Origin of the sequence: Kitasatospora sp. NPDC098663 (assembly GCF_044760075.1) — a bacterium.
GTDB lineage: Bacteria > Actinomycetota > Actinomycetes > Streptomycetales > Streptomycetaceae > Kitasatospora.
In genome coordinates, this window is record NZ_JBIWAP010000005.1 from 229,445 (window position 1) to 286,694 (window position 57,250).

A 57,250-nucleotide genomic window follows, 5' to 3' on the forward strand; every position below is an offset into this window, starting at 1 on the left:
GGTGTCAGGACGGGAGGGTCCAGCGCTGGTTGGGGCCGCCGTGGCAGTCCCAGATCTGCAGCCTGGTCCAGTCGGCGCCGCTGCCGTCGCGGGCGTCGAGGCAGCGGCCGGAGGCCGGGTTGAGGAGGGTGCCGTCCGGGCGTGGCTGCCAGCGTTGGGCGCCGGTGCCGTTGCAGTCGTAGAGCTGGGCGGGCGTCCCGGCGGCGGTCCAGCCGTTGGTGACATCCAGGCACTTGCCGAGGGCCCGCAGGGACTCGTCCTGCCCGACGGTCCAGTCCTGGGCACCGGTGGAGTTGCAGCGGTAGAGCTGGACGGCGGTGCCGTTGGCCGTGTCGGCGCGGTTGAGGTCCACGCACTGCCCGGCGATGCCGGTCACCCGGCCGCTCGGGCGGGGGGTGACCCAGCTCTGTTCGGAGCCCCCCGAGCAGGTCCGCAGCAGCAGCCGGCCGTCGGCGGCCGCGAGGCAGCGGCCGGACCCCGGGTGGAGGAGCGAGGAACCCGGGCCCGGGCGCCACACCTGGTCGGCGCCCGCGGTGCAGTCCCGCAGCCGGACGGCGGCGCCGTCGTCCGGGCCCGCCGGGGTCAGGCAGCCGTCGAGGGCGCGGACGGTGCCGTCCGAGCCGACCGTCGCGTCCTGGGCCGCCGTGCCCGCGCAGCCGGCCAGCCGTACCGCCTCGTTGCCGTCCGCGGCGGCGGCGGCCGCGTCCAGACAGGACCCGTCGGCAGCGGTGATCCGCCCGGACCAGGTGGAGACGGCCGGAGAGCCCGGGACGTCCACCGCGCCCTGCAGCTTCGGCGCGCGCGAGGAGGAGCCGACCATGAGGCCGTACCGCCCGCCGGGCACCTGCCAGCCGTGCACCCCGGGATCCCAGACCGCGAAGGAGGAGCGGTCCAGCGGCAGTTCCACGTGCGTCGACCGGCCGGGCGCCAGCGTGACCTTGTCGAAGGCCTTGAGCTGCTGCGGCGGCTCGCCGGCGGCGGACGGGAAGGAGACGTACAGCTGCGGCACCTCGGTGCCGGTCCGGGCGCCCTGGTTGGCGAGGTCGAAGCCGACCCGCACCCGGCCGGCGGCGTCCGGGCCGGTCACGGTGAGGTTGCTGTAGCCGAAGGTGGTGTACGAGAGGCCGTGGCCGAAGGGGAACAGCGGGGCGGTGGCGGTCGCGTCGTACCAGCGGTACCCGACCGCGAGCTGCTCGGTGTAGTGGTAGGCGCCGTCCGTGCCGGGGTACTGGGAGGCGTCCCGGATCGGCGTGGCCGCCGCCGAGGTCGGGAAGGTGACGGGCAGCCGCCCCGCCGGATCGGCGTCGCCGAACAGCACGTCGGCGAGCGCGGTGCCGCTCTGCTCGCCCGGGTACCAGGCCTCGACCACCGCCGGCACCGCGTCCAGCCACGGCATGGTGACCGGCCCGCCGGTGTTGAGCACCACCACCGTCCGCGGGTTGGCGCGGGCGACGGCGCGGATCAGCGCGTCGTCCGCCGGGGCGAGGTCCAGCGAGCCGCGGTCCGCGCCCTCGGTCTCCTCGTCGCCGACCACCACCACCGCGACGTCCGCCCCGGCGGCCACCGAGGCGGCCGCGGCCGCGTCGTCGCCCGGGTGGTAGCGCACCGAGACGCCCGCACCGGCCCGGGCGGCGATGCCCTGGCGCGGCGTCACGACCTGGTCGGGGTAGGGGGCGACGTGCGAGGAGCCGTAGCCGCCGGTGTAGGCGTGGTCGGCCCACGGGCCGATCACCGCGACGGACGCCAGGTGGGCGGCGTCCAGCGGCAGCACCGGTCCCTGGTTGCGCAGCAGCACCGTCCCGGCGGCGGCCGCCGCCCGGGCGTCGCGCGCGCCGGCGGCGGGGTCGGCGGCGGGCGGCTGGCCCCCGTCCAGCGCCCCGGTCCGGACCATGAGCCGCAGCACCCGCCGCACCTGGTCGTCCAGGACGGCCGGGGCGAGCCGCCCGTCGGCCACGGCGGCGCTCAGGTCGGCGAAGTACGTCGTACCGCCGAACTCCTGGTCCAGCCCGCCCGCCGCGGCGTTCACCGAGGAGTGCGTGGCCGGGTAGTCGGAGCCGACCACCCCGTCGAACCCCCAGCGGCCCTTCAGCACGTCCCGCAGCAGCGGGAAGTTCTCGCACGCCCAGATGCCGTTGACCGGGTTGTAGCCGCACATCGCCGACCAGGCCCGGCCGTCCCGGACGGCCGCCCGGAAGGCGGGCAGCTCGATCTCGGCCAGCGTCCGCTCGTCCACCTCCGAGCTGTACGACTGCCGGTTGTTCTCCTGGTTGTTCGCCGCGAAGTGCTTCACCTGCGCCGCGACGCCCTGCGCCTGGATGCCGCGGACCTCCGCCGCCGCGACCCGCCCGGCGAGGAACGGGTCCTCCCCCAGCGTCTCGAAGTTCCGCCCGCCCTGCGGCACCCGCACGAGGTTCACCATCGGCGCGTACAGCACCTGGTAGCCGCGCGCCCGGGCCTCGCGGCCCAGCACCGCGCCGTAGGTGGTGGCGAGCCCCGGGTCGAAGGCGGCGGCCAGCGACACCGGCGCCGGCAGCGCCGTCGCCGGCTGTCCGTCCCGTACGCCGGCCGGGCCGTCGGACAGCAGCAGCGGCGGGATGCCGAGCCGTGGCACGCCCCGGACGTAGCCGACCGCGTACACCCCGTTCGGTGCGGCGATCCCCTCCAGCAGCGTCGCCTTCTCGTCGGTGGTCAGCTGGCCGAGGAGCGCTTCGATCCGCTGCTCCGGCGACGGCCCGACCTGCGACCGCCCACCGGGCGACCCCCCGTCCTGGGACCGCCCGCCCTGCGGCGGCGGACCGCCCGGCCCGGCGACCGCTGGGACCATGCCGGAGCCGGAGGCGGCCGCCAGGAGGCAGCCGCTGAGCCCGAAACGGAGTATTCGCGTCCACGAGGAGATACGCCGCATGGCAGCACCTTTCGACGAAGGCGGGCCGGGCCGGGAGGGCCGGGAAATGTGACGGTCTATCGAATTTACGGCGCATTAACACTTACCGGCAGGTAGCGCGCAAGGGCGTGTCGGATGCACCAAGGGCGCGAACCGTCACCGAGGGGCGCGGGCGGGGCGCCCCGAGTGGAGGCCGCCCAAGGCGGCGGGGCGGCGTTGACGCTTCGTGTATCCGATGTCAACGCGACACCCCTAGACGGACGGTGCTGCGCAACGGCCGGTACGCCGAGTTCTTCGGCGCGATCGCTTCGCCCGGCCCCGGAGGTCGTCGCCGCAGGGCGCCGAGCCCCGAGCGGGCCGGCGCTGTCCATCGCGTGTCTACCGGCGCCTCGTACGTTCTGCCGCATCAATGTCACCGATCCTTGGGAGAGGACATGTTGCGGTTGCGAACGACCGTCCGGCCAGGCCGGGCACCGGGGGGCCCACCGCCCGGACGGCTGGTCGGAGGGCTCCGGCGGATGCTGGTGGTCCTGCTGGCGGCCCTCCTCCTGCCCATCGGGGCGACCGGGCCGGCGCACGCCGCCGACCCGCCGGACCCGGCTCGTCCTTACCTCCAGCTCATCGAGCTGCTGCGGGGGAACTTCACCCGCCCGTACCGCGGGGACTTCAACGTCACGCTCGATGACCCGAACCCCGTGATGGTCGACCTCTTCGATCTGGGACACCCGGATCAGGACCCCGTGCCGGGGATGGTCACCGGACTGATCATCGCGCCGCGCGACATGTACATCTGCGGCTTCTACACCGTCCGATCGGGCGTGAAGACGCTCTACCGCTTGGCCGACAGGGGCGTCGGCACATCGCGGACTGCCCGCGACAACTGGTTCGCGCAGCAGCAGCAGCGGCCGCCGCAGCCGCGACCAGGGGAAACCCCCCTCCGTGTCCAGTATCGCGAGCTCAACGACATCGGCGTCGAGTACGGCGACCTCAGGAACGAGTCCGCCACGGCAGGCAACCCCTTCACATTCGAGAACAGCTGGGTGAATGTCGATGCGGACGCGCTGAGGCGCGCCGTCGGAGTCCTGGAGAACGTCCGCGCCGGCGACGCGGCCCAGGCGCAACGGACACCATGGTTGCGCAGCGCACTGATGGTCCTCGTCGAAGCCGTGGCCGAGGGCACCCGGTTCGACAACGTCAGGAACGGCGTCGCGGCGGCGATGCGCAGCCGGATCCCGGCCCGCATCCGCGAGTACGAGCCCCAGATCCTGAACTGGGCCGCGCGAAGCAGGGACCTGTGGGACGCCAACCAGGACCCGAGCAACTCCTGGTTCGCCGCCACCGCGGCCGCCGTCGGACTGGCCGTCCTCCAGGTCCAGGCGCAGGGTCGGATCTGCCGGATACCGCGGTCGAGCGACGGCCCGTTCGCGTGCTCCCAGCCGCTGGTGGAAGCGAGTTTCAGCACCAGCCGTGATGTCTACCTTCTCCAAGGGCCGTTCGTCGCCCGCATCGCGGACTTCCCGACCAACGCCAGCCTGGCCGGAGGCAAGGAGGACACCATCTCCCACCTGTGGCCGGTCCTGGGAAACACACCATTCGCGAACGGCTTCGACGCGGCCTTCACGCTGCCGGAGGACCCGGATGAAGTGATGATGTTCCGGGGGGACCAGTACATGCGGATGAGGGTGGACCCCAACACGGGGACCGCAACGATGACCAAGCCGCCGACCACGATCGCGGACGGGTGGCACAGCCTGGCCGGCAGTGACAGCACCGCACCCTTCACCCAGGGGGTCGACGCGGCCCTGTCGGTGAAGGAGAACCAGGTCTTCCTCTTCAAGGGCGACACGTACGTGTCGCTGGAAGCCAACATCGGCGGTTCCACCGACCGCGTGCTCAACGGGCCCAAGCCCATCGGCGACAACTTCACCGCCCTGACCCGAGCCGGCTGGACCGACGGGTTCAACGCGGCCATCCGGTGGCCAGGCTCGCAGTTCTCCAACAGGGCCTATGCCTCCTTCTTCCGCGGGAACCAGTGGACCAGCGGATTCGTCGCAGCCGGCGGCACGGACGGCACCGTCGTCGTGGGCCCCACGGCTCTGCGCTGGAGCGTCCTTCAGGGCACGATCTTCGCCGCCGGCGACACCACCGGCATGCCGAAGATCCCGCGGATGGACGACAACGGCCGCCCGACGGACACCCCACCGCCGCCGCCCTCGGCGGCCGGTGTCTCGCTGGTCAACGACGGCACCGGCCGGGTGGCCGACGTCGACCAGGCGAACCCCGCCAACGGCACCAAGGTCAAGGCCCTCGGCGGGAACGGGAACCCGGCGCAGAAGTGGAACCTGGACCGCCAGAACGACGGCCGGTTCGCGATCCGGACGGCCCTCGACGCCGGACAGGTGCTGGACGCCAACAGCAACCGGTCGCAGACCGTGGACGGCACCAGCTACTACAGCGCGCTCTGGCGGGACGGCGGGGGCGCGAACCAGCGCTGGCAGCTCGACGCGCTGGACGGGCGGACGTACCAGATCGTCTCCTCGGACGGCGGCTGTCTGACCGACCAGGGCGAGGACAAGGCCCTGGCCTTCTGGAAGTGCGTCGGGGCCGCCGAACAGCGGTGGCACCTGGATGGCGGCGCCAGCACCGGCGACCCCGGGGGGCCGGACTCCGCGGGAGCCCCGTTCGACGACTCGCCCGACGACCGGGGAACGAAGCCCGCCTCCTCGGGCGACTGCCGGCCCGAGGGGATGGCCGCCACCCAGGGGGTGAACGCCCGGTACTGCGACACGTACGACGGCACCGGCCGCGAATGGGTCGGCAACAACCGCAGCCGCCGCGTGGTCGGTTACTTCACCGGATGGCGCGCCGGGGCGAAGGGCGATCCGCGCTACCTGGCGTCCAACATCCCCTGGTCGAAGGTCACGCACGTGAACTACGCCTTCGCGAAGGTGGAGAACAACCGCATCAGCGTCGGCGACGTGAACGACCCGAAGAACCCGGCCACCGGCATGACCTGGGACGGCGACCGGAACGCCATGGATCCGTCCCTCCCGTACAAGGGGCACTTCAACCTGCTGAACACCTACAAGAAGAAGCACCCGGCCGTGAAGACGCTGATCTCCGTCGGCGGCTGGGCGGACACCCGGAACTTCTACGCGATGGCCACCAACGCCGACGGCTCGGTGAACCAGGCCGGCATCGACGCGTTCGCCGACTCCGTGACGGACTTCCTGGACCGGTACGGGTTCAACGGCGTCGACATCGACTACGAGTACCCCGGCGCCCTGCCCGACACGGGCAACCCCAACGACTGGGACGTCTCCAACCCGCGCCGCAAGGGCCTCCAGCAGGGCTACACCGCGCTGATGAAGACCCTGCGGACCAAGCTGGACCAGTCCGGCACGGCCAAGGGCCGCTACTACCTGCTGACCTCGGCCGGGTCCGCCTCCGGCTACCTGGTGCGCGGACTGGACGCCGGCCAGGCGCTCCAGTACCAGGACTTCGTCAACGTCATGAGCTACGACCTGCACGGCTCCTGGAACAAGTTCGTCGGCCCGCAGGCCCCGCTCTACGACACCGGGCAGGACAACGAGCTGGCCGCGGCCGGGATCTACAACGACCAGGCCGCGAACACCAAGGACTACCAGAAGAACGGCTACTTCAACACCGACTGGGCCTACCACTACTACCGCGGCGCCCTGCCGCCCGGCCGCATCAACCTCGGCATCCCGTACTACTCCCGCGGCTGGCAGAACGTACAGGGCGGCACGGACGGCCTGTGGGGCACCTCCGCCATGCCGGACCAGTCCAAGTGCCCGAAGGGCGTCGGCGGCCGGGGCCCGGCCAACGGCCAGGACTGCGGTCTCGGCGCGACCGGCATCGACAACGTGTGGCACGACACCGAGGACGGCCGCGAGGTCGGCGCCGGGTCGAACCCGCTGTGGCACACCAAGAACCTCCAGGACGGCCGCACCCCCGGCTACCTGAAGTCCTACGGCGTCGACCCGGCCACCGACGCGGGCAAGCTGACCGGCGGCTACGCCGAGAAGTACTCGGACCCGCTCCAGGCGTCGTGGCTGTGGAACGACACCAAGAAGGTGTTCCTGTCCACCGAGAACGAGAAGTCGATCGACGCCAAGGCGAAGTACATCGCGGACAAGGGCGTCGGCGGGGCGATGATCTGGGAGCTCGCCGGTGACTACACCAAGCGCTCCAACGGCGAGTGGGGCATGGGCTACGACCTGACCACCCGGCTCGACAACGCCCTCAAGGGCGCGGGGGCGTCCGGCAACACCACCGGCGGCGGCAAGACGCTGCCCGCCCAGGTGATCGACGTCAAGGCCGAGCTGGTGGACTTCCCCACCAACGTCGCGGACATGTGGCCGATGCAGCCGAAGCTGCGGATCACCAACAACTCCAAGGTCGCCCTCGCCCAGGGCACGGAGATCTCCTTCGACCTCCCCACCTCCGCCCCGCCGGTGGTGAAGGACGGGGCCTGGAAGGAGATGAGCGGCATCGTCCCCGGCCACACCGGGCCCAACGCGGGCGGGCTGAAGGGCGACTTCCACCGGGTGACCATCAAACTCGGCTACTGCGAGGACATCCCCGCCGGCAGGTCGAAGGACATCGACGTCAAGTACTACCTGCCCGTCACCGGCCCCGCGAACGTCACCTTCAGGATCGGCGGCACGGACTACGGCTCCACCGGCGACAAGCGCCGCGCGGTGACGACCGTCGATCCCCCGGCACCGGCCTCCGGGGCCCAGTGCCAGGCCGCACCGTGGCAGGCCCACGCCTACAACCCCAACCCCTCGTTCGCGTTCTGGCAGACCGGCGACAAGTGGATCATCGAGGACCGCAACAGCGGCAACGTCCTCGACCACCCCGGCAGCTGGACCGACGCCCACCTGTCGATGAAGCAGGCCGGCAACGCCAACCAGCTGTGGACGGTGAGCGAGGACGACCAGGGCTGGTACCACATCAAGTCCGCTACCAGCGGCCACGACCAGTGCCTCGGCGCCACCACGGCCAGGGGCACGCTCACGGTGCGGGACTGCGACGGGAAGGTCGACCAGTGGTGGCGGCTGGTGCCGCTCAGCACGGACCAGGCCACCGCGGGCAAGCCGATGCTGGACCGGTGGGTCACCGGTGGCGCCAAGCACGGCAGCTCCTACGCGCTGGGCAGCTTCGCCGACGGAACCGACTGGTGGAGGACCCCGGCCTACCTCGCCGCCCCCGCCAACAGCGCCACCGCCTCCAGCACGAAGATCATCGCCGGGGACACCGACGGCGCCTGGGCCTCGACGGTGTCGTGGAACGGCTTCTACTGGCGCGCCAAGTGGTGGAACAAGGCGACGGACGAGCCCGGCAGGAGCGACGCCTGGCAGAAGCTCGGCCCCACGCCGTAACCGACCCGTACCCTGAGGGGAGTTGACCGCAGCGGGCCCCGGCAGAGCATCGCTCTGCCGGGGCCCGCTGCGCGTCGACGCCGGGGCTGCCGGATCGCCCGGGTGCAGGTGCCGGATGGTGCAGGAGCCGGAGGGTACCGGTGTCAGGGGGTGCCGGGCCGGGTGGGCGTCAGGTCCGCGACCAGGAGTGCCAGCAGGTCCGTCGGCGCCTCGATGAAGCGGTAGTGGCCTCCCTCCAGGAGTTCGAAGGTCGTTTCGCCGCAGGCCGACCAGCCGGTCATCAGTGACGGCTCGATGCCCGTGTCCTCCGTCCAGCCGATGGCGGTGATCGGGGACGGCAGCCGGACCGGCTCGGCCACGTGGTACCGCTTGTTCATGTCGACGTCGTTGCGCAGGACGCCGAGATAGAGCGCGAGCAGGCTCGGTTCCAGGGTGCCGCCGAGTTCCGCGACGAGCCGGCGCAGTTCGCCGGCCAGCTCGTCGTCGTCCATGCCGAGGAAGCGGCCGTAGGGGCCGTCCTGCGGCGCGACCTCGGAGGAGACGAACACCCGGGTCGGGGCGGGGCAGCCCCTCTGGACCAGCCGTACGGCGGTCTCGTACGCCGCCAACGCGGAGCCGCAGTGCCCGAACAGCGCGTAGGGACGGTCCAGGTAGGGACGCAGCGCCTCGCAGAGGTCGTCGGCCAGCGCCTCGTAGGTGGTGTGGGCGGGCTCGCGCATCCGGTTCTCCCGGCCGGGCAGCTGCACGGGGCAGACCTCGACGCCGTTGGCCGAGGACGGCCACTGGCGGTACATGCTCGCTCCGCACCCGGAGTAGGGCAGGCAGAACAGCCGGGCCGGTGCCACCGGCGACGGCTCGCGCAGGAACCACTTGTTGCGGGTACGGGCCGTCGGAGCGTTCACTGATGACCTTCCGGGTGGGGTTTCTTCTCGGGTGCGGCTGCGGGGTTTGAAGACAGGCCCTACCGGGTCCGCGCGGTGATCGGCAGGTGGGTGAAGCCCGCGATGATGTTCGAGCGCATGCGTCGTGGCGCCCCGGCGAGTTCGAAGCCGGTGAACCGGCCGAGCAGTTCGGCGAACAGGATCCGCAGGGCCACCCGTGCGACGGTGTGTCCGATGCAGTAGTGCGCGCCGACGCCGAACGCGATGTGCTTGTTGGGCCGCCGACGGATGTCGAAGGTGTCCGGGTCGGCGAACACGGTCTCGTCGCGGTTGGCCGACCCCAGCCACACGACGACCGCGTCCCCCGCGGGGATCGGCACGCCCCGGACCTCGACGTCGCGGGTGGCGTGGCGCATGAAGTGCTGGGTGGGCGAGGCCCACCGCAGGGCCTCCTCCACGCCGCTGCCGAGCAGCTCCGGGTGGGCCGCCCAGTCGTCCAGGACCGCCGTCCCGGCCAGTTCGACCATCGCCGCGATCGGCGGCTGGGCGGTGGTGACGGTCGCGCCGAGCAGCAGGCTGTAGCAGTTGGACACGATCTCGCCCGGCGACAGCCGGCGTCCGTCCAGTTCCATCGTGAGCAGCACGCTGATCAGGTCGTCGCCCGGTGCGCGCCGACGCGCGGTGACGATGTCCTGGAAGTAGGCGAACAGTTCACGGTGGGCGGTCACGAGGGTGGCCCGCGGTCCGGCGGCGAGCTGGAACTCGGGGTCGTCCGCGGCGATGCAGGCGTGGGCGAGCCGGACCAGCCGCGGCCAGTCCTGTTCCGGCAGCGCCATCATGGTGCCGATCACCGCCATCGGCAGGGTGGCCATGGCGGCGGCGAAGTCGAACGGGCCGCCGTCGGCCAGCGGCCGGAGCAGTTCGACGATGACCCGGCGGATGGCCTCCCGGTCGTTCTCCACCGTCTTGATCGACAGCGCCTGCTGCAGCGGGCCGCGCAGGTGCGCGTGCCGGGGCGGGTCGGTCACGGCCATCTGCCGGCCGCCGGCGGGATCGCCCTGGCCGAGGAGGTTGAGCAGGGTGCCCTGTTCGGAGGTGAACGTGTCGTGGTCGCGGAGCACCCGGTTGGCCTCGGCGTAGCCGACGACCGACCAGTAGCCGATGTCGCCGACCGGCTGCCAGCTGACCGGGGCGTGGCGGCGCAGCCGTCGCCACACCTCGTGTGCCCCGCCCGAGTGGTAGAGGTCGGGGTCGATCAGGTCGACCGGCTGCGGGGCGAGGACCGGGCATCGCGGGGTCGGGGGAACGGCCGTCATCGGGGCTGCTCCTGCCGTGCCCCGTCGGCCGGGCCACCCGCTGTCAGGCCGTCCGGGCGCGCCGCCGGGCCGTCCGGGTCCGCCGTCCGCATCCGGGCGGTGAGGGCCGTCGCCAGTTCGGCGACGGTCGGCGACAGGTACAGGATCTGCGCGGGGAGGTCCACGTCGAACTCGCGCTGGGTGGCGACCAGGAGGTCGGTGGCCAGCAGGGAGTGTCCGCCGAGGTCGAAGAAGTCGTCGTCGACGCCGACCGGTTCGATGCCGAGGATGTCGCCCCACAACTCGGTCAGTCGCGTCTGCACCTCGGTGACGGGCGGGACGTACTCGTTCGCCACGTTGCGCGGTACCCGGGTGGCGCTGGGCAGGGCCCGGCGGTCGATCTTGCCGTTGCGGTTCACCGGCAGTTCGGGACGGACGAGGATCGCCCAGGGGATCAGGTAGCCCGGCAGCCTGTCCCGCAGGTCGTGGCGCAGCCGCCGGCCGAGGTCGGCGTTGCCCGCCGGATCGGGCTGCGTGGGCACGACGTAGGCCAGCAGCCGGGTGCCGCCCGCCGGATCGGCCTGCGGCAGCACGACCGCGTGCCGCACCTCGGCGAGCCGTTCCAGCTCGACCTCGACGGCGCGCGGTTCGGCGCGGTAGCCCTGGACCTTGACCTGGTCGTCCGCGCGCCCGACGAACTCCAGCGTGCCGTCCGGCAGCCATCGCACGAGGTCGCCGGTCCGGTACATCCGGGCCCCCGGCTCGGTCCCGAACGGGTCGGGCAGGAAGCGTTCGGCGGTTGCGGCCGGGCGGCCCAGGTAGCCGCGGGCCAGGCCCGCCCCGGCCACGTACAGTTCGCCGCACTCGCCGGCGGGCACCGGCCCGAGGTCGCCGTCGAGCACCGCGACCCTGGTGCCGCTGATCGGGCGGCCGATCGGCACGCTGCGCAGCTCCGGGAGGGTGCTGCTGGTCCAGCAGGTCGTGTACGTGGTGTTCTCGGTCGGCCCGTAGCCGTTGGTGAAGAGCAGCTCCGGGTAGCGGGCCAGCAGGTGCTGGACGTGGCCCGGCGAGGCCACGTCGCCCCCGGTGAGGACGTGCCGCACGTCGGCGAACGCCTCCAGGTGGGAGCTCACCATCTGGTGGAAGAGCCCGGTGGTCAGCAGCAGGACCGTCACGCGCTCGGCGCGGACGACGCGTGCGACGTGCTCCAGCGTGATGGCGACCGGGGGGAAGAGGACCAGCCGGCAGCCGTTGACGAGGGGGGCCCAGATCTCGAACGTGGACGCGTCGAACGCGACCGGCGCGAGGTGGAAGAAGACGTCCTCGGCGCGGACGTCCACCCAGTCCGCACCCCGGACGAGCCGGTCGATCGCCCGGTGGGGCACGCCGACGCCCTTGGGCTCGCCGGTGGAGCCCGAGGTGTAGCTGACGTAGGCGAGCCGGTCCGGGTCGCCGGGGCGGGCCGCAGCCGCCGGCCCGGTGGCCGGCTCCTGCGCCGGGCCGCCTTCCGTCACCGTGACGACGGTGGCGGGCAGCTGCTCCCCCAGGGCCTCTCCGGCGATCACCATGCCCGCGCCGGCGTCCTTGAGCAGCAGCGCGTGGCGGCCGGCCGGGTCGTCCGGTTCGAGTCCGAGGTACGCCCCGCCCGCGATGAGGACGGCGAGCAGGGCCACGATCAGCTCCGGCGACCGCGGCACCAGCACGCCCACGACGTCCTCCGGCGCCAGTCCGGCCGCTCGCAGCCGCCCGGCGAGCCGGTTGGCGCGGTCGTCGAGCTGCTGGTAGGTCAGGGTCCGTCCGTCGCAGGTGACGGCGGGCGCGTGCGGGGCCCGCTCCGCCTGTTCGGCGACCAGCTCGTGGATGGCCCGCGCGTCGAACGGTGGCCGTCCGCTGCCGACGAACGCCGGGATGTCGGAGGTGAGGACCGTCTTGGTCAACTGCTTCCCGCTTTCCTGTGCTGAAGTGTCCCCGTCGGGGTTGAACGCGCGACCGCGTGGGCCGTGGCCGTCGCCGTCGCGGTGGCCGCTGCGCAGCACGTGGTGCGCGGTGTCACCGGGTGCGTCCACCGCCTCAGACCGCCGGCACGTGGAAGAAGGTGTCCCGCGCGGCGATGCGGCCCTGCGGCGTCATCCGGAAGAAGTCCGCGAACCGCAGCTCGACCTCACCGCCGTCGTGCAGCACGCCGCGGAACAGGCCGTGCACCGCCACCTCGTCCTCGGTCGTGACCACGGTGGCCAGGGTGTGCACACCGGTGCGGATCACCCGCTGGTCGCGGTAGAAGCGTTCCAGTTCGGCGTGCCCGACCATGGGTTGGTACCCGGGGCGGTGGTAGCGGGCGTCCGGGGTGAACAGGGCGACCAGCGCGGGCACGTCCCCGGCGTCGACGAGCTGGTAGTACCGGCGGACCTGGGACACCCCCAGCGCCGGGGCCGTCAGGGTTTCCGGGGCCATCGGGGTCTCCGGTGTCGCGGATGTCGCGGGTGTTGCCGGCGGTGCCGGCGTTTCGTCGGGATGGGAGAGGGTGTGGACCATGCCGAGGTGCTTCCTGTGATCGCTCGATCGCTGTCAGAGTCGTGTACGTGGTGAGAGAGCCGGTACGGCCGCGGCGTCCGGGGCGTCCGTGAGCGCCTCGACCAGGCGCGCCGGCGTGGGTGCCCCGAACAGGGCGCCGAGGGTGAGTTCACGGCCGAACCTCACCCGCACCCGGTTGACCAGCCGGGTCGCGAGCAGGGAGTTGCCGCCCAGCGCGAAGAAACCGTCGTCGACGCCCACCGCGGGCCGGCCGAGCACCTCGGCGAACAGCGCGCACATCGTCCGCTCCGCCGGGGTTCGCGGCCCGGGCCCGGACGGTGCCGGTGCGAGCTCCGGGACGGGCAGCGCGGCCCGGTCGATCTTGCCCCTGGGCGTCAGGGGGAAGGCGTCGAGCGTGACGATCGCCGAGGGCACCATGTAGTCCGGCAGCGCCGCGCGGGCGTGCTCCCGTAGCGCCACCGGGTCGAGCCCCGAGTCCCCGGCCGGGACGACGTAGCCGATCAGCCGCCGGCCGGGCGAGGTGCCCGGGCCGGCGACCACGGTCGCCTGGGCGACGGCCGGGTGCCCGGCCAGCACCGCCTCGATCTCGCCCAGTTCGATGCGGAAGCCGTGGAGCTTGACCTGCTCGTCCGCGCGGCCGAGGAACTCGAGTTCCCCCTCGGCGTTCCAGCGGACCACGTCGCCCGTGCGGTACATCCGCTCGCCCGGTTCACCGAAGGGGCACGGCAGGAACTGGCCGGCCGTGCGGCGGGGGTCGTTCAGGTACCCGCGCGCCACGCCCGCACCGGCGACGTACAGCACGCCGGCCACCCCCGGCGGCACCGGCGACAGCGCCTCGTCCAGGACGTACACCCGCCTGTTGTCCACCGGTCGGCCGAGGGGGACGACGTCGGGCACGGGCCGACCGGGGCGCAGCACCCTGCGCGTGGTGAACGTGGTGGCCTCGGTCGGGCCGTACCCGGCGACCACCACGGAGTCCGGGCACCGTGCCAGGACGCGCCGGACGGCATCGGCCGGCACGATGTCACCGCCGGTCCACACCTGGCCGACCCCGGCCAGCGTGCCGGGTGACTCCTCGGCGAACACCCGGAACAGCCCGGCCGTCAGCCACAGCGCCCCGACCCGGTGGTCGACGATGAGCCGGTGGAGGTCCGCGAGCGCCAGCTCGCCGGGCGGGGCCACGACGACCCGGCCCCCGTTGAGCAGCGGCACCCACCACTCGTAGGTCGAGGCGTCGAAGGCGTGCGGGGAGTGTGCGAGGACCCGCGGGCCGTCCGACTCGCGCCAATATCCTTGCGCGGTCAGGCTGATGACGTTGCGGTGGGTCAGGGCCACCCCCTTCGGCGTGCCCGTGGACCCCGAGGTGTAGAGGACGCACGCCAGGTGGTCCGGGCGCAGCGGCACGACGGGGTCGGTGGCCGGCTCGTCGGCGAGGCCGGGGTCGGTGTCGACGACCACGACCGGTGTGCCGTGGGACGGCGCGTCGTCCCGGGTGGCCCGGTGGGTGAGCAGCACCGCCGCCCCGGTGTCGTCCAGGACGCGGCGCAGGCGGGCCGTCGGGGCCCGGGTGTCCAGCGGCACGTAGGCGCCGCCGGCCTTGCTGATCGCCAGGACCGACACCACCACGTCGACGGAGCGTTCCATGAGCACGGCCACCGTGCTGTCGCAGCGCACGCCCAGGGCGACGAGCCGGTGGGCCAGCCGGTTGGCCCGGTCGTTCAACTCCGCGTAGGACAGGGTGGTTTCGCCGCACACCACGGCGGGCGCGTCGGGCGTGCGCGCGACCTCGGCCGCGAAGGCCAGCGGCACCGTCGGGTGCGGCAGCGGCTGCGTGGTGCGGTTGACGGCCACGACGGTCCGCTGCCGCTCCTCGGGGGTGAGGAGGTCGGGCCGGCCGATCGGCCGGTGCGGATCGGCGGCCACCGCGTCCAGGAACCGGAGGAACCGCTGCTGGTGGGCGGTGAGTTCGGCCTCGGAGTAGAGCGCGGGGTTCGCGTCGACGTCGAGCCGGGGCGCGGTGCCGTCGGAGCGGTCGTAGACGGAGAACGAGAGGTCCTCGACCGGCCCGTTGGACAGGTTGTGCACGGTGGCGCGGACGCCCGCGAAGTCCAGGTGGTAGTAGAAGGACATGATGTTGACGAGGGGCCCGAACAGGACCCGCTCCGACCGGGCCGGATCCAGCTCCCTGCGCAAGTCCTCGCTGCGGTGGCGCTGGTGCCCGCGCAGGGCGGCGACCTCCTCGGCCACCTGTCGCGCGAGTGCGGACAGGCCCTGTTCCGGGTGCACGCGCAGCCGCAGCGGCACCACGTTCGCCACCATGCCGGGGACGGCCTGCACGGAGGAGCCGGTGCGCCCGGTCACCGGCATGCTCAGCACGATGTCCCGTTCGCCGCTGAGGCGGTGGAGGTACGCGGCGACCGCTGCGGTGAAGGCGGTGGGCCAGCTCGCCCCGGCGGGTCGTGCGGCCCGCCGCAGCGCGGCCACGGTGGGCGCGTCGAGGGTGCCGGTACGACGCAGGAAGCCGTCCGAGGCGGCCGCCGAGCGGCTGGCGAGGCTGACGGGATCCGGCCGGCCGGCCAGCCGGGCCGCCCAGAACTCCCGGTCCTGTTCGGGCTGTTCCGACGCGTGGTAGGCGGCGTCGTGCGCCAGCAGCAGGCTCAGCGGCCCGAAGGCCGGCCGTGCCCCTCCCCTGCCCTCGACCAGTCCGGTGTAGGTCTTGGCGACGCGGCGCGCGATGAGCGACATGCTGAAGCCGTCGACCACGATGTGGTGGACCCGCTGGTACCAGAGGAAGCGGTCCGGCGCGACGGCGAACAGGGCCTGGCGGAACAGCCGGTCCCGGGTGAGCCCGACCGGTGTGGACAGGTCGGCGCGCATCCAGCGCTCGGCCGCCCGCAGCGGATCCGGTGTCGAGGTGAGGTCGACGTGGTCCATCGACCAGTCGGGCGACGGGGTGACGACCTGCCGGGGGCCCTCGGCACCGTCGGTGAGGCGAACGCGCAGGGACTCGGTCTCGTCCACCACGCGCCGTACGGCCGTCTCGAACAGCTCCGGGTCGATCGGCCCGGGGATGTCCACGTACTCGCCGGTGTTGTACGCGGGGCTGCCGGGGCGCAGGTGGTGGGCGAACCAGATGCCGGACTGCGCCGACGACAACGGCAGCTCGTGTCCGTCGCTCATCCGAGCTCCTCCAGGATGGCCGACAGCGCGTCGGCGAAGGGTGCGGCGTGGGGCGGCGACAGCATGTCGTGGTGGTTGCCGGGCACCTCGACCACGGTCAGCGCCCCCTCGGTGCGGTCGCGCCACCGGGCGGGGACCACGACCGGGGCGGCGAGCACGGGGTGCGCCTCGGCGCTCGTGAACAGGTGGATCGGTGTCCGCAGCCGCGCGGTCGAGCGGTAGCGTCGGGCGGCGTCGCCGTTGGTGGTGAAGACCCGTACCATGCGCCGCAGTTGTTCGGTGCGCACCCGCTGGGGAAGGCGCTCGCCGGCGTGCGCGTCGTGGAGCAGCAGGGAGAGGGCGTCCTGCTCGTCGAGCTCGCGGAGGTCTGCGACGGCTCCGGTGGGAAGCCCGGAGGCGAGCGCGAACCGGGCCGTCCCGTGCGGGTCGTGGCCGTCGGGCTCGCCGGTGGCTCCACCAGTGGAGCCGTCGGCGGACGCGGGCGCTCCGACGTCGATGATCCCGAGGAATCCTGGGGGGTTCCCCTCCTCCTCCAGCAGGCGGGCCATCTCGAAGGCGACCAGCCCGCCGAAGGACCAGCCGGCCAGCAGGTACGGACCGTCGGGCAGGACGGACCGCAGCTCCCGCAGGTAGCGCTGCGCCTGCTCCTCGACGGTGGCCGGTGGCGGCTCGTCGGTGTTGTAGCCGACGGCCTCCAGACCGTAGACGGGCCGGCCCCCGGCGAGCGGTTCGGCGACGCCCTCGACCACATGCCCGCCGAGGTGCTCGGCCAGGGGAAGGAGGGAGCACACGTCGCCGCTCTGCGGGTGCACCAGGATCAGCGGCGCCCTGCGGTGGTCTCCTTCGGCCAGCGGGACCACGAGCCGGCGCAGGGCCTGCGAGGCGTTGGGCAGTTCCGCGCACAGACCCTCGACGGTGGGATGGCGGAACACCGTGTTCAGCGGCACGGTGACCCCCCACTCCCGCCTGATCGCCTCCACGAGCTCGACCGCCCTGAGCGAATGCCCGCCCAGCGCGAAGAAGTCGTCCCGGACGCCGACCCGCGGGGTGCCCAGCACGCGCTCCCAGATCCTGGTCATCAGGAGTTCCAACAGGTCCCGCGGCGGTAGCGCACCCGCCTCGTGGCCGTGGCGGGCCGGCTCGGGCAGGGCCCCGCGGTCCACCTTGCCGTTCGTGGTCAACGGGATCCGGTCGAGTGCGGTGAGCGTCGTGGGCACCATGAACTCGGGCAGGGTCTCGCGCAGGGAGCGCCGCAGGACGGCCAGGTCACCGGGCCGGTCCTGCCACACCAGGTAGCCGGCCAGTTCGGCGTCCGTCCCGGTGCCCCGCACCGTCACCGTGGCCCGGGCGACACCGGGCTGCGCGCACAGCGCGGCCTCGATCTCGCCCAGCTCGATGCGGTACCCCCGGATCTTCACCTGTTCGTCGGTGCGGCCGAGGAAGACGAGGCTGCCGTCCGGCAGGTACCGCGCCAGGTCGCCGGTCCGGTACAGTCGGCCGCCGTCGGCGCCGAACGGGTCGGGCACGAAGCGCTCGGCGGTCAGCCCCGGCCGGTTGGCGTACCCGCGGGTGACGCCGACCCCGCCGATGTGGATCTCGCCCGGGACGCCGACGGGCACCGGGGCGCCGGCCGGGTCCAGCAGGTAGATCCGGAGGTTGCCGAGCGGCCGGCCGATCGGCACGGACCCTCCCGGCCGGGCCAGATCCCGGTCGGCGTCCACGCGCCGGGTGACGCAGCCGACGGACGCCTCGGTGGGACCGTAGCCGTTCCACAGCGTGGAGACCCGGTCGAGGAGGCGCCGGGCCAGGGCGGGCTGGAGCGGTTCGCCCACGCAGATCGCCTGGAACCGGCCGCCCTGCCATCCGCCGTCCAGCAGCAGGAGCCAGGTGGCCGGTGTGGCCATGAGCGTGGTGACGCCGAACTCGCGCATCATCTCCGTCAGGCGCGGGCCGTCGACCGCGACCTCCGACGGCGCGATCACCACGCTCGCGCCCCAGGCCAGGGGCATGAGCACCTGGGGGACGATGACGTCGAAGGAGATCGAGGCCACCGAGGCGACGACGTCGTCCCCGCCGAGGTCCAGCTGCCGGCCGCGGACCACCAGGTAGTTGACCACGCCCTCGTGCGGGACCAGCACCGCCTTGGGTCGGCCGGTCGAACCGGAGGTGTAGATCGAGTACGCCAGGTTGGCGGGCGCCGCGAGTGGTGGCAGCCGGTCCGCGGGCAGGGCCGCGACGAGCCCGGCCTCGTCGTCCGTCCACACCGTCGCGGCGCCGTGCCGCGGCAGCCGGTCGGCCAGGGAGCGCTGGGTGAGCAGCAGCGGCACCTCGGCGTCGGCGAGCATGAACGACATGCGCTGCGCCGGGAGGTCCGGGTCCAGCGGCAGGTAGGCGGCGCCCGACTTGAGGACGGCCAGCAGGGCCACGACGAGGTCCGCCGAGCGCGGCAGGCACACACCGACCAGGCGTTCCGGCCGTGCTCCCCGGGCTCGCAGGTGCCGGGCCAACTGGTTGGCCCGGCGGTCGAGTTCCCGGTAGGTCAGTCGCTGGGCGCCGCAGCGGACCGCCACCGCGTCGGGGGTCAGCCGGGCCTGCTCCTCGACCAGCTCGTGCACGCAGAGGTCGGCGGGGAAGGGTTCGTCGGTGGCGTTGGCGGCCACCAGCAGCGCTTCGCGCTCGGCCTCGGTGAGCAGGTCCAGGCGCGAGACGGGACGGTCGGGATCGCCGGCCGCGGCGTCCAGCAGCCGGAGGTAGTGGCCGACCAGCCGTTCCACGCTCGCGCGGTCGAACAGGTCGGTGTCGAAGGCCACGGTCCCGGTGGTGCCGGCTGTCCCGGCCGTGCTGCTCGGCCGGTCGGCCACCACCAGGCTGAGGTCGACCTTGGCCGTGCCGTTGTCGACCTCGATCTGTTCGACCTCCGCCCCCACCAGCCGGAGGGCGGCAGCCGGGTCGGACAGGCCGGCGAACATCACCTGGAACAGCGGGTTGCGGTCGAGACCGCGGGCCGGCCGCAGCTCCTGCACCAGCCGTTCGAACGGCACGTCCTGGTGCGCGTAGGCGTCCACGGCGGTGCCGCGGACCCGGTCGAGCAGTTCGGCGAAGCTCGGGTCGCCCGAGAGGTCGGTGCGGACGACCACGGTGTTGATGAACGAGCCCACCAGCGGGTCGAGTTCCGGACGGGTCCGGCCCGCGACCGGTGTGCCGACCGCCACGTCGCACTGCCCGCTGTAGCGGGCGAGCAGGGCCTGGAACGCGGCGAGCAGCGTCATGAACATCGTCGCGCCGTGCCGACGGCCCAACAGCCGCAACCGGCCGGCCAGTTCCTCGGGCACCGTGAAGGTGATCCGCTCGCCGCGGCCCGCGCGGACCGGTCCGCGTGGACGGTCGGTGGGCAGGTCCAGCGGCGACAGTCCGGACAACTGCGTGCTCCAGTAATCCAGTTGGCGCTGCAGGCGGTCGCCGGAGAGCCGGGCCCGCTGCCAGTGGGCGAAGTCCGCGTACTGGATCCGCAAGGGGGGCAGCTCGTGCTCGCGCCCTTCCAGCCGGCTCCGGTACATCGCCGACAGGTCGTCCCACAGCAGGGGCATCGACCAGCCGTCGACGGCGATGTGGTGGACGACCACCACCAGGACGTGTTCGCCCTCGTCGACCCGCAGCAGTGATGCGCGCAGCAGCGGGGCGGCGGCCAGGTCGAACGGGCGCAGGATCTCGGACTGGACGAGGTCGAGGGCCAGCCGCGTCCGGCGTTCCGCGGGCTCGGTCCGCAGGTCCGTGACGGGCAGGTCGAACGGCCGGGCCGGCTCGACCGAGGGGCTGGGGAGCCCGCCCCGCTCGGGGAAGACGGTGCGCAGGACTTCGTGGCGCCGCACCAGCTCGGTGAGACTGTGGCCGAGGGCCGCCACGTCCAGCGGTCCGCGCAGCCGGAAGACCTCGTGGACGTTGTACATCGCGGGGCCGTCGGACAGCCGCTCGATCAGCCACATGCGTTCCTGGGTGAACGACGTCACCTGCGCATCCGCCGGGCGGGGCGGGATCGCGGCCTCCGGCTCGCGCTCGGCGGCCCTGTTCCGGGCCGCGCGGACGCGTTGGTCGAGCAGGGCCCGTGCGATGGCCGGCGCCGGACCGGCCGACGGGTTGGCCCCGGGCGCGGAACCGGTCGGCCGGCCGGGCTCGGGGCGACTGTGCTGTGCCTTCACGGGTGACGGGCCTTTCCGGCGGGAAGCGGTTCCGCTTCGGTGGCGGCGCCGAGGTCCGCCAGCAACGCCGCGTCGATGCCGTCGGCGAGTTCGGCGACGGTCGGGTGGTAGAAGAGCAGGGCGACGGGCAGTTCGAGGTCGAGTGCCCGGCCGAGTCGGGACATGACCTTCGACGCGAGGAGCGAATGGCCGCCCAGCTCGAAGAAGTCGCTGTCCACGCCGCCCGGGGTGACACCGAGCACCTCGGCCCAGGTCTCCAGCACGAGGAGTTCGGTCTCGGTGGCGGGCCCGGGTTCGGTCTCGGCGGCCGGCTCGGGCTCGGCCCTGCGGGTGGCGGGAGCGGGCCGGCTCACGCGCAGGCCCGGAGGGGGCTCCCACGCCGATATCGGCCGTTCGGGGCTGTCGACGAGCTGGTCGAGCAACGCCCGGAAACCCTCGGAGAGTTGCCGCACCGTGTCGCGGTCGAAGAGGTCGGCGGCGTAGCGGATGACGCCGGTGAGGCGATCGCCGCCGTCCGTCAGGGAGACCTCGATGTCGAACTTCGCCACGTCGTTCGGTATCCGATGGTCATCCACTTCGAGCCCCGGAAGGCCGGACGGGAGCGCGGGCGGATCCTCCAGCTGGAACATGACCGTGAACAGCGGGTGTTGGCCGAGATCGCGCTCGGGCCGCAGCTCCTGCACCAGCCGCTCGAAGGGGACGTCCTGGTGGGCGTAGGCCTCCACCGCGCCCCGCCGCACCCGGGCGAGCACGTCGGTGAAGCCGGGGTCGCCCGACAGGTCGGTGCGCAGGACGAGCGTGTTGACGAAGAAGCCGACCAGCGGCTCCACCTCGATCCGGGTCCGCCCGGAGATCGGCGTCCCGACCGTCACGTCGGCCTGTCCCGTGCAGCGCGCGAGCAGGACCTGGAAGGCGGCCAGCAGCGTCATGAACGGCGTCACCTCGTGGGCGCGCCCGAGTGTGCGTACGCGCTCGGCGAGGTCCGCCGGGATCTCGATCTCGACCTGGTCGCCCCGGCCTGACCACGCCGCGGGGCGGGGTCGGTCCGTCGGGAGCACCGACGGGTTCAGGTCCGCCAAGTGCTCTCGCCAGTAGGCGAGTTGGTCCAGCATCGCCGCTCCGGCCTGGTGGCTCCGCTGCCAGTCGGCGAAATCGGCGTACTGGACGGGCAGGTCCGCCAGGGCGATCGGCCGGCCGTCGACGGCGGCGCCGTACGCGGCGGAGAACTCCTGCCACAGCACCGACAGCGACCAGCCGTCACAGGCGATGTGGTGGATCACGAGGAGCAGCAGGTGGTCGTCGGGGGCGATCCGGATCAGTCGGGCCCGCAGCATCGGAGCGGTCCCGAGGTCGAACGGGGTCGCCAGATCGGCGGCCACCAGCTCCCGGGCCCGCCGCCAGGCCTGTTCCGACGGGGTGTGCGTCAGATCGGTGATCGTCGGCACGAAGGTCTCGACCGGCTCCGCGACGTGGCGCGGGCCGTCCTCGGTGTCGACGATCCTGCCGCGCAACACCTCGTGGCGGCGCACGACTTCGGTCAGCGCCCGGATGAGCGCCCCCTCGTCCAGTCGGCCGCGCAGCCGTACCGCGGTCGGGACGTTGTGGTCCGGCAGACCCGGGCGCAGCCGGTCGAGGAACCACAGCCGTTGCTGGGCGAAGGACAACAGGGTCGGAGCGTGCGCGCGCCGATCGGGACCAGGCATGACGGATCCACCTTTCACGGCGATCGGGAACGATTCAGCGCCCCGGAAATCCCCTCGCCGATTCGCTACTTGGCGAACAGTACGGCGGATACTAGGTGGCTCCCGTCTCACTCCGCAAGATCGAGAACCGGGTTGCAAGCATCAAGACAATATTTACGCCAGTCCCCTGGAATCCTTATGTAGATCGAACACGCTCGACGGCTAGCATCGGCCCGGATGATCCGACACCCTCTCTGACGTGCCGTCATGGCCGGTATCACGCACCCCACTTCCATGGACGGGCACCACGTGATAATTCTTCTGTCTCCAGGGGGCGACCGGGTGGGCCCCTTTCCTGTCGGGCCTTCATTGTTCCGAAAAAGATCGGTGAACCCGTTGCATGAACTCATCCGTTGTCTATGAACCCACCCCGTTGCATGAACTCGGAGAAGTCGTGATGCAGCAGCAGAGTCTGGTGGGTTCATTCGTCTCGCACGCCACCGGCCACCCCGGTGATCCGGCGCTGATATGGCGCGGAGAAGAGACGACCTACCGTGAACTCCACCAGCTGGCGGAGCGGGAGCGCGTCCGGATCGCCGGGCTCGACCCGGGCGGGGACGAGCCGGTCGGCATCCCGGCCGCCAAGTCGCCCTCGACGATCGCCCTGATGCTCGCCTGTCTGCTGGAAGGGCGGCGCTTCCTGCTGCTGCCCGCGCCCGCGCCGGAGGGGAGAACACCCCACACGCTGGCCGAGCAGGCCGGAATCCGGCACGTCCTGTCGCCGGAGAGCCCCCGGTCTCCCGGACCCGGGCCGGGTGCCCCGGACCGGCCGGCGGAACCGGAGGCGCCGCGCCGTACGGAGCCCGCCGACGTCTCCTTCATGTTCACCACCTCCGGTTCCACCGGGCGGCCGAAGATCGTGCCACTGAGTACGGGGGCGGTGGACCGCTTCACCACCTGGGCCGGCGAGCGGTTCGGCATCCGCCGGGGAACGACGGTCCTCAACTACGCGCCGCTCACGTTCGACCTGTGCCTGCTGGACGTCTGGACCACGCTCAAGTACGGCGGCCGCGTCGTCCTGGTCGATCCGGCCCGGGCCACCCAGCCGAACTACCTGCTGGACCTCGTGTCCCGCCACGCGGTCCAACTCGTCCAGGCGGTACCGATGTTCTACCGGTTGCTGGTCGACGCGGCCGCCGGGAGCGGCCGCCGGCTCGACACCGTCGAGCACGTCGTCTTCACCGGCGACAGCATGCCCGCCCGCTGCCTGGCCGAACTTCCGCAGCTGTTCACCGGCGCGCGGCTCCACAACGTCTACGGCTGCACCGAGACCAACGACAGCTTCCTGCACGAGGTCGACGGCACCGAGCCGGCGGACGGCCCGGTGCCGATCGGACGCCCGCTGCCCGGAGTCCACGCGGTGATCGTCGGTGCCGACGGCGCGATCGTGACCGGGCCGGGGACCGGCGAACTCCACGTCGCCACGCCGTTCCAGACCGACGGCTACCTGGACCGGGAGCAGGACGCGGACAGGTTCGCGACCCACCACCACGACGGGGAGACGCGGCGCTACTTCCGCAGCGGCGACCTCGTACGGCGCGACCGGGACGGCCGCATCACCCTGGAAGGGCGCAACGACCACCAGGTCAAGGTCCGCGGCGTGCGGGTCAACACCCACGAGGTCGAGCAGGTGCTGCTCGAACATCCCGACGTCGTCGAGGCGGCCGTGGTGACCGTGCCCGACCAGGTGGCCGGCCGCCTGCTGCGGGGCGTGGTCCGCCGCGCCCCGGACAGCCGGCTCAACTCGCTGGCGCTGCGCCGCCACTGCGCGCAACGGCTTCCGCTCACCGCCGTCCCCTCGACCCTGCTGATCGTGGACGACCCGCTGCCCAGGACGCCCACCGGAAAGATCGACCGCACGCCCCTCCAGCTCGCCTGCTCCCCGTCCCAGCCAAACGAAGGACCGGCCACGTGAAACACGCCGCGGTAGTCACGCAGTTCATCATCGAGGAGTTCCTGCCGGACGTCGGCGCGAACGAACTGGACGCCGACTACGACCTCGTGGACGGCGGGGTCATCGACAGCCTCGGCCTGCTCAAGACGATCGCCTGGCTCGAGGACTGCTTCGACCTGCGCGTCGAGGAGATCGACCTCGACCCGGACAGCTTCCGCTCGGTCGGCTCGATCAGCAGGTTCATCGAGCAGGCCCAGCAGCACCGGACGGACGCCCACTAGCCATGCACGAGGTGCTGCGAGCGCTGATCGGCCGGGACCGCGCCGTCGTCGACCAGGAGATGTGGGGGTCCTTCTGGGACCAGCTGCGTGACGGCGCCCTGCGTTCCGGCGAGACGGTGGCGCTGCTGTCCTCGCTGTCCACCCGGATGCCCGATCGGGACACGCTGGTCGCCATGCTCCGCTCGCTGGACGAGCGCCGGCCCGCCGTCGCCGCGCGGCTGGACCGCACGGCCAACATCGTCGGCACCGGAGGCGGTCCGGCCACGTTCAACATCTCCACCGCGGCGGCGTTCGTCGCCGCAGCCCTGGGCGTGCGCGTCGTCAAGACGGGATCCCGCGCCTACACGAGCACCTGCGGCTCCCACGACCTGCTCGACCGCCTCGGCATCCGGACGACCACCTCGTACGAGCAGACCGACGACCTGCTGGAACGCTTCGGCATCGCCTTCCCGGGGAACTTCGTCTACCCGCGGGAGGTGGCGCTGCTGGCCCGGAGCATCGTGCCGATGGACCTGCGGATGATCGGCGGATTCATCAACTCCGTCGGCCCCTTCCTGGCCGCGGTGCCGGTCTCCGCCCAGCTCGTCGGCGTCTCGGACCATTCGCTGCTGCCGGTTCTGGGCCAGGTCGCCGCCACCGTGGCCGACCGGAGGATCTGGCTGTGCACCAACGAGCTGGGGGTCGACGAGCTCGTCGGCTCCGTCGACAACGTCGTCCTCTCCAATGACGGCACGGACGCGATCCGGCTGCGGGCCGAGGCTCCCGAGGCTCCCGCAAACGGCACCGACCCGATCACCGGACTACGGCCGACCGGCGAGGGCGAGGACGTGGTCGACCACTTCCTCGCCGTGCTCTCCGGCGACGGGACGGCTCTCGCCACACGGACCGTCCGCCTGAACGCCGCCGCACTGGCCGTCGCGAGCGGGCTGATCGACGGCTGGCCGGAGGCGATCAGGGCGGCCGACGACGCCCTCCGCAGCGGCGCCGCCCGCGACCTCGTCGACCGCCTGCGCGCACACCCGGCGCGCCGCGCCATAGCCACGGCGCGTGCGCGGTGAGCGGGTTCTTCGCACGCCGGCCACCGGACCAGCCCGGTCTGGCGATGTTCCTCAACGCCGGAGACCCCCCGCTGCCCGTCCTCGCCGACGTCATGCGGATGCTCGACGACTGCCGCGTGGACTGCCTGGAGCTGGCGGTGCCCTTCCCCGACTCGGTCACCGACGGGCCGGTCATCCGCCGATCGGCGCAGCGGGCCCTGGCCGACGGCGTCGGACTCGACGAGGTGCTCGGACTCCTCAGCGGGATCCTGCCCCGGCTGCGCCACCTGCGGGTGGCACTGCTGGCCGACTGGAGCCACACGGTCAGAGACCTGACCGTGCCCGGCTTCGTCCGGCGGGTCGCCGACTCGGGCGTCGACGGCCTGCTGGTGCACGGCCTGCCGCCGCGGCTACGGGCCGGCTACCTCGAAGCGGTGCGGGAGGCGGGGCTGCCCGCGGTCGCCACCTGCTACGCCGCGTCGACGGCCGAGGTCAAGGCCGCGGCCGCCGAGTCCGCCACCGCGTACCTGTACCTGGTGGCCCACTACGGCCGCAGCGGCGGCAGGCTCACGGCCGACCGCCAGGAGCTGGCCGACGCGCTGGCCGCGCTGCGCACGACGACCGCCGTACCGATCGCCGTCGGATTCGGCGTCCGCTCCAGGGCGGACATCGACCTGCTGCACGGCCTCGGCGCCGACGCCGCGGTCGTGGGCAGCGCCGGGGTCGCCCGGATCGAGCACGCCCTCGCCGAAGGGGCCGACGTGGTCGAGGAGCTCCACACCTTCGTGCACACCGTCTCGCCGTACTCGGCACACCGCTGATTCGGCGAAGCGCCGACTCAGCAAGCCACCCGTCCAGCTACCCGCCAGGAGGCACACCCGATGATCGTCCGACGCCTTGACGAGGTGACCACCGTGGACTGGGGCAACGGGCTCAGCCGCAGGTTCCTTCTCGAATCCGACGGCCTGGGCTACACGATGACGGACACCACCGTCCGCGCCGGCACCAAGTCGAGGCTGGAGTACCGCCGCCACCTGGAGGCCTGCTACTGCATCGAGGGCACGGGCCAGGTCGTGAACGCCGACGGCACGTCCCACCCGATCGAGCCGGGCACGCTGTACGCGCTCGACCTGCACGACGCCCACTTCCTGATCGCGGACCAGGACACGGACCTCCGCCTGGTGTGCGTGTTCTCGCCCGCGTTGCGCGGCGACGAACGCCACAACCTCGACTCGACCGATTTCTCCGAGTACTAACAGGACTGACAGATGATCAGCTGGAACGCCGACCAGATCGCTCTGGGCGAGGGCATCGCCCAGTGGTGCGAGGAGCTCAGCTCGGGCCATCTCGAAGGGGACGCGGAAGGCGCCTTCCCGTGGGACAAGTGGAAGCTGATCCAACGGTCCGGAATCCTCGGCCTGCCGTTCGACGAACAGTGGGGCGGGCTGGGCCAGGACCTCCTCACCACCATGCACGTACTCGAACAACTCGGTACCGGGTGCCGTGACGGCGGACTGAACTTCGCGGTCGCCACCCACCTGGTCAGCGTCGGAGTCCCGCTGCAACGGTTCGGCTCGCCGGAGCTCAAGGCGCGCCACCTGCCGGGGATCTGCTCGGGAGAGACGATCGGGGCGCACGCGATCAGCGAGACCGAGAGCGGCTCCGACGCGCTGGCGATGAGGACCACGGCCACCCGCGAGGGCGACGACTTCGTGCTGCGGGGCGGCAAGGCCTTCATCACCAACGGCCCGGTGGCCGACGTGTTCGTGGTCTACGCGCGCACCCACCCGAAGGCCGGCCCGCTCAGCATCACCGCCTTCGTCGTGGAGCGGGACACCCCGGGGCTCGTCGTCGGGCCGCCCGTCGCCACCATGGGGCTGCGGACGGCGCCGCTGGGCGAACTGCACTTCGACGACTGCCGGATCCCCGCATCCGCCGTGATCGGCCGGGTCGGATCCGGATTCCTGGTCCTGGACCACGTGATGAAGTGGGAGATCCTCTGCTCCTTCGTCATCAACACCGGGCAGATGCGGTACCGGCTCGACCGCTGCGTCGAATTCGCCAAGCAGCGCGTCCAGTTCGGCCATCCGATCGGCTCGTACCAGTCGATCTCCCACAAGCTCGTGGACATGAGCATCGGCCTGGACACCGCGCGCAAATGGCTCTACGACACGGCGGTCAGGCTGACGGAGGGCGAGAACGTCACGAGGGACATCGCCGTCAGCAAGGTCCTCGCCAGCGAGAGCAACCTCGCCTCCGCACTGGCCGCCGTGCAGATCTTCGGCGGCAGCGGCTACCTGGCCGAGTACGGGCTGGAGAAGGACGTGCGCGACGCGGTCGCCGGCCCGATCTACTCGGGCACGTCGGAGATCCAACGCAACCGCATCGCCGCCATGTTGGGGTTGTGACACCTGATGCTGGTCAAGATCTGCGGAGCCGCCTCGGCCGAGGACGTGGCATCGCTCGACAGCGCCGGAGCCGACTTCGTCGGCCTGTGGCACGGCGTCCCAGGGGGACGCGCCAACCTGACACTTCATCAACTCACTTCTCTCGCAGACGCCGTGCACCGAACGGGGCGAATGCACCCGGTCCTCGTGACCTTCCTCAACGACGCCGGGACACTGCGCGCGGCGACGGCCGCGGCCCGGGTCCAGTGGGTCCAACTGCACGGCTACCAGCCGCCGGGACTGGTCCGCGCCCTGAAGGGCACCACGGACCTCACCGTGGTCAAGGTGCTGCACCTCGGCGCGGACACCCGCGCGGAGCGGTCCCTGATCTCGGCGTACGAGCGGGCCGGAACGGACCTCTTCCTGCTGGACGCGGTGGCCGGCGACGGCCGGATCGGCAGCACCGGGCAACCGGCTGACTGCGGGGCCGTCATCGAGATCGCGGACCGCCTCTCGCGGCCCTTCCTGCTGGCCGGCGGCATCTCGGCCGACAACCGGGAGGACTACCGGGCCGTGCTGGAGCACCCACTGTTCCTCGGCATCGACGTGGACACGGCGGCCAGGGACGTCGACGGACGGCTGAGCACCGACCGGGTCACGGCCGTACGGCGCGGCTGGCGCGATCCGAAAGCGAGGGCCTAGATGACGGCCGCGTTCATCGAGGCACTGCTGGACGCCCGCCGACCGGTGATCATGGAGCTCAAGCGGCAGGACGCCGCCGGACAGGACCTGTTCGGCGACAGGTCGGCCGCCCGGCTGGTCACCGACTACCAGGGCGTCGGCGCGCCCTGCCTGTCCGTGGTCACCGGCCGGTGGTTCGGCGGCACCCCGGACCTGCTGCACGAGGTCGTGGCGGCGACGGACCTTCCCGTGCTGCAGAAGGACTTCATCACCCGCCGGAGCCAACTGCACCAGGCCCGCGAGAGCGGCGCGTCCGCGGTCCTGCTCACCGCCGCGCTGCTGCCGCGCGCCACCCTGGGCCATCTGGTCGAGCTGGGCCTGAGCCTGGGCCTGACGCCGTTCGTCGAGGTCACCACCGAGGAGGAGATCAGCCGCGTGCCGCGCGCCGAGGAGTGCGTGGTCGCGGTGAACAACAAGGACATCGCCACCCGCGAACGCGACGCGGGCGACCTCGGGCGAAGCTCGTCACTCCTGCCCGCGGTGCTGCGCAGCGGCACCCGGTGCCCGGTGAGTGCCGGGGCCATCCGCCGCCCCGACGACGCCGCCCGCCTGCTCGACGAGGGCTTCGCCGGCGTGCTCATCGGAACGGGCCTCCTACGCGCCGCCAGCCTGCCGGCGTGGCTGGACGGCCTCGACACCCACCTCGACACCCACCTCGACCCCCGTCCCGACACCCGTCCCGACGCCGAGCGCGAACCGGCTCCCCCCGTCCGCCGCCCGGCGGACCCCCCGACCACCGACATCTGGAGGTAACGGCATGACCAGCGAAGCATCCGAGCAGTGGAAGGTCGTCGTCAACGACGAGGAGCAGTACTCGGTCTGGTCCGCCGACCGCGAATCGCCGGCGGGCTGGCACGAGGTCGGTGTGCGGGGTGCGAAGGACGAGTGCCTCGCGCACATCGAACACGTGTGGACCGACATGCGCCCCCGTAGCCTGCGCCTGCGGTCCGTCCCGGAGGACGGTGCGCGGTGAACCGGACGCTCGCACCGCACGTCGCGCGCCCGCCGGCCGAGCCCCTGCTCACCACCACCCTGAACCTGCCGGGCTGCCAGGCCCGGGGCTGGGTCGTCGTCGACTCCATGGTCGACGGCCTGGCCCTGGGCGGCACCAGGATGACCCCGACGGTGAGCGAGCAGGAGCTGGCCGGGCTCGCCAGGGCGATGACCCACAAGCTGGCACTGGTCGGCCTGCCCATCGGTGGCGCCAAGGCCGGCATCGCACCCGATCCGGGCGCCACCGTCGAACGGCGGGCGGTGATGCGGGGGTTCGGCCGCGCCGCGGCCCCGCTGCTGAACGGCGGGGTGTACCTGGGGTGCGACCAGGGCACCACCTACGCCGACCGGCAGGTCGCCTTCGAGGCCGCCGGGTACGACGTCACCCGCCGCCCCGGCACCACCCGCCTCACCGTCGACTGGGCCGAACTGTGGGACCACATGGCCGACATCACCGGGTTCGGCGTGGCCGTCGCGGTCCTCGGCGCCCTACGGGCCTCCGGTGCGCGGACCCCGCAGCGCATCGCGATCCAGGGCTTCGGCACCGTCGGGCGCGCGGTGGCCGGCCACCTGGCCGCCCACGGCCACCTGGTGGTGGCCGTCGCCGACGTCCGGGGCACCATCGAGGACCAGCGCGGACTGCCCGTCGCCGAACTCACCGCACTCACCAGCAGCGACGGCACGATCGACCGGAGCCGGCTGCCCGCCCGGGTCACCGTCCACGGGCCCGGGCAGGCGTGGCTGCACGTCGACGCCGACGTGCTGGTGCTGGCGGCCTCCGCCTCCGCGGTCGACGAGGAGGCGGTGCCGGCGGTCCGGGCCGGCCTGGTGGTCGAGGGCGGAAACCTGAGCTGCACCCCGCCCGCCCGCCGGTCGCTGCGCGAGGCCGGCCACACCGTCCTGCCGGACGTGGTCGTCAACGTCGGCGGAGCGGCGGCGACCGGGTGCGTGCTCGCCGGGCTGGCCCCGTCCGACCTGCCGCTCCCGCAGCTGTCCGCGTGGCTGCGCGAGTGGGTCTCCAGCAGGGTCGCCAGGAACTGCGAGCTGGTGCAGGAGCTGAGCGCCTCGGGCAGCGCCGATCCGGTCGCTCAGCTCCTCGGTTCGCGGGGAGCCCCGGCCGGCGCCTCCGAACCGGAGGCGCCGGCCGAGCGGTGACCGGCCGGAGGCCCGTGCAGCGGCTCCTCAGCGACTCATCAGCGACCGGAGCGACCGAAGCGACTCAAGGTTGGCGGTCGGTGCGCGCGTGCGCGGCCGGCCGCGCCTGAACCCCGCTCCCCTCATCAGGCCCCTCGGGTTCGATCATCTAGGCTGGCGCGGTGACTGATGAGCAGGAGCGGGTGCAGCCGTCGGGAGTGTGGGCCACGGCGGTGGGGGTGGCCAGGGTGCGGGCGCTGGAGACCGAGCGGGTGGACGCGTTGTTCCGCGACCCACTGGCCCAGGCCTTCGCCGCCGCCGGCGGCCTGTGGCCCTCCTCGCCACCCCCGGCTGACGAGGCCGCGCGCCGCCGCCGGCTGGCCGTGTCCTTCTCCATCGTCATCAGGACGAAGTTCCTCGACGACCTGTTGCGGCGGGCCTCCGCGTCCGGGGTCCGGCAGGTCGTACTGCTCGGCGCCGGCATGGACAGCCGCGCCTTCCGGATGGACTGGCCCGAGGGCACCCGGCTGTTCGAGGTCGACACCGCCGCGCCACTGGACTTCAAGGCCTCGGTGCTGCGCCAGGAGCGGGCCGTCGCACGCTGCGAGCGGATCACCGTCGCGGCGGACCTGCGTGAGGACTGGCCGGCCGCGCTGGCCGCCGCAGGGCACGACCCGGCCGCGCCGACCGTGTGGATCGCCGAAGGACTGCTGATCTATCTGCCCGAGGACGCGGTGGAGTTGCTGCTGGCCCGGATCGGCGAGCAGTCGGCGCCCGGCAGTCGGATGGGGCTCACCTTGGGCTCGCGCGGCGTGATCGAGCGCTTCGGCGCGGACTCCGTACCGGGCTCGGCGGCGTCCATGTGGGTCTCGGAGATGCCCGACGACCCGGTGGACTGGCTGGCCGGGCACGGCTGGGAGGCCGACGCCCACACCCTGCGTGAGCGCGCCGCCGCCTACGGCCGCCCGGTCGACACCCCGCCGCGGCGCGAGGAGCAGCCGGGCGGACTGGTCTCGGCGGTCCGCCGGTAGGGCGCCTACCGGTTCCCCGGATCATCGACTCCGAGCGGGCCCGATCCGCCCGACAGCCGCCCGACAGCCGCCCGACCGCTGTCGCTTCACGTATGTGCGGGACCGCGGCCGCCACGACCGGCACGTTCCGGCACGTTCCGGCAAAGGGTTCGTCAACGGTCATTCCTGAACTCCCGGATCCCGCAGGTGGCATGGCCACCGGGTCCGGCCGGACCGGCATCCGCCGTGGTCGGGAGGTGGAGGGGAGTTGGCGAAATCGTGTCCATGACCAGCCCGACCCCGTTGACCTCCGGTACGGCCGGGCGGTTGGCTCGCCCCGAGCCGGCCGGCGGGGGCGGGAGGCGGTACGGCCCGAGACAAGGGGAGGACGGTTCAGGTGGAACGGACGAACGCGGGGACCCGCGGCCGGTGGGCGGTACGGGCCGGCAGCGTGCTGGCAGCCGCACTCCTGGCCGCCACCACGGCCCAGGTCCAGGCCCAGGCCGCACCGCTCCCGGAGGGCACCGTCACGGTGAACGTCGCCCCCGACGGCACCCCGGCCGACGACTGGTCGGAGCCCCTCGGCCTGAGCGCCGACGGCCGCTACGCCCTCTTCACCTCGCTGGCCGCCAACCTGGTGCCCGGCGACACCAACCGCCTGTACGACGTGTTCGTCCGCGACCTGTGGACCGGGCGCACCGAGCGGGTGAGCCTGGCCGACGACGGCGGCCAGCTCGACGGCTCGACCAACCAGGCGGCGATCAGCGCCGACGGCCGGTACGTGGCCTTCAGCACGAACGCCACCGACGTCATCCCGGGGCGGCACGGCGACGGCCGGTTCGACGTCTACGTCCGCGACCGCTGGACCGGCCGCACCGAACCGCTCACCGCGGGCACCGGCGCCGGCAACTCGCTCGACCCGGCGATCAGCGCCGACGGCCGGTACGTCGCGTACACCTCGGACCGCCCCGACCTCGCCCCCGGCTCCCGGCCCGGCGTCCAGAACATCCACCTGGCCGACCGCCGCACCGGCACCACCCGCCTGGTCAGCACCGGCCGCGACGGCGCCGCCGCCGACGGCGGCTCGGTCGAGCCCTCGCTCAGCGCGGACGGCCAGACCGTCGCCTTCCGCTCCAAGGCGACCAACCTGCTGCCGACCGCGCCCACGCCGCCCGCAACGGCCATGACGCCCACGACCGCCACCAAGCCCCCACCCGCACGGCAGCTCTTCCCGCTCTACACCTACGACGCGCGCACCGGCCGGATCCAGGGCGCCAGCATCGACGCCACCGGCACCCTGCGCGACGCCGCCAAGGCCGGACGCCTCAGCCCCGACGGTCGCTACGCCCTCTTCCGCGTCTTCGAGCGCGAGCAGGACACCGTCCAGGTCCGCCTCTACGCCCGCGACCTGCGCACGGGCACGGTGACCACGGTCTCCGCCGTCGACTCCCAGCCCGCCGTCATGACCGCCGACGACCGCTGGGTCTACTTCGCCTCCGACTCCGCCGCCCTCGCCCCCGGCGACACCAACGGTGTCGCGGACGTCTTCCGCCGCGACCTGTGGACCGGCCGGATCGAACGCGTCAGCACGGCGGCCGACGGCGGCCAACGGCCCGGCGCCTCCACCGCCCCCAGCGTGGACGCCCTCGGCACGACGGTCCTGTTCAGCACCCTGAACGGCGCCGGCGCGGAGCTCCTGGCCCGCCGCCTGCCGCCACTCTGACCGCGGTCGAACTCCCCTCTCCGGCACTCCCGATGACGGCGACGGTGCAACGCCGGAGAGGGTCCAATTCGGTTGAGCGGCCGACACGGCTCTGGTAGCAATGTGACATGATACAAGGCCTCAAAGTCGCCCTCCGCGCGCGCCACGAGAGTGACGTAGCCGTTCTCCAGACCGAGCTGTACGACGACGTCGCCACCCGCTCCCGGGCCGACACCCGCCCCTGGCGGCCCATCTCCCCGGGCGCGGCAGAGTCCCCCTACGCGCCGACCCCGCCCTCGGAGGCCGCGGCCTGCTTCTCCGTACTGGACCTGGCCTCAGGGGAGTTGGCCGGAGAGGCCGTGCTCTGGGGGATCGACACCCACAACCGCACCGCCCACCTCGGGATCGCCCTGCGCCCCGGCCTGCGCGGCCGGGGCCTGGGCACCGATGTGGTCAGGGTGCTCTGCCAGTACGGCTTCGCGGTACGCGGCCTGCACCGGCTGCAACTGGAGACCCTCGCCGACAACACCCCGATGATCGCGGCCGCCCGCAGGGCCGGCTTCACCCTGGAGGGAACACTCCGCCGCTCCGCCTGGGTGTGCGGCGAGTTCGCGGACGAAGCCGTCCTCGGACTCCTCGCCGAAGAGTGGAGGCCATGACGCTCACCGCGTGACCCGGCGAACGCCGCCGGGTCACGCGGGGGCACCACTGACGGCTGCTCCGCTGGGCTCCGTCGATCCGCGGGACCGTCACCACCGGCTCCAGCAGCTCCTGGTGGGCCCGAGGCCGTTCCGCAGGGGTCTTGCCAGACACTACGGTCACCGTACTATGGTGTGGAGCGTGAAGAACAAACGCTCCATGCAAGAGCCGACCTTCCTGCTCCTCACCGCGCTGGCCGACCGGCCCCGGCACGGCTACGCGCTCGGGGACGAGGTCGCCGCGATCTCCGAAGGCCGGGTACGGCTCGGCGCCGGCAGCCTGTACGGCACCCTCGACCGGCTCCTGGCCGAGGGGCTGATCCACGTCGAGCGCGAGGAGACGGTGGACGGGCGCCCCCGGCGCGTGTTCGCCCTCACCCCGGACGGTGAACAGTCGCTCAGGGACGAGGCCGAACGCCTTCGCTCCGCACTGCGCGAGGCCGACCGGCGTCTGACGCAGATCCGGACCCGTCCCGTAGGAGGCGCGGCATGACCTCGAAGCACTCCATGAACACGCGCCTGCTGCAACGGGCCCTCCGGCTGTACCCGGCGTCCTACGGCGCCGGTGCACTCGCGGAGGTCGCCGACCTCGCCCGGCACCGGATCGCCCGCTCCGGCTCCGCCGCGGGGCTGCGCGAGGTGGCCGACGTCGCCGGGCACGGGGCCCGGCTCCAGCTGGGCATGGTCTCCCACCGGCCGCCGGGCCGGGCGTTCGCCACCGCGGCGCCGCTCGCCGCGCTGCTGGCCGGAACGTACGCGGCGACCTACCTGTGGCGGGACCTGCGGCTCGCCATCAGCCCCGAGTCCGCCGACTTCCCCGCCGGAGTCCCGGCGGGAGGCGCGCTCCTGGCGGTGATGTCGCTGCTCGTCCCCGCTGTGCTGACGGCGTGCGCGGCCGCGGCCGGCCGCTGGCCGGCCGCACGGGCCCTGGCCCTGGTGTCGCTGGTGCTGGCACCGCTGTTCTACGCCATGTGCCGCTTCGGGCTGTGCGACCTGGACTTCCGCACCGCGGCCGAACTCGGCCTCGGCATCCGGGGGTTCGGGCTGATCGAGCTCAACACCCTCGTCCTGCTGGCCGCCCCGCCGGACCGGACCCGCAGGACCGGCGCCGGGCTCTGGCCGGTCGCCGCCGCGGTCACCGCCTTTGGCATCGGCGTCACGATCACCGGCGAGTCCACCGCGCGGATCCTCACCTCCGGCTTCGGCATCTGGGCCCCGCTCGCCACCGGGGTCGCCCTGGCCTTCACCACCCGGACGGCCGGGAACGCGGCCCTGGCCGCGGCCGTCCTGGCGGCGCCTCCCGTACTCACCCCCGTACTCCTCGGCGGCCAGGCGTCGGTCGCGGCGATGCTGCCCCAGCTCCTCGTCCCGGCCGCCTTCGGCTATCTGACGGCCCGAATCGCGATCCTCCTCATCGCCCGTCTCCCCCGAACGGGCCGCCTCTCCCGCCCCTGACCGGCCTCACACCACACCCACGTCGCCCTCCTCGACGGAGGCAGCGCCCCAGGGGGTCTGCGGGCGGGCCCGGTCACCGGACGCTGGAGTCTCCCGGCTTCGGCTGCACCCGCCTCGCCACAAGCGTCGGTCCCGGCTCCCCGCGAGCGGGAGCCGGGACCGACGCTTGTGGCGGGGTGCGCCACCGACCCGCACCCGATGGGCCGTCCGACCTGTGCGACACCGATGCGTCTGCTGCCGACCGCCGGCAACACGGAGCGGGACGGCGGCAACGGAAGCTGGAAACCGCCGGCCACGGGGGGGGACACGGCGGCGTCAGGGGTGGTAGTCGGTGAGGGTGCGGGTGGGGGTCCAGCCCTGGGTGCGGGCGCGGGTGAGGTCGAGGACGACGCTGCGGGTGAGGAGGTCGACGGTGTAGGGGGTGAGCCCCGGGATGCGGGCGGTGCGGGCGGCGAGGCGGGCGAGGGGCGCGGGGAGGTGGGCGAGGGGCGCGGGGAGGTGGGCGAGGGGCGCGGGGACGCGGTGGGCGGCGAGGACGTGGCGCAGGGCGTCGTCGCGGCGGTAGGGGGTGGCGTCGGCGATGTTGTAGGCGCCGGGCGGCCAGGGCGGTGTGCCGGTGAGGCCGAGGGCGGACAGGCAGGCGTCGGTGAGGTTGGCGACGGCGGTGAGGCTGAGCGGGATGTCGCGGCCGGGCAGCGGGAGCAGGCCGTGCCGGGCGCGGGCGAGCAGTTGGGGGACGAGGTGGGGGTCGCCGGGGCCGTAGACGGCGCGGGGGCGCAGGACGACGGCGCCGGCCGTGAGGGCGAGGCGTTCGGCGGCGGCCTTGGTGCGGCCGTAGGCGTTGAGGTGGCCGGTGGCGGTGGGGTGGTCCTCGGTGACGGCGGGGGTGGCGGTGCGCGGGTCGTAGACGCTGGCGCTGCTGACGTGGACGAGGGGGCGGCCGGCGGCCGCGCGCAGGACGCGCTCGGTGCCGGCGACGTTGACGGCGTGCTGGTGGGCTTCGGCGGGATCGCCCGGGGGCAGGTCGGCGACGGCGGCGGCGCAGTGGACGACGAGGTCGGCGCCGGTGAAGTCGGGCTCGCCCTCGGCGGCGTCCCAGGGGCGGTGGTGGCCGACCGGGCCGGGGCGGCGGCCGTGGCAGGAGACGTCGAGGCCCAGGGCGGCGGCGGTGCGGGCGAGGTGGGCGCCGCAGAAGCCGGTGGCGCCGGTGATGGCGAGGTGCATCAGGATCTTCCCCGCCGGACGGTGAGTTCGGCGTAGCCGGGCAGGGCGCTGCGGCGGTCGACCCGGGCGCGGGTGACGACCGGGCGGTGGGGGGCGAGCGCCAGGAGGAGGTCGGCGAGCAGAGTGCGGGCCAGGCCGGCCCCGGGGCAGGCGTGCGGGCCGGCGCCGAAGACGGCCTGGGTGGCGGCCGGATCTTCGGCAGGGCTGCGGCGGTGGGCCCGGGCGGCGTGCCGGGCGACCAGGACCAGCCGGTCGCCGGCCCGTACGGGGTGCCCGGCGAGGGTGGTGTCGGCGGCGGCGACCCGGGGCAGCAGCGGGGACGGGGCGGTCAGGCGCAGGAGTTCGGCGGCGAGGCCGGGTGCGGTCGCCTCGCTCACGGTCGGCCAGAGCCCGGCGTCGGCGCACCAGGCGACGGCCCGGGGCAGTGCGGCGACGGTGGTGTTCACGGCGGCGACGGCCACCATGGCGTCACGCGCGTCGGGCGCGTCGGGCAGCAGGGCGGCGAGCCGGGCCGCGGCGGCGACCGTGGCGGCGGCCGCGTCCGGGCCGCGGCGGCGGGGACCGGGGAGGTGGTCGCGGGCGGCGCGGGCGGCGGCTTCGGCCGCGGCGTGGGCGAGGCGGTGCGGGCAGGACTGCGCGCCGGTCAGGGCGGCGGCCGTGACACCGGCCAACTCCCGGGCCAGTGCGACGAGTTCGAGCTCGCCTGCGGCCAGGTCCGGGACCCGTGTCGCGAGCACGGCCTGCCAGTGCGGGCGGATCCGTTGCTGTGCGGCGGTGTCGAGGCCGCCGGCCAGGGCGCGGCGGGCGTTGCGGTGTTCGGCGCCGTCCTGGTCGAACAGCAGTCCGCCGACCGTGAGTTCGGCCGCTGCGCCACCGGTGGTGCCGGGTGCGGTGCGGTCCAGCGGGACCTTGGTGAGCGCTTCGCGGTAGGCGTCGGTGCCGTGCACCAGCACGGTGCGGCCGAGCCGGACCACCGGGCGGCGGCGGGTGGCGGCGAGCAGGGCGAAGAGCACGGGGTGGCTGCGCAGGTAGACCCGGCGGTCCCGGCGGCGGGCCCGGCGGGCGGCGGCGGGCGGGAAGGCCGGTGCGGGCGGCTGTGCGGTCATGGGGTCGGTCACCGGGCCAGCTCCCGTGCGCAGTGCGCGGCGGCCGCCGCCCGGTCGGGCTTGCGGGAGCGGCCCGCGAGCGGGACCTCGCCGAACAGGACGGCGTCCGGCCGGGCCGCTGCCATCCGGTCGAGCGGCCCGCGCAGGGCCTCGCGCAGGCGCCGCGGGTCGGTGCCCGGCGCCGGCTGGACGAGGGCGACCAGCCGCTCGTCGCCGTCCCCCGCCGGAACGCCGACCAGGACGGCGAGTTCGACGCCCGGCAGGTGCAGCGCCGGTTCGTACAGGCCGGGGTAGATGTTCTCGGCGCGGCGCAGCACCATGTCCTTGAGGCGGCCGGCGAGGACGATCCGTCCGCCCGGGGTGAGCGCGGCGCGGTCGCCGGTGCGCACCCAGGGGTCGGGGTCCTCGCCGAGGTAGCGGTGGCGGGCGCCCGGGCCGGTGAGCAGCAGTTCACCGCCGGTGGCGATCCGGGCGCGGACGCCGGGCAGGGGAGCTCCGACCAGGTCGCCGTCCCCGTCGTGGGCGCTCTTGTCCGCCTCCTCGACGGCGGCGGCCGGGAACAGTTCGGTGAGCGCGTAGACGCTCCAGGCCTGGTGGGCGCCGGACTGCTTGACCCGGCGCAGCAGGGCGGCGTCGGCGGGGGCGGAGCCCGTCCAGACCCGGCCGGTGAAGCGGGCCCCGGCGGCGAGGGCGGCGCGCAGTTGCGGTGGGGTGAGGTAGGTGTGGGCGGGGTCGAGGCGGGCGAGTTGGCGGCCGAGCGCGGCGGGGCGGCGGGCGGGCAGCACGACGGCGGCGCCCGCGGCGAGGGCCGGGACGAGCACGAAGAACGTCCCGCCGAGGACGACCGTCCCGGGGCGCGGGTCGACCAGGTCGGCGACGGTGCGCAGCCCGGCGGCCAGCCCGTCCCGGGTGTGGACGACGGCGCGCGGGCGGGCGGTGGTGCCGGAGGTGAAGACGATCACCGCGTCCGCGTCCGGGCCGCCGTCGGGCCGGGCGGGCGGGGTCGCGCCGCCAGGGCGCAGGTGCGGCGCGCAGCCGGGCAGGCGGCGGCCCAGGGTGGCGACCGGCCCGAGTGCGGTGAGGCGGGGCAGGGCGAGGTCCGCTCGGCGGGCGAGCGGCCCGGCCCAGCCGGCCACCGCCTGGGCGGCGGCGTCGGCGAGGACGAGATCGGGGCGGGCCAGGGCGAGCCGGGCGGCGAGCACGTCGGGCCCGGCGGCCGGGTCGAGGACGGCGATGCGCAGGCCCAGCTGGTGCGCGGCAAGCATGACGGCCAGTGCGCGCGGCCCGGGCCGGACGGCGACGCCGACGGTGTCGCCGGGGCCGAGGCCGTGGGCGTGCAGCGCGGCGGCGTAGCCGTCGGCCAGGTCGGCGAGTTCGCCCCGGCGGAGCACCGGGCGGACGGTGCCCGGGCGGGTGTGGCGCAGGACGGCGGGCCGGTCGGGGTGGTCGGTGCGCAGGGCATGGGTGAGCCGGTCGAGCATGGCGGGGTCCTTCGGCGGGCTGCGGGGTGGCACGGAGCGGGTCCGGTCGGGAAAGGGTTGGTAGGGAGCGGGGCGCGGGGCGCGGGGCGCGTAGGGCGCGCGGGGCGGGACGCGCAGGGCGCGGGGCGCGGGGCGCGGGCGGGCTGTCAGCGCACGTCGACGGCGCGCGGCCCCGCGCCGCGCTCCAGGTACCAGCGCGCGGTGCCCACCACGCCGTACGCGCGGATGCGCCGGGTGGAGTTCTGCACCACCATGTCGCGGCGGCGCACCACCGCCGTGGTGTGCCGGCGGACCCTGTTGAGGAACGCCCGGTCGGTGGGTGAGGGCCGCCGGGGCATGCCGCCGACGGCGAGGTAGAGCTCGGCGGTGACCGCCATGTTGTTGCCCGCGTGCATCCGGTACGGGGTCAGGTAGCCGTGTCGACGGCGGTGCGCGGGCCGGATCCGGCCGAAGAAGGCGCCGAGCGCGACCAGCGCCAGGAACACCGCGCGCCCGACCGGGCCGTGCTCGTCGTGGCGGGCGGTGACCCGGCCGCAGACCAGCCCGCCGGAGGCGACCAGCCCCGCCCGGGCCGCGGCCGTCCAGCCGGGTTCGGGCAGGCAGTCGGCGTCGGTGCGGGCGAGCAGGGTGGCGCCGTGGGCGATGGCGTACCGGAAGGCGGTGTCCACCGCGGAGCCGACGCCCTTCTCCCGCTCGACCACCACCTCGACCGGGAACGGCGCGCGGGCGGCGAAGGCGCGCGCCAGGGCGACGGTGCCGTCGGTGGAGCCGTTGTCGGCGACGAGCAGGGTGAAGTCGCGGTCGCGCTGGGCGGCGAGGGCGCGCAGCACGCCCTCGATCCGGGCCTCCTCCTGGTAGGCGGGGACCACCACCCACAGGTCGGTCCTCACGAGGCCTCCCAGACCATGGTCATGAGGCTGACGCCACCGCCGAGCCCGATCAGCAGCACCTTCTCGCCGGGCGCCAACGTGCCGCGTATTCGGTCGAGTTGCACGCCCAGCGTGGCACTGGCGACGTTGCCGAGTTCCGGCACGGTCAGGACCAGTTTCCCGGCCGGCACCCCGGTCAGCTCGACGAAGCGTTCCAGGTAGGGGATCGTCACCTGGTGCACCAGCACCCGGGCGTAGTCGTCCCAGCCGAGGCCGGTGCGGGCGGCGAGCCGGGCCAGGGCGGCGGGGCCGATCTCCTCGAAGATGCCGCGCAGTTCCTTGCCGCCGCCCCGGAAGTAGCTGTACTCGTCGCCGCGCGGGTGGCGGGAGCCGCCGCCGGGGATGCCGCCGCCGGCCAGTGCTCGGAGGCCGTCTCCGTCCCGACGTCGAGGATTCCGCCCCGCTCCACGGCCTCGACGACGACGGCCGCCCCGGCGTCGCCGAAGGTGTAGCCGGCGAAGCCGTCCCGGAACTCCGCCAGGGAGGACGGCGTGCGCAGCATGGCCCGGCTGGGCGTCTCACCGGTGACGACCAGGGCACGCCGGGCCCGGCCCGCCAGGATCATCGCGCGGGCCAGGTCGATCCCGTTGAGGAAGCTGTTGCAGGCGTTGCTGACGTCCAACGCGTGTGCACGGGTGCCGAGTTCGGCCTGCACGATGTGGGCGGTGGCGGGCTCGCACACGTCCCGCGTGGCGGAGGCGAACAGCAGCAGGTCCACATCCTGCGGGCGCAGCGCGCGGGCGGCGAGGGCACGTCGGGCGGCGCCGACCGCGAGGGTGGAGGCGTACTCGCCGTCGGCGGCGAAGTGCCGGGTGCGGATACCGGTCGCCTTCTCGAACATCCGCTCCGGAAGGGCGAGTCGGCCGCCGGCGGTGACCTCGTCCTGGAGCTGCTGGGAGGTGAGCCGGCGGGCCGGCAGGTGGGAGCCGACGGCGGTGATGCCGATCCTCGGTGTTGCTGCTGTGTGCATGCCTCCATGCTCCGGCGGCACGACCGGGCCGGCCTGAGTACAGGTACTCAGGCCGGCCCGCCGGGCTACCCGATCACGTCCGTGCAGATGGACGGTGGACGGTGGACGGTTGCCGCGCCTCCGGCACGTGCGGCACCTGTGCTGCCGTCACCGGTCCGGGTGGCTACGCGCCGCAGCGGCCGACCAACTTCGCGTTACGGCCCCGCCGAGGCCCCGAGCCCTGTCATGATCGGCCTGTTGCGTCTCGTAGATCCTCGATCCTCGATCTTCGGAAAACAGGAGTGGCTGTGGCAGAGCGGCAGAACGGCACGGTGAAGTGGTTCAACGACGAGAAGGGCTACGGCTTCATCACCCCGGAGTCCGGAGCGGACCTGTTCGTTCACTTCCGGGCGATCCAGGGAGACGGCTTCAAGTCCCTGGTTGAGGGCCAGCGGGTGACTTTCGTGGCGGTCCAGGGCCAGAAGGGGCTCCAGGCCGACGAGGTCCAGGTAGTGGGGTAGTAGCAGCCCCTCCCCCTTCTCCCCCGGGCCCCGGTCCGAACGGGAGCTGCGGGAGACGCGGGAGATCACGCCTGGGCGGCCTCCGTTCGATCGGGGCCGCCCAGGCCGTTCTGGACGGCTCGCCGGGCGGTCGGCCGGCCGACGTCTCGACGGTCCTCAGCCGCGCCGGGTGCCGGCTGGCCGGTTGCGGTGGCGGCCGACGGTGCCGACGCGTTTGAGGGTCCGGACGATCGGGGCGGTCTCAACCGTGTCGATGCCCGGGAGGGCGCCGAGACGGGCGGTCAGGTAGTCGTACAGGTACTCGTCATCGGGGCAGAGGACGGCGGCGAGGAGGTTGGTCCGCCCCGTGGTGGCGGCGGCGTAGGCGACTTCGGGGTGGTCGGCCAGCGCTGCGCCGACGGCGGCGAGGTGCGAGGGCCGCACCGACATCCAGATGGCGGTGGTGGTCGGACTGCCCAGTAGCCGCTCGTCGACGTCCACGACGAAGAAGAGCGCTCCGGCCGCGCGCAGGTGGGCGATCCGGCGGCGCACCGTCGACTCGTGGCAGCGGGCCTCGGCGGCCAGCGCCGCGTACGTCGTACGGCCGTCGCGGGCCAGCGCGGCGAGCAGCGTGTGGTCGAGGTCGGTGAGCTCGGTGAGCTCGGTGAGCTCGGTGAGCTCGGTGAGCTCGGTGAGCTCGGTGAGCTCGGTGAGCTCGGTGAGACCGGTGAGACCGGTGGGCTCAAGCGACGGCGACGGCGACGACAGCCGGGCGTCCGACGGCGGGAGCCTCGGCGGTGGGAAGGCAGGCGGCGGGAACGCGGGGGCGAGCGCGTCCCGCTGGTCCTGGTCCAGCGCGCAGGTCAGGGCTCCCCAGGTGGTCGGGCCGCCCTTGAACAGCCGCAGCACGCGCTGCGCGGTGATCGAGGTGACCCCCGGGAGCCGGTCGAGCAGTTGCACCGGCGCGTCCTGGGCGCGGTCCCGGTGCGCCACGAGGTGGCAGATGATCTCGGTGGCTCCCGAGGCGAGCTGGACCCACCGCGTGTCCTCCCGCGCGGCCAGGGCCCGGGCCAGGCCGAGCGAAGCGCCGGGGGCGGACTGCAGTCGCAGCGCCCACACGGTCTGCCCGACGGGCCGGGGGTTGAGCCGGCCGATGACGCGCAGCCCGGCGCTCTCGCACAGCGCGGCGTAGCGGCGGGCGACGACCTGCTCGGAGACGCCCAGCACCGAGGCGATCCGGCGCAGGGGGGCACGCCCGTCGATCTGCAGGGCGTGGATCAGCCGGAGATTGAGGGATTCCACGGATCCAGACCCTACCCGGGGCGGTATCCGGCGCCTACGCCCGGACTCGTTGCGCCTGCTCGCGGCCGATCCGGATCATCGGTGCGCAGGCCGACGCGGCACCTGTCCGCGCGGAACTGCGACCCCCGTGACGGCCGCGCCGAGGCTCGGCCGCCGACCGCGAGGAACGCGAGGAAGAGGAGGAGGGGAGACCCGGGCACACCACCCGGCTCCCCGACAGCAGATGGGCGCATTTCGTGATCTCCGGCATTACATCGACCACCTGACCGAGGCCCTCGGGAAAGGCGAAGTCCTCCGGATCGACGGGGCCGACCGGGACCTGGACATCGGAGGCATCACCGAACTGCTGGCGGAGCGGGAAGGCCCCGCCCTGATGTTCGACAACATTCCGGGATTCCCCGCGGGGTACCGGGTGTTCACCAACTTCATGGGCACGCCCGCCCGCACCGCGGTGGCGCTCGGGCTGCCGCACGACACCCCTGCGCTCGACATCGTGCGGGCCTGGAAGGACCTCAGCAAGCGGATCGAGCCCGTTCCTCCCGTGGAGGTCGCCACCGGCCCGGTCCTGGAGAACGTCCTGGTCGGCGAGGACGTCGACCTCGGGATCTTCCCCACCCCGCGCTGGCACGACAGGGACGGCGGCCGCTACATCGGCACCGCCTGCATGGTGATCACCCGTGACCCCGACAGCGGCTGGGTCAACGTCGGCACCTACCGGGCCTGCGTCCAGGGCCGCGACCGGTTGTCGCTGTGGATGCTCGGCAACCGGCACGCCAAGGCGATCGCCGAGAAGTACTGGGCGCGCGGCCAGACCTGCCCGATCGCCGTGGTCGTCGGCCAGGACCCGATCCTGTCGACCGCCGCGGCGATCGCCGCGCCGTCCGGGATGTCGGAGTACGACCTGGCGGGCGGACTGCGCGGGGAGGGCGTCGAGGTCCTGTACGCGCCGGGCAGCGAGCTCCCGATCCCGGCGCACGCCGAGATCGTGATCGAGGGCGAACTGCCGCCGGTCGAGGAGGAGTCCGTCCTGGAGGGCCCCTTCGGCGAGTGGACCGGCTACTACACGCACTCGGGTCAGGAGACCGTCGTCCGGGTCACCCGGATCCTGCACCGCGACGACCCGATCATCCTGGGCGCCCCGCCGATGCTGCCGACCATCCCGGCCGGCGACCAGGCCGTTCCGCTCTACTCGGCGTCGCTGACCTGGGACCACCTGGAGGCGTCCGGCGTGCAGAACGTCAAGGGCGTGTGGGCCTACGCCCGGCAGCTCCTGATGGTCGTCTCCATCGAGCAGACCGGTGCGGGGGACGCCATGCACGCGCTGCTGGCGGCGGCCGGGCGCAAGCGCACGGGCGGCATGGAACGGTACTTCGTCGTGGTCGACGAGGACATCGACATCACCGACATCAACCACGTCCTGTGGGCGATGTTCACGCGCGTCCACCCGACCGAGTCCATCCAGGTCCTGCGCGCGCCCACCACCGCCATCGACCCCCGGCTCGCACCCGACAGACTCGCCGTCGGCGACCTGTCGATGGGCATCGTGCTCATCGACGCGTGCAAGCCGTTCGCGTGGAAGGACCGGTACCCGCCGGCCAACCGCGTCGACCAGGCCACCCGCGAGCGGCTGCGCGAACGGTGGGCGGGCGTCCTGGCGCTGTAGCCCACCGAGGGTGGTGAGCAATCCCCCACCCCCTCCGGCCCCGCCCCCTCCGGCCCTTCCCCCTACGGCCCCGCCCCCTACGCCAGGAGCACAATGTGTCCGCCACACCCCCCACCACCCGCCTCGTCATCGGAGTCACCGGCGCCACCGGCGCCCCGATCGCCGTCCGCCTGCTCCAGGTCCTGCGCGAGGTACCGCAGGTGGAGACCCACCTCGTCCTGAGCACCTGGGCCCGCTCCACCATCGAGGTGGAGACGCCCTACAGCGCCCGCAGCTTCGCCGAACTCGCCGACGTGACACACAAGTTCGGCGACCTCGGCGCCACCATCTCCTCCGGCTCCTACCCGGTCGCGGGCATGGCCATCGTCCCGTGCAGCATGAAGACGCTCGCGGCCGTCCGGCACGGCATGGCCGACAACCTCATCGCCCGCGCAGCCGACGTCACCCTCAAGGAACGACGCCCACTCGTCCTCGTGCCCCGGGAGACGCCCCTCAACGAGATCCACCTGGAGAACATGCTCGCGCTCTCCCGGATGGGCGTACGCATCGTCCCGCCGATGCCGGCCTTCTACGACACCCCGAACGGCATCAGCGACCTCGTCGACCACATCGTCATGCGCATCCTCGACCAGTTCGACCTCCCCGCAGGCACCGCCGACATCGCGGAACGCTGGCAGGGCCTGGCCGACACCCGCCACCACCACCCCGCCTCGTAGCGCGGCACGGCACACCCACCCGCCACGAAACACCACAGCGCTGGTCGCAGCCACCCACGTGTGGCCGCGACCAGCGCTCTTCGGAATCAGTCGAGGACGGCGTCGATCTCCACTTCAACGAGCCATTCGGGATCGATGAAACGTGAGACCTCGACGACGGTGCAGACCGGGCGGACCGACGCGAACCGCTCCCCGTGCGCTCGCGCGGCCTCCTCCCAGCGCGTCACATCAGTGAGCATGAGACGGGTCCGCACAACGTCCCCCAACGACGCCCCCGCCTCCTTCAGCGCGGCCTCCGCAATATCCAGACACCTGACCGTCTGGGCATACACATCGCCCTTCCCCACGGTCGTCCCACCGTCCCCGATGGGAGCAGTCCCCGCGACTGCAACGTGTGACCCCTTGCGGACTGCCCGGGAAAACCCGATCCGAGGTTCGAGAGGCGAGCCGGAACTGACTATCTGCCGATGATCCATCGCACCATGCTCCCAGAGCACCGCACATCTGAAAACAGGCCCCCCACCGGGCACTTCACCCCTATACCAACCGATTAATACCGGTCCACAGCCATCTGGTCGGTTCTCCTGCGGCAATCCCGGAGGCGGGGCCGGCGGTAAGTCAGACCGCTGCTCACCCAATGCCGGGGCAATCCCCGCGCTCGCAGGAACGACCCACACTCGACCAGCTCAGCGCGATCGCCCGTGCGATCGGGGTGCCGCTCCGGCGACTGCTCCGCGATGGGTGACGCTGACCGGCCGCACCGCGGTGCGGCCGGTCAGGGCTTGCGGCGCTTCCCCGCCGGCTTCTTCGGAGGCCGAGCAGAAGACATCGGAATCACGCCGTCGCCGTCGATGCCGGGGGGAGCCAGCTCGGGCCGCTCGGATCTCCGATCCAGACCCGCTGGTCCTCGCCGCTCGCCGTGAGGCCGAACTCGCCCGTCTCCCAGCGTTCGAAGGCACGTTCCACCGTGTCCCAGAGCGGCGGTGGCCCGTGCTGGTGGACCGTGTCGGCAAGCCAGCGCCGGACACCTCGGTCCACGCCTGTGAACCGGTAGCGGCGTCCAACAGGATCATCTGTTCTGGACAGGCCCGGCTTCACCTGCGGCGCGGCGGCCATATCGGCCGGCACGGCCATCGAGCCGTGGGAACGACTCGCCTCCGCGCTCGGCGGCAGCCTCATCGATCAGATGTCCGCAGACCACCTGGTCTCGATCACCACACGACAGTTCGAGTACGAGGAACACATCCCAGCTCGGCTGCTCGCCGCCAAGCCGTCCACACACGTCGACCGCACACTGCGGTCCTTCCGAACGCCGGCACCCACCGGGTCGCTCTCACCATCGCCGCTGGAGAGACCACGGCTCTGGCCGGATGGACCCGTTGGGACCTCGGCGACTACTCACACGCCGGTCACTACTACCGGACGGCTCGACTCGCGGCCGACCGCGCCGGACACGGCCCGAGGGAGGCCGCGGCGGACGGCGACAGGGAGCCGGCACTGCGTGCACTGGACCGCGCCCGGACTGCCTTCGACTACGCGGAGCCCGACACCGCTCCGGCCTGGATGTCCTTCTTCGGCGAAGCGCGCCTCAGCTCAATGACGGTGGCGACCTACGCCAGGCTGCGACACCGAGACCTCGGCGCGGCCGCAGACCAGACCCTGGCCGACCTGAGTGAGGACGACCGGAAGATCAGGGTCGCAGTGCTCGGAGACATCGCGGCCGGCTACCTCACGGCGGGCGCCGTCGACCAGGCCATCGAGATCGGCCGCCACGCCCTCGCCGCCACGCTCGAAGCCGGGACGACCACAGGTCGAGTACGGATGTCGGCACTGGCCGACCGGCTCCCGGCATCGTCGGCGGCCCAGGCCTTTCGAGACGAGATCCGGGCCTCCTCGGAGTAACTGCCGATCAGCTTCGCGTCTCTGCGGCCACCCAGTCCAGGTAGGCGGCGGATCCAGTGATCACCGGCACCCCGACGACCTCCGGCGTGTCGTAGGAGTGCAGCTCAACGATGCGCGCGGACAGCCGATCAGCCAGGCTCGCCCGGGACTTGAAGTCGATCCGCCACTCGGCGGAGTCCTGCACCGCGCCGTCCCACCAGTAGACGGACTGGACTCGGTAGACCTGTGCACACGCGGCCAGGCGGTCACGGATCACCGCCGCGGCGAGCTCACGGGCCTTCGTCTCGTCGTCATGGGTCGTCGTCACCACAACGAAGTCACCGGTCGTCATACCGTGACGGTACCCGGCATCGACCGCCGCCCGCACTCCGCCCGGTGGACTTACCCCACAACGCGCCCAGCCAGCTCCTGACCTCGGGCGGGTACCGCTGTCAACAGTCCTCAACCATCCCACGTGCGAGTACGCTTCGAGAGCGTAGGCCACGACACTGACAACCAGCCCTGGGGTAAGGAGAGATGGCAACAACCCATCGGCTGTTCGACGGGGCCTCTACCGATCGAACTAAATCAATCAGGCCCCTCGGCCGCTAATCACCGCAGGTCAGGAAGTATCGGCCCCGCGCTCGCGGGGGTTGCTCCGATCTGATTGACCGTCAGCAGTCAATCCGACCATCGGCCCCGCGCTCGCGGGGGTTGCTCTGAACAGCGCGGCGGCGACACCGCCGGCCGCCGATCGGCCCCGCGCTCGCGGGGGTTGCTCCTGAGCGCGCAACCACTCGGCCATCTCGTCCGAATCGGCCCCGCGCTCGCGGGGGTTGCTCCTCGACCGGAATCGGGGCCGGAGTACCGTGAATATCGGCCCCGCGCTCGCGGGGGTTGCTCCGCTGGGCCGCCACCAACCTGCCCCACGCCTACATCGGCCCCGCGCTCGCGGGGGTTGCTCCGCCTGGCGCTCCGGTGCCGACACCTGGTCCGAATCGGCCCCGCGCTCGCGGGGGTTGCTCCAAGGGTGTCCTGCTGGAGACCGCGCAGGAGCGATCGGCCCCGCGCTCGCGGGGGTTGCTCCGCGGAGGTGTTCGGGGCGACCTTGACGGTGGTATCGGCCCCGCGCTCGCAGGGGTTGCTCCTACAAAGGTTCCCAGGCGATCCGGGAGGCACTATCGGCCCCGCGCTCGCGGGGGTTGCTCCCCCGGTACCGGCCGGAGCCGGAGTTCCGCCGAATCGGCCCCGCGCTCGCGGGGGTTGCTCGGTGGAGGAGCTGGGCGGCGGCCCGCTCGCTGGATCGGCCCCGCGCTCGCGGGGGTTGCCCCACTGCCCGGGGTGCGGGCGCGGGCCAGGGCTCGTCGGCCCCGCCGTTGCGGGGATTGATCCACTCTGTTCACGGTCGGCGTCCGTGTGGGGGCGTCGGCCTCCCGGTGATGTCTCTTGCTGTCGCCGAGGGTGCCCGGCTGGCGGGCTCTTGTCATCGGTCGTAGGAGGGCTTCAGGTCGTTGCGCGCCTTTGAGGTCCGCTTGGTGCCCTTGCCCTCGTGCAAGCGCTGGCGGCGCAGGGGATCACGGGCGGTTCGGGGAAGGCCGCGAGCCCCGCTGCGCCCCGCGCAGCGGAGGCCGAGGCGGCTCCGTTACAGCAAGCCCGGCGCCGCAGCGCTCCCATGCCTACGCCTGGGGAGCGCCGACGCCGTGCGCATGCGGTGCCCGGCCGGCGGCCGCGTGGCGGAGGAGGGTGAGGGCCTGCTCGGAGGGGGAGTTGGCGGGGGTGGTGCACACGATGAGCGCCTGGTCCGGTGAGCGGGCGATGGACAGGGTCTGTTGGGTCACCGTGACCGTGCCGACGACGGGGTGGTGCAGTTCGTAGGACGAGGCGTCGCACGGCACGACACGATGGTCGGCCCACAGGGCGACGAACTCCGGGCTCTTCATGGTCAGTTCGCCGATCAGGCCCGCGAGCAGCGCGTCCTCCGGATGTCTGCCGACGGCGATGCGCAGGTTGCCGACGACCGCGCGCGCCTTGCGTTCCCAGTCCGCGTACAGCTCCCGGCAGTGCAGGTCGAGGAAGAGCATCCGGCTCGTGTTCGGGCGTCGGGCCGGGTCGTCCGGGCTGAGGACGTCGAGGTGGCTGGCCAGCAGGGCGTGTCCGAGGGTGTTCCAGGCCAGGACGTCGGTGCGGCGGCCGAGCACGATCGCGGGGACGCCGTCGACGGCGCGGAGGAGGTCCCGGGTTTCGTCGGCGAGCTTCTCGGGCCGTGGGCGGCGTGGCCGGGGCGTGTGGCGGGCGGTGTCGGCGAGCCGGTCGAGGTGGGCGCGCTCGTGGGTGTCGAGCAGGAGGGCGCCGGCGATGGCGTCGAGTACCTCGGCGGAGGCCCCGCGGGACAGGCCCTGTTCCAGCCGGGTGTAGTAGGAGACGCTGACGCCCGCGAGTTGGGCCAGTTCTTCGCGCCGGAGCCCGGCCACCCGTCTGCGGGGCCCGAGGTCGCGCAGGCCGACGTCCTCGGGCCGCAGCTGCGCCCGCCGGGCTTGGAGGAAGGCGCCGAGTGGGCCTGGTCCGTTCATCACCCCAGTATTCGGTGGGTGGCCCGGTCTCTGCCACACCCTGCGAGGGGTAGGACAAGCCGGGAGTGGTTGGTGTCCGTCCGGGTGTCCAGGATCGGTCTCAGTCGGCCGCCGATTCGGCCGCGTTTCCCGGACCCGAGGACGGACCGCATGGATCAGGACATGAACCAGAACATCGATCACGACATGGCTCAGGACCCCGACCGGATCACGCTGGGCGACGTCACCGTCACCCGCGTCAAGGAGTTCTACGGCTCGGCCGGGCTGGCGCCGGGCCAGTTCTTCCCGGACAGCCCCGACGGCTCGTGGGAGGAGCACCGCGACTGGCTGGCGCCCGACTTCTGGGACCCGGAGACGGACGAGTGCCGTACCGCGATCCAGTCCTGGCTGCTGCGCAGCGAGGGGCGCACGATCCTCGTGGACACCGGCGTGGGCAACCACAAGGACCGCCCTTACGCGCCGGTGTGGAGCCGCCTGGACACCGGCTACCTCGACAACCTCGCCGCCGCCGGCGTGCGGCCCGAGGACGTCGACGTCGTGGTCAACACCCATCTGCACGTCGATCACGTGGGCTGGAACACCCGTCTCGACGGCCGGGACTGGGTGCCGACCTTCCCGAACGCCACGTATCTGATGCCCCGGCGGGACTTCGAGTTCTGGGACCCGGCCAACGGGCACAGGAGCGTGTTCGGCCGGGGGAACCAGAACGTGTTCGAGGACAGCGTCGCGCCGGTCCACGCGGCGGGGCTGGCGCACCTGTGGGAGGGGACGTACCGGATCGACGGGAATCTGCGGCTCGATCTCGCTCCCGGGCACACTCCCGGCTCGTCCGTGCTCACCCTGGAGTCCGGCGGCGACCAGGCCTTGTTCGTCGGGGATCTGGTGCACACCGCGTTGCAGATCGCGGAGCCGGAGACCAATTCCTGTTTCTGCGAGGACCCGGCGGAGTCCCGCGCGACCCGGCGCAAGCTGCTCGGCCGCGCCGCCGAGAACAACGCGCTCGTCCTCCCGGCGCACTTCGGCGGCCGGGGGGCGATGGAGGTCGCGCGCAGCGGGTCGAAGTTCGCGGTCAAGGAGTGGGCGGGTTTCTCCCGGATCTCCTGACCTCCTGACCTCCTGACCTCCTGACGCCCCGTCCGGAGATCCCCCCCACCGATGTCCCCTTCGTTCCCTTCCAGAGAGGAAGTCATCCCGTGCCCCGACAGGCAGGTCCGGTCGTCGAAACCCCGGCGGGCGCCGTGCGCGGCGTCCGTGACGAGTCCGGCGAGCGCTTCCGCGCCCTCCCGTACGCGGCGGCACCGGTCGGTGCCGGCCGGTTCGCCGCGCCCGCGCCGCACCCGGGCTGGTCGGGTGTCCGTGACGGCGGTAGGCCCTCGCCGACCGCTCCCCAGCCGTCCCGGGACTTCGGCCGGCTCGACATGAGCCCCTACTTCGGGCCGGGCTGGGTGCCCGGCGAGGAGTACCTGACCGTCGATGTCCACACGCCGGCGGCCGACGGGGGCAAGCGCCCCGTCATGGTCTTCGTGCACGGCGGCGGGTTCGTCACCGGCTCGAACCGCGCGGCGCTCTACGGCGGCGGCGCGTTCGCCCGCGACGGCGTCGTCCTCGTGACGGTGAACTACCGCCTCGGCGTGCCGGGGTTCCTGGAGCTGGCGGGTGCTCCGGCCAACCGCGGGCTGCTCGACGTGCTCGCCGCGCTCAGGTGGGTGCGGGGCTCGGTGGCGGCCTTCGGTGGCGACCCGGGGAACGTCACGGTCTTCGGCCAGTCCGCGGGCGCCACGCTCGTCGGCGCGCTGCTCGCGACTCCGGCGGCCGCCGGTCTGTTCCGGCGGGCGATCGTCCAGAGCGGCAACGGCTGCGGCGCGTTCACCCCGGAGCAGGCGCAGCGGGTCACCGCCGCGGTGGCGGCCGCGCTGGGCGTCGAGCCGACCGTGGAGGCGTTCGCCCTGGTCCCGGACGGGCGTTTCGTGGCGGTCCTGCCCGCGCTGGCCGGCCTGGACCTGCGGACCGACGCCGCTTCGGACCCGCTGGCCGGGCTCAGTCCGTTCAGTGTGGTCCTGCCGGCACAGCCCGCCGACGCCCTCGGCGACGGCCCGGCCGCCGACGTCGATCTGCTCATCGGCACCAACACCGAGGAGGGGCACCTCTACGTCGTCCCGCAGGGCGGTCCGGAGTCCACCACGGACGCCGACGTGCTCGCCGTCGCCGCCCGGGTGCACGCGGACCCGGCGGCCGCCCTCGCCGCGCACCGCGCGGCCCGGCCGGGCGCGACACCGGGCGAGCTGCGCTCCGCCGTGCTCGGACAGGCCCTGTTCGAGACCGGTACGGAGCGTCTGGCGCAGGCCCACGCGCGGATCTCGGGCGGCCGTACGCACCGCTACTCGTTCGGGTACCGCTCGACGGCCCTGGGCGGGCGGCTCGGCGCCGCCCACACCGTCGAACTGCCCTTCGTGTTCGACGTCGCCGACGAACCGTGGCTGCACGGGGACACCGGGTTGCTCGGCCCCGACCCCGCCCCGGCGGGACTCGCCGCCCGGGTCCACGGTGCCTGGGTCGCGTTCGCCGGTACCGGGGACCCGGGCTGGGGCGCCTACGACCTGCGCCGGCCCGTGGTGGAGGCCTTCGGCAGCTGAGCTTCCTCACCAGATGGGTCGTGGATGGTCGCCAGGTCGTGGGTGGACGCGGGCCCGGTCAGGCGACCAGGCGCAGCCAGGCTGCCGCGAGTGCGGCGTGGCCGGCGGGCGTCGGGTGGACGCCGTCCTCGGACCAGTGCTCGGGGCCGGCCGTGGCGGCGAGTTCGGCGAACATGCCGTCGGCGGCGAGCAGGTGTGCGCCGTAGGTGCGGGCGAGCTTGCGCACGGCCTGGATCTTGGGGTCCAGGTCGGTGCGCCACTGCTGCCGCTGATGCTCTCCGATGTGTGCGGCGCCGGCCTCGATGACGCCGTCGATCGGCAGGAGGAACGGCTCGATGAGGATCAGCTGCGTGCCCGCCTCGGCGAGGGGCGCGAGCAGGCGGTCGTAGCCCGCTTCGAACTCGTCCGCGGGGATCACGCGCCCCTCCGGGTCCACCGTGTGCCAGCCCATGTCGTTGACTCCGACGAGGATCGACACCACGTCCGGGCGGGCGTCGAGTACGTCGGTGTGCCAGCGGGTTTCGAGGTTCATCACCTTGTCGCCCGCGTTCCCGGTGTTCAGCCAGGTCACGGGCCGCTCCGGGTGCCGGAGTCCCCACTCGCCCGCGACGCGCAGCGGGTAGCCGTACCCGAGGCCGTCTTCGCTCTGCTGCCGTTGGCAGTCGGTGATCGAGTCGCCTGTGAACATCACGGTGCTTCCCGGTCGGATGGTGATCGTCATGTGCGCTCCTTGGACATGGACTTGAGTTCGGGCGATAAAACGTGAGGCGAGGAGAGGAGAGGCAAGGCCGGACCTTTCGAAGGTGCCGGACCTCTCGAAGGTGCCGGACCTCTCGAAAGTGCCGGACCTCTCGAAGGTGCCGGACCTCGCCGTCATCGGGCTGACAATCACCGGCACGCCACCGTCATCGCGCCGACGGCGCCCGAGGCCGGTGGGCCGCCACCACCCGGGCTGGTGGCTTTTCTGCTTCAGTCGAAATTTCAGAGGATTCAGCAGCCCCGCGGATCCGACAGCAGAAATCGCGAGACCGAGGTGCGGATGACGTCCAGCCCAGTTCCCAGTCCGTCCGCCAGCCCCTCCCCCCACCCTCCGGAGCGTGCGTCGGGCCGCTCGGCCGGCCGTCCGCCCGTGCCCGGTGCGGTCGCGTTGTCCGGGGTCAGCAAGGCGTTCGGCGTGGTCAGCGCCGTGGACGGGATCGATCTGGAGGTCAGGCCGGGCGAGTTCTTCTCGATGCTCGGGCCGTCCGGGTCGGGCAAGACGACGGTGCTGCGCATGATCGCGGGCTTCGAGGCGCCGAGCGCCGGCCGGGTGCTGCTGGGCGGGGTCGACGTCACCGGCTTGCCCGCGTTCGACCGCGACGTCAACACGGTGTTCCAGGATTACGCCCTCTTTCCGCATCTGTCGGTGTGGCAGAACGTCGAGTACGGGCTGAAGGTCAAGCGGGTGCCACGGGCGGAGCGGGCCGCCCGGGTGGCCGAGGCGCTGGCGAGCGTGCAGTTGCCCTCCTTCGGTGACCGGCGCCCCGCCGAACTGTCCGGCGGGCAGCGCCAGCGGGTCGCGCTGGCCCGGGCGCTGGTCAACCGCCCGTCCGTGCTGCTGCTCGACGAGCCGCTCGGCGCCCTCGACCTGAAGCTCCGGCTGGAGATGCAGCTCGAACTCCAGCAGATCCAGCGCGAGGCCGGGATCACCTTCGTCCTCGTCACCCACGACCAGGACGAGGCGCTCACGATGAGCGACCGGATCGCGGTCCTCAACGCCGGCCGGATCGAGCAGGTCGGCACTCCCGCCGAGGTGTACGAGCGGCCGGCCACCGCGTTCGTGGCGGGCTTCGTCGGCACCTCGAACCTGCTCCGGGGCGCCTGCGCCGAGCAGGTCTTCGGCCGGCCGGGGACGTACTCGGTGCGCCCCGAGAAGATCCGCATCGCCCCTCCGGACGACCCGACGGGGCCCGACGAGTACGGCGTCACCGGGACGATCGGCGAGGTCGTCTACGCCGGCGCGCAGACCCGCTTCCTGGTCGATCTGGCGGCGGGCGGCCGGCTGGTGGCCGTTCGACAGAACCTCGACGGCTCCGGTCTCGACGGCTCCGGTACCGACCTCTCCCGCCGCCGCGGGGCGAGCGTCCTCCTGGCCTGGCGGCGACAGCACACCGTCCGCATCGACAACTCCTGACCCTCAACCCTTGACGAAAGCGATCGAGTTCATGAGCACCACGCGCCCCCGCCCCCGACACCGCCGCCCCCTGCGCCGCCGCCCCCTGAGCGCCCTGGCGGCCGCGGCCGCCCTGCTGCTCCCCGTGGCGTGCGCGTCGAACTCCGGTGGTGGCAGCGGCGGCACGGGCACCGGGTTCACCGCACCGGACATCCCCGCGCAGAAGTCCCTCGGCCCGGGCGAGGGCACCGTCAACGTCGTCGCCTGGGCCGGCTACGTCGAGTACGGGCAGGACAACAAGGCCGTCGACTGGGTCGCCCCGTTCGTCCGGCAGACCGGCTGCAAGGTGAACGTCAAGGTGGCGGGCACCTCGGACGAGATGGTCGCGCTGATGAAGACCGGCCAGTACGACACCGTCTCGGCTTCCGGTGACGCGACGCTGCGCCTGATCGCGGGCGGCGACGTCGCGCCGGTCAACACCGCGCTCGTCCCCAACTACGCCGACGTCTACCCCGGGTTGAAGAACCGCCCGTGGAACTCGGTCAAGGACGTGCCGTACGGGATCCCGCACGGGCGCGGCGCCAACCTGCTGATGTACAACACCGACAAGGTCACCCCCGCGCCGACCTCCTGGGGTGCGGTCTTCACCCCGGACTCGCCCTACGCCGGGCACCTCACCGCGTACGACAGTCCGATCTACATCGCCGATGCCGCGCTCTACCTGATGAAGACCAAGCCCGAGCTCGGCATCAGGAACCCCTACGCCCTGACCTCCTCCCAACTGGACGCCGCGGTGGCGCTGCTCAAGGTCCAGAAGAAGCAGATCGGCTCCTACTGGAGCGACTACACCAAGGCGCAGGCGGCGTTCGACTCCGGCGACGCGCTGCTCGGCACCACGTGGGAGGTGATCCAGCAGGCGGTCGCCGCCGACGGCAGGGTGCGGACGCGGGCGATCCTGCCCGTCGAGGGTTCCACCGGCTGGTCCGACACCTGGATGGTCTCGGCGCACGCCCAGCACCCCAACTGCGCCTACGCGTGGATGGACTACATCGTCTCGCCGTCGGTCAACGCGCAGGTCGCCGAGTACTTCGGCGAGGCCCCGGCCAACTCCAAGGCCTGCGCGCAGATCACCGACAACCCGGGCTTCTGCGCCGACTACCACGCCACCGACGAGAACTGGTGGAAGGACGTCTACTACTGGACCACGCCCACCGCGCAGTGCGCGGACGGCAGCGGCCGCGACGACTGCACCGCGTACGCCCAGTGGGTCACCGCCTGGAACGGGATCAAGAGCTCTTGAGCGCCCCTACCGCGGCACGCACCCCGGAGCACACCCCCGCGCGCGCTCCGACACGCACCCCGATGCGCCGGCTGGCCGGACTGCTGGACCGGCGCCCCGGTCTGCGGCTGGCGGCGCTGCTGGCGGCGCCGATGACCTGGCTGGTGCTGGCGTACCTGGGCTCGCTGACGGTCCTCCTGCTGTCCGCGTTCTGGACCACCAACGCGTTCACCTCCGCCGTCGAACAGCGCTGGACCGTCGACAACTTCCGGTCGCTGCTGACCGATCCGCAGTACCGGACGGTCGCCGTCCGCACGCTGGGCATCGCGGTGTCGGTGACGGTGATCGACGCGGTGGTCGCCCTCCCGATGGCCTTCTTCATCGCCCGCGTCGCCCGGCCCGGGAGCCGGCGCCTGCTGCTGGTGGCGGTGCTGACGCCGCTGTGGGCCGGCTACCTGGTCAAGGCCTACGCCTGGTGGGTGATGCTCAGCCACGGCGGTGTCCTGGACTGGGTCACCGCCCCCTTCGGCGGGCACTCCCCCGGTTTCGGCGTGCCGGCGGTGGTCATGGTGCTCGCGTACCTGTGGCTGCCCTACATGGTGCTGCCGCTGTGCACCGCGTTCGGGCAGCTGCCCGACAGCCTGCTCGCCGCCGCGGCCGACCTCGGCGCCGGCCCCTGGCGGACCCTGCGCACGGTGGTACTGCCGCTGGCCAGGCCGGCGCTCATCGCCGGGTCGGTCTTCACCTTCTCGCTGAGCCTGGGCGACTACCTGACGGTGCAGATCGTCGGCGGCACCACGTCCATGCTCGGCAACGTCATCGCGTCCAACGTGACGCTGAACCTGCCCCTGGCGGCCGCGGTGTCCTGCGTCCCGGTGCTGCTGATCGTGGGCTACCTGCTCGCCGTGCGCCGCACCGGCGCGCTGGACAGTCTGTGAGGCCGAAGCCCTGATGCAACTCTCCCGCGGTGCCCGGATCCTGCTCCGGACGGCGACGGCCCTGGGGTTCGCCGTCATCTACGCCCCGCTGCTGCTGGTCCTGGTGAACTCCTTCAACGCCTCGCGCTCCTTCGCCTGGCCTCCGTCCGGCTTCAGCACCCGCTGGTGGACGGCCGCCTGGCAGGAGACCGGGCTGCGCGAGGCGCTGGCCACGTCGCTGAAGGCCGGGCTCGGAGCCACCGGGGTGGCGCTGGTCCTGGGCACCATGGCGGCCTTCGCCGCGACCCGGTACCGGTTCTTCGGCCGGCAGTCGGTCTCCTTCCTGCTGATCCTGCCGATCGCCCTGCCCGGCATCGTCACCGGCATCGCGCTCAACGCCGCGTTCCGCACCGTGCTGACCCCGCTCGGGGTGGGGTTCGGCCTGTTCACCGTGGTCGTCGGGCACGCCACCTTCTGCATCGTGGTGGTGTTCAACAA

At 73.0% G+C, this 57,250-nt stretch carries 46 protein-coding genes and 1 CRISPR repeat array (1 of these 47 only partly in view); of the genes, 26 read left to right on the forward strand and 20 right to left on the reverse strand.

Annotated elements, in window-relative coordinates; genetic code table 11:
• Positions 1 to 4: 4 nt before the first annotated feature.
• Positions 5 to 2,905, reverse strand: a complete 2,901-nt coding sequence (locus tag ACIQVZ_RS07700) for a glycoside hydrolase family 3 C-terminal domain-containing protein (protein ID WP_402447972.1) — start codon at positions 2,903 to 2,905, stop codon at positions 5 to 7.
• A 497-nt stretch (positions 2,906 to 3,402) separates the two neighbouring features.
• Here ACIQVZ_RS07700 and ACIQVZ_RS07705 point away from each other — a divergent pair, with 497 nt between their 5' ends.
• On the forward strand, positions 3,403 to 8,292 hold the full coding sequence (locus ACIQVZ_RS07705; protein ID WP_402447973.1) for a glycosyl hydrolase family 18 protein: 4,890 nt from the start codon (positions 3,403 to 3,405) through the stop codon (positions 8,290 to 8,292).
• A 143-nt stretch (positions 8,293 to 8,435) separates the two neighbouring features.
• Here the strand turns inward: ACIQVZ_RS07705 and ACIQVZ_RS07710 are convergent, their stop codons facing one another.
• From ACIQVZ_RS07710 to ACIQVZ_RS07740, 7 genes are all read right to left on the reverse strand, one after another.
• On the reverse strand, positions 8,436 to 9,194 hold the full coding sequence (locus ACIQVZ_RS07710; RefSeq protein ID WP_350875758.1) for a thioesterase domain-containing protein: 759 nt from the start codon (positions 9,192 to 9,194) through the stop codon (positions 8,436 to 8,438).
• A gap of 59 nt (positions 9,195 to 9,253) precedes the next feature.
• Positions 9,254 to 10,489 (reverse strand): cytochrome P450, encoded by a 1,236-nt coding sequence (locus ACIQVZ_RS07715; RefSeq protein ID WP_350875756.1) that lies wholly within the window; start codon positions 10,487 to 10,489, stop codon positions 9,254 to 9,256.
• The gene (locus tag ACIQVZ_RS07720; RefSeq protein WP_402447975.1) at positions 10,486 to 12,534 is read right to left on the reverse strand and encodes an amino acid adenylation domain-containing protein; all 2,049 of its coding nucleotides are present in this window, start codon (positions 12,532 to 12,534) and stop codon (positions 10,486 to 10,488) included. The genes ACIQVZ_RS07715 and ACIQVZ_RS07720 overlap by 4 nt, the downstream gene beginning before the upstream one ends.
• Before the next feature lie 4 nt (positions 12,535 to 12,538).
• Positions 12,539 to 12,919: a nuclear transport factor 2 family protein gene (locus ACIQVZ_RS07725; protein ID WP_402447977.1), complete on the reverse strand. Its 381-nt coding sequence runs from the start codon at positions 12,917 to 12,919 to the stop codon at positions 12,539 to 12,541.
• Between the two features lie 114 nt (positions 12,920 to 13,033).
• Positions 13,034 to 16,180: an amino acid adenylation domain-containing protein gene (locus ACIQVZ_RS07730; RefSeq protein WP_402447979.1), complete on the reverse strand. Its 3,147-nt coding sequence runs from the start codon at positions 16,178 to 16,180 to the stop codon at positions 13,034 to 13,036.
• A complete protein-coding gene (locus ACIQVZ_RS07735) occupies positions 16,177 to 20,376 on the reverse strand; it encodes an amino acid adenylation domain-containing protein (protein ID WP_402447981.1) in 4,200 nt (1,399 codons plus the stop codon). The genes ACIQVZ_RS07730 and ACIQVZ_RS07735 overlap by 4 nt, the downstream gene beginning before the upstream one ends.
• A complete protein-coding gene (locus ACIQVZ_RS07740) occupies positions 20,373 to 22,079 on the reverse strand; it encodes a condensation domain-containing protein (protein ID WP_402447983.1) in 1,707 nt (568 codons plus the stop codon). The genes ACIQVZ_RS07735 and ACIQVZ_RS07740 overlap by 4 nt, the downstream gene beginning before the upstream one ends.
• A 436-nt stretch (positions 22,080 to 22,515) precedes the next feature.
• On the opposite strand from ACIQVZ_RS07740, the gene ACIQVZ_RS07745 reads away from it, so the two are divergent.
• The 15 genes from ACIQVZ_RS07745 to ACIQVZ_RS07815 all read left to right on the forward strand — a co-directional run bounded on the left by ACIQVZ_RS07745 (position 22,516) and on the right by ACIQVZ_RS07815 (position 35,450).
• On the forward strand, positions 22,516 to 24,033 hold the full coding sequence (locus tag ACIQVZ_RS07745) for an AMP-binding protein (protein ID WP_402447985.1): 1,518 nt from the start codon (positions 22,516 to 22,518) through the stop codon (positions 24,031 to 24,033).
• Positions 24,030 to 24,293, forward strand: a complete 264-nt coding sequence (locus ACIQVZ_RS07750) for a phosphopantetheine-binding protein (RefSeq protein WP_402447987.1) — start codon at positions 24,030 to 24,032, stop codon at positions 24,291 to 24,293. The genes ACIQVZ_RS07745 and ACIQVZ_RS07750 overlap by 4 nt, the downstream gene beginning before the upstream one ends.
• 2 nt (positions 24,294 to 24,295) lie before the next feature.
• A complete protein-coding gene (locus tag ACIQVZ_RS07755) occupies positions 24,296 to 25,351 on the forward strand; it encodes an anthranilate phosphoribosyltransferase (RefSeq protein ID WP_402447989.1) in 1,056 nt (351 codons plus the stop codon).
• A 44-nt stretch (positions 25,352 to 25,395) separates the two neighbouring features.
• Positions 25,396 to 26,151, forward strand: a complete 756-nt coding sequence (gene trpA, locus ACIQVZ_RS07760) for a tryptophan synthase subunit alpha (protein WP_402447991.1) — start codon at positions 25,396 to 25,398, stop codon at positions 26,149 to 26,151.
• Between the two features lie 60 nt (positions 26,152 to 26,211).
• Entirely contained in the window at positions 26,212 to 26,586 is a 375-nt protein-coding gene (locus tag ACIQVZ_RS07765) for an ectoine synthase (RefSeq protein WP_350875735.1), read from the forward strand.
• Between the two features lie 12 nt (positions 26,587 to 26,598).
• Positions 26,599 to 27,738 (forward strand): acyl-CoA dehydrogenase family protein, encoded by a 1,140-nt coding sequence (locus ACIQVZ_RS07770; protein WP_402447994.1) that lies wholly within the window; start codon positions 26,599 to 26,601, stop codon positions 27,736 to 27,738.
• Between the two features lie 6 nt (positions 27,739 to 27,744).
• Positions 27,745 to 28,419 (forward strand): N-(5'-phosphoribosyl)anthranilate isomerase, encoded by a 675-nt coding sequence (locus tag ACIQVZ_RS07775; protein WP_402447996.1) that lies wholly within the window; start codon positions 27,745 to 27,747, stop codon positions 28,417 to 28,419.
• Positions 28,420 to 29,211 (forward strand): indole-3-glycerol-phosphate synthase, encoded by a 792-nt coding sequence (locus tag ACIQVZ_RS07780; RefSeq protein ID WP_402447997.1) that lies wholly within the window; start codon positions 28,420 to 28,422, stop codon positions 29,209 to 29,211.
• A 4-nt stretch (positions 29,212 to 29,215) separates the two neighbouring features.
• On the forward strand, positions 29,216 to 29,431 hold the full coding sequence (locus tag ACIQVZ_RS07785; protein WP_402447999.1) for an MbtH family protein: 216 nt from the start codon (positions 29,216 to 29,218) through the stop codon (positions 29,429 to 29,431).
• Positions 29,428 to 30,606: a Glu/Leu/Phe/Val dehydrogenase dimerization domain-containing protein gene (locus tag ACIQVZ_RS07790; RefSeq protein ID WP_402448001.1), complete on the forward strand. Its 1,179-nt coding sequence runs from the start codon at positions 29,428 to 29,430 to the stop codon at positions 30,604 to 30,606. The genes ACIQVZ_RS07785 and ACIQVZ_RS07790 overlap by 4 nt, the downstream gene beginning before the upstream one ends.
• Before the next feature lie 197 nt (positions 30,607 to 30,803).
• A complete protein-coding gene (locus ACIQVZ_RS07795; protein WP_402448078.1) occupies positions 30,804 to 31,616 on the forward strand; it encodes a class I SAM-dependent methyltransferase in 813 nt (270 codons plus the stop codon).
• Between the two features lie 376 nt (positions 31,617 to 31,992).
• A complete protein-coding gene (locus tag ACIQVZ_RS07800; protein ID WP_402448002.1) occupies positions 31,993 to 33,318 on the forward strand; it encodes a hypothetical protein in 1,326 nt (441 codons plus the stop codon).
• Positions 33,319 to 33,425: 107 nt separating this feature from the next.
• Positions 33,426 to 33,956, forward strand: a complete 531-nt coding sequence (locus ACIQVZ_RS07805) for a GNAT family N-acetyltransferase (RefSeq protein ID WP_402448004.1) — start codon at positions 33,426 to 33,428, stop codon at positions 33,954 to 33,956.
• Positions 33,957 to 34,155: 199 nt separating this feature from the next.
• Positions 34,156 to 34,488: a PadR family transcriptional regulator gene (locus ACIQVZ_RS07810; RefSeq protein ID WP_402448080.1), complete on the forward strand. Its 333-nt coding sequence runs from the start codon at positions 34,156 to 34,158 to the stop codon at positions 34,486 to 34,488.
• Entirely contained in the window at positions 34,485 to 35,450 is a 966-nt protein-coding gene (locus tag ACIQVZ_RS07815) for a hypothetical protein (protein WP_402448006.1), read from the forward strand. Before ACIQVZ_RS07810 ends, ACIQVZ_RS07815 begins: the two co-directional genes overlap by 4 nt.
• A gap of 315 nt (positions 35,451 to 35,765) precedes the next feature.
• Here the strand turns inward: ACIQVZ_RS07815 and ACIQVZ_RS07820 are convergent, their stop codons facing one another.
• From ACIQVZ_RS07820 to ACIQVZ_RS07845, 6 genes are all read right to left on the reverse strand, one after another.
• Positions 35,766 to 36,674 carry an NAD-dependent epimerase/dehydratase family protein gene (locus tag ACIQVZ_RS07820; protein WP_402448008.1) on the reverse strand — a complete coding sequence of 303 codons (909 nt, stop codon included), beginning with the start codon at positions 36,672 to 36,674 and terminating at the stop codon, positions 35,766 to 35,768.
• Positions 36,674 to 37,792: a cytochrome P450 gene (locus tag ACIQVZ_RS07825; protein ID WP_402448009.1), complete on the reverse strand. Its 1,119-nt coding sequence runs from the start codon at positions 37,790 to 37,792 to the stop codon at positions 36,674 to 36,676. The genes ACIQVZ_RS07820 and ACIQVZ_RS07825 overlap by 1 nt, the downstream gene beginning before the upstream one ends.
• Entirely contained in the window at positions 37,789 to 39,261 is a 1,473-nt protein-coding gene (locus ACIQVZ_RS07830; protein ID WP_402448011.1) for a class I adenylate-forming enzyme family protein, read from the reverse strand. The genes ACIQVZ_RS07825 and ACIQVZ_RS07830 overlap by 4 nt, the downstream gene beginning before the upstream one ends.
• A 146-nt stretch (positions 39,262 to 39,407) precedes the next feature.
• Positions 39,408 to 40,151, reverse strand: a complete 744-nt coding sequence (locus ACIQVZ_RS07835; RefSeq protein WP_350887299.1) for a glycosyltransferase family 2 protein — start codon at positions 40,149 to 40,151, stop codon at positions 39,408 to 39,410.
• On the reverse strand, positions 40,148 to 40,363 hold the full coding sequence (locus ACIQVZ_RS07840) for a 3-oxoacyl-[acyl-carrier-protein] synthase III C-terminal domain-containing protein (protein ID WP_402448012.1): 216 nt from the start codon (positions 40,361 to 40,363) through the stop codon (positions 40,148 to 40,150). Before ACIQVZ_RS07840 ends, ACIQVZ_RS07835 begins: the two co-directional genes overlap by 4 nt.
• Entirely contained in the window at positions 40,360 to 41,160 is an 801-nt protein-coding gene (locus tag ACIQVZ_RS07845) for a 3-oxoacyl-ACP synthase III family protein (RefSeq protein ID WP_402448014.1), read from the reverse strand. The genes ACIQVZ_RS07840 and ACIQVZ_RS07845 overlap by 4 nt, the downstream gene beginning before the upstream one ends.
• A gap of 287 nt (positions 41,161 to 41,447) precedes the next feature.
• Here ACIQVZ_RS07845 and ACIQVZ_RS07850 point away from each other — a divergent pair, with 287 nt between their 5' ends.
• Positions 41,448 to 41,660, forward strand: coding sequence for a cold-shock protein (locus ACIQVZ_RS07850; RefSeq protein WP_402448015.1), 213 nt, complete (start codon positions 41,448 to 41,450; stop codon positions 41,658 to 41,660).
• A 156-nt stretch (positions 41,661 to 41,816) separates the two neighbouring features.
• Here ACIQVZ_RS07850 and ACIQVZ_RS07855 read toward each other — a convergent pair whose 3' ends face one another.
• The gene (locus tag ACIQVZ_RS07855; protein ID WP_402448017.1) at positions 41,817 to 42,941 is read right to left on the reverse strand and encodes an Lrp/AsnC family transcriptional regulator; all 1,125 of its coding nucleotides are present in this window, start codon (positions 42,939 to 42,941) and stop codon (positions 41,817 to 41,819) included.
• 223 nt (positions 42,942 to 43,164) lie between these two features.
• On the opposite strand from ACIQVZ_RS07855, the gene ACIQVZ_RS07860 reads away from it, so the two are divergent.
• Together ACIQVZ_RS07860 and ACIQVZ_RS07865 are read left to right on the forward strand one after the other, a co-directional pair.
• On the forward strand, positions 43,165 to 44,604 hold the full coding sequence (locus ACIQVZ_RS07860; RefSeq protein ID WP_402448019.1) for a UbiD family decarboxylase: 1,440 nt from the start codon (positions 43,165 to 43,167) through the stop codon (positions 44,602 to 44,604).
• 95 nt (positions 44,605 to 44,699) lie between these two features.
• The gene (locus tag ACIQVZ_RS07865; protein ID WP_402448021.1) at positions 44,700 to 45,320 is read left to right on the forward strand and encodes a UbiX family flavin prenyltransferase; all 621 of its coding nucleotides are present in this window, start codon (positions 44,700 to 44,702) and stop codon (positions 45,318 to 45,320) included.
• Positions 45,321 to 45,406: 86 nt separating this feature from the next.
• Here the strand turns inward: ACIQVZ_RS07865 and ACIQVZ_RS07870 are convergent, their stop codons facing one another.
• Together ACIQVZ_RS07870 and ACIQVZ_RS07875 are read right to left on the reverse strand one after the other, a co-directional pair.
• On the reverse strand, positions 45,407 to 45,796 hold the full coding sequence (locus ACIQVZ_RS07870; protein WP_350887280.1) for a RidA family protein: 390 nt from the start codon (positions 45,794 to 45,796) through the stop codon (positions 45,407 to 45,409).
• A gap of 358 nt (positions 45,797 to 46,154) precedes the next feature.
• The gene (locus ACIQVZ_RS07875) at positions 46,155 to 46,454 is read right to left on the reverse strand and encodes a hypothetical protein (protein ID WP_402448024.1); all 300 of its coding nucleotides are present in this window, start codon (positions 46,452 to 46,454) and stop codon (positions 46,155 to 46,157) included.
• Between the two features lie 462 nt (positions 46,455 to 46,916).
• Here ACIQVZ_RS07875 and ACIQVZ_RS07880 point away from each other — a divergent pair, with 462 nt between their 5' ends.
• Positions 46,917 to 47,222, forward strand: coding sequence for a hypothetical protein (locus tag ACIQVZ_RS07880; RefSeq protein WP_402448026.1), 306 nt, complete (start codon positions 46,917 to 46,919; stop codon positions 47,220 to 47,222).
• Positions 47,223 to 47,229: 7 nt separating this feature from the next.
• Here the strand turns inward: ACIQVZ_RS07880 and cutA are convergent, their stop codons facing one another.
• On the reverse strand, positions 47,230 to 47,553 hold the full coding sequence (gene cutA, locus ACIQVZ_RS07885; protein ID WP_402448027.1) for a divalent-cation tolerance protein CutA: 324 nt from the start codon (positions 47,551 to 47,553) through the stop codon (positions 47,230 to 47,232).
• A gap of 279 nt (positions 47,554 to 47,832) precedes the next feature.
• A CRISPR array of direct repeats spans positions 47,833 to 48,593; the repeat unit is 28 nt; unit sequence ATCGGCCCCGCGCTCGCGGGGGTTGCTC.
• A gap of 284 nt (positions 48,594 to 48,877) precedes the next feature.
• Positions 48,878 to 49,771: a helix-turn-helix domain-containing protein gene (locus ACIQVZ_RS07890; RefSeq protein ID WP_402448029.1), complete on the reverse strand. Its 894-nt coding sequence runs from the start codon at positions 49,769 to 49,771 to the stop codon at positions 48,878 to 48,880.
• A gap of 150 nt (positions 49,772 to 49,921) precedes the next feature.
• On the opposite strand from ACIQVZ_RS07890, the gene ACIQVZ_RS07895 reads away from it, so the two are divergent.
• A complete protein-coding gene (locus ACIQVZ_RS07895; protein WP_402448031.1) occupies positions 49,922 to 50,875 on the forward strand; it encodes an MBL fold metallo-hydrolase in 954 nt (317 codons plus the stop codon).
• 89 nt (positions 50,876 to 50,964) lie between these two features.
• Positions 50,965 to 52,404 (forward strand): carboxylesterase/lipase family protein, encoded by a 1,440-nt coding sequence (locus ACIQVZ_RS07900; RefSeq protein WP_402448033.1) that lies wholly within the window; start codon positions 50,965 to 50,967, stop codon positions 52,402 to 52,404.
• Positions 52,405 to 52,462: 58 nt separating this feature from the next.
• On the opposite strand, the gene ACIQVZ_RS07905 is transcribed toward ACIQVZ_RS07900, so the two are convergent.
• Positions 52,463 to 53,125 carry a GDSL-type esterase/lipase family protein gene (locus ACIQVZ_RS07905; RefSeq protein WP_350886830.1) on the reverse strand — a complete coding sequence of 221 codons (663 nt, stop codon included), beginning with the start codon at positions 53,123 to 53,125 and terminating at the stop codon, positions 52,463 to 52,465.
• 318 nt (positions 53,126 to 53,443) lie between these two features.
• On the opposite strand from ACIQVZ_RS07905, the gene ACIQVZ_RS07910 reads away from it, so the two are divergent.
• The 4 genes from ACIQVZ_RS07910 to ACIQVZ_RS07925 form a co-directional block, all read left to right on the forward strand.
• A complete protein-coding gene (locus tag ACIQVZ_RS07910) occupies positions 53,444 to 54,577 on the forward strand; it encodes an ABC transporter ATP-binding protein (RefSeq protein ID WP_402448035.1) in 1,134 nt (377 codons plus the stop codon).
• Positions 54,578 to 54,608: 31 nt separating this feature from the next.
• Positions 54,609 to 55,856: an ABC transporter substrate-binding protein gene (locus ACIQVZ_RS07915; protein ID WP_402448082.1), complete on the forward strand. Its 1,248-nt coding sequence runs from the start codon at positions 54,609 to 54,611 to the stop codon at positions 55,854 to 55,856.
• Positions 55,857 to 55,918: 62 nt separating this feature from the next.
• Positions 55,919 to 56,773 (forward strand): ABC transporter permease, encoded by an 855-nt coding sequence (locus ACIQVZ_RS07920; RefSeq protein WP_402448084.1) that lies wholly within the window; start codon positions 55,919 to 55,921, stop codon positions 56,771 to 56,773.
• A gap of 13 nt (positions 56,774 to 56,786) precedes the next feature.
• Positions 56,787 to 57,250, forward strand: partial view of an ABC transporter permease gene (locus ACIQVZ_RS07925; protein ID WP_402448037.1) — the 5' portion only. The gene runs 352 nt beyond the window's last position; 464 of the gene's 816 nt are visible here — the first part of the coding sequence; its start codon is at positions 56,787 to 56,789; its stop codon lies off the right edge, out of view.

Excerpts from the sequence above, each read along its gene's own strand:
- ACIQVZ_RS07870 (WP_350887280.1), bottom strand. The coding sequence starts at position 45,796 with ATGGATCATCGGCAGATAGTCAGTTCCGGCTCGCCTCTCGAACCTCGG.
- ACIQVZ_RS07910 (WP_402448035.1), top strand. The coding sequence starts at position 53,444 with ATGACGTCCAGCCCAGTTCCCAGTCCGTCCGCCAGCCCCTCCCCCCAC.
- ACIQVZ_RS07830 (WP_402448011.1), bottom strand. The coding sequence starts at position 39,261 with ATGCTCGACCGGCTCACCCATGCCCTGCGCACCGACCACCCCGACCGG.
- ACIQVZ_RS07705 (WP_402447973.1), top strand. The coding sequence starts at position 3,403 with ATGCTGGTGGTCCTGCTGGCGGCCCTCCTCCTGCCCATCGGGGCGACC.
- ACIQVZ_RS07905 (WP_350886830.1), bottom strand. The coding sequence starts at position 53,125 with ATGACGATCACCATCCGACCGGGAAGCACCGTGATGTTCACAGGCGAC.
- ACIQVZ_RS07880 (WP_402448026.1), top strand. The coding sequence starts at position 46,917 with ATGACGGTGGCGACCTACGCCAGGCTGCGACACCGAGACCTCGGCGCG.
- ACIQVZ_RS07875 (WP_402448024.1), bottom strand. The coding sequence starts at position 46,454 with ATGGCCGTGCCGGCCGATATGGCCGCCGCGCCGCAGGTGAAGCCGGGC.
- ACIQVZ_RS07755 (WP_402447989.1), top strand. The coding sequence starts at position 24,296 with ATGCACGAGGTGCTGCGAGCGCTGATCGGCCGGGACCGCGCCGTCGTC.
- ACIQVZ_RS07775 (WP_402447996.1), top strand. The coding sequence starts at position 27,745 with ATGCTGGTCAAGATCTGCGGAGCCGCCTCGGCCGAGGACGTGGCATCG.
- ACIQVZ_RS07895 (WP_402448031.1), top strand. The coding sequence starts at position 49,922 with ATGGATCAGGACATGAACCAGAACATCGATCACGACATGGCTCAGGAC.
- ACIQVZ_RS07780 (WP_402447997.1), top strand. The coding sequence starts at position 28,420 with ATGACGGCCGCGTTCATCGAGGCACTGCTGGACGCCCGCCGACCGGTG.
- ACIQVZ_RS07740 (WP_402447983.1), bottom strand. The coding sequence starts at position 22,079 with ATGCCTGGTCCCGATCGGCGCGCGCACGCTCCGACCCTGTTGTCCTTC.
- ACIQVZ_RS07920 (WP_402448084.1), top strand. The coding sequence starts at position 55,919 with ATGCGCCGGCTGGCCGGACTGCTGGACCGGCGCCCCGGTCTGCGGCTG.
- ACIQVZ_RS07730 (WP_402447979.1), bottom strand. The coding sequence starts at position 16,180 with ATGAGCGACGGACACGAGCTGCCGTTGTCGTCGGCGCAGTCCGGCATC.
- ACIQVZ_RS07820 (WP_402448008.1), bottom strand. The coding sequence starts at position 36,674 with ATGCACCTCGCCATCACCGGCGCCACCGGCTTCTGCGGCGCCCACCTC.
- ACIQVZ_RS07810 (WP_402448080.1), top strand. The coding sequence starts at position 34,156 with ATGCAAGAGCCGACCTTCCTGCTCCTCACCGCGCTGGCCGACCGGCCC.
- cutA (WP_402448027.1), bottom strand. The coding sequence starts at position 47,553 with ATGACGACCGGTGACTTCGTTGTGGTGACGACGACCCATGACGACGAG.
- ACIQVZ_RS07890 (WP_402448029.1), bottom strand. The coding sequence starts at position 49,771 with ATGAACGGACCAGGCCCACTCGGCGCCTTCCTCCAAGCCCGGCGGGCG.
- ACIQVZ_RS07770 (WP_402447994.1), top strand. The coding sequence starts at position 26,599 with ATGATCAGCTGGAACGCCGACCAGATCGCTCTGGGCGAGGGCATCGCC.
- ACIQVZ_RS07915 (WP_402448082.1), top strand. The coding sequence starts at position 54,609 with ATGAGCACCACGCGCCCCCGCCCCCGACACCGCCGCCCCCTGCGCCGC.
- ACIQVZ_RS07765 (WP_350875735.1), top strand. The coding sequence starts at position 26,212 with ATGATCGTCCGACGCCTTGACGAGGTGACCACCGTGGACTGGGGCAAC.
- ACIQVZ_RS07860 (WP_402448019.1), top strand. The coding sequence starts at position 43,165 with ATGGGCGCATTTCGTGATCTCCGGCATTACATCGACCACCTGACCGAG.
- ACIQVZ_RS07805 (WP_402448004.1), top strand. The coding sequence starts at position 33,426 with ATGATACAAGGCCTCAAAGTCGCCCTCCGCGCGCGCCACGAGAGTGAC.
- ACIQVZ_RS07700 (WP_402447972.1), bottom strand. The coding sequence starts at position 2,905 with ATGCGGCGTATCTCCTCGTGGACGCGAATACTCCGTTTCGGGCTCAGC.
- ACIQVZ_RS07745 (WP_402447985.1), top strand. The coding sequence starts at position 22,516 with ATGCAGCAGCAGAGTCTGGTGGGTTCATTCGTCTCGCACGCCACCGGC.
- trpA (WP_402447991.1), top strand. The coding sequence starts at position 25,396 with ATGTTCCTCAACGCCGGAGACCCCCCGCTGCCCGTCCTCGCCGACGTC.
- ACIQVZ_RS07725 (WP_402447977.1), bottom strand. The coding sequence starts at position 12,919 with ATGGCCCCGGAAACCCTGACGGCCCCGGCGCTGGGGGTGTCCCAGGTC.
- ACIQVZ_RS07845 (WP_402448014.1), bottom strand. The coding sequence starts at position 41,160 with ATGCACACAGCAGCAACACCGAGGATCGGCATCACCGCCGTCGGCTCC.
- ACIQVZ_RS07715 (WP_350875756.1), bottom strand. The coding sequence starts at position 10,489 with ATGACGGCCGTTCCCCCGACCCCGCGATGCCCGGTCCTCGCCCCGCAG.
- ACIQVZ_RS07815 (WP_402448006.1), top strand. The coding sequence starts at position 34,485 with ATGACCTCGAAGCACTCCATGAACACGCGCCTGCTGCAACGGGCCCTC.
- ACIQVZ_RS07785 (WP_402447999.1), top strand. The coding sequence starts at position 29,216 with ATGACCAGCGAAGCATCCGAGCAGTGGAAGGTCGTCGTCAACGACGAG.